The following is a 57,671-nucleotide window of genomic DNA, read 5'->3' as shown; positions in this document are numbered from 1 at the left end:
CGACGCAGCCGCAAAGGCATCTGCCTATCTCGAACAATGTCTGAACAGTCAGGACAGTGCTGGCGGCGTGATCGAATGCCGCATCAAAAACGTTCCTGTCGGTCTGGGCGATACGGTTTTTGACAAGCTGGATGCTACCCTCGCTCATGCGATCATGTCCATCGGTGCTGTAAAAGCTGTTGAAATCGGTGACGGCATCAATGTGACACGCCTTACCGGTTCCGAAGACAACGACGGTTTTGTACAGAAAAACGGCATTATTTCCAAAACCTCCAACCATGCAGGTGGTATTATGGGTGGTATGAGTGACGGCAGTGATATCATACTCCGTGCACATATCAAACCTACTCCTTCCATCAGTCAGTCTCAGTCTACTGTGACCAACACCGGAGAAAACCTGGAGCTTGAGATCAAGGGCCGGCATGATCCGGTGATCGTACCGCGTGCAGTAGTCGTTGTGGAAGCTATGGCAGCACTTACCATTACAGATGCACTTTTTAACAATATGAGTGCACGGATGGATCGTATCCACGAATTTTATCAGCGGTAATTTCACATTTTGACCTGTCAGATAAAAAATTATAAATGCGCAAAAAAACAGACTCAGGGAAAGTTCCTACTCGTCCCTGAGTCTGTTTTTGTTTGCCTGTACAAGACTTACTTTGATCAATCCTGTTCTTAGTCCAACTGCTCGCATGTATCCGGTACCGGCCAGATATGGATACTGTTCGGTGTCTCGATCTTTCTCGGTTTTTCGTTCATCATGATGATATTCTTTTCATAATCCACAGTGAAAACGGTAATACTGTTGCTGGCATGATTGGCAACAGCAATATGCTTGTTATCCGGGAAGATCATAAGATCCTTCGGGTAATCACCACTGATCGGAAGTGTAAATTTCTTGGTCAGAAGGCCTGTTTCCTGGTCTACTGCATACATAGTCACAGTATTTTCACCTGCTGTTGTACAGAAAAGATATTTACCGTCCGCGGAAAGAGACATACCGGAAGCTGCGTTATGGAGCGCATCATTGGAATCCTCTTTTCCAAGAGTGGTAATGCTCTGAAGCAGCTGAAACTCCGGATTCTTACCACTTCCGTCATAGCTGTATACCTTCACCTCATTGCTGAGCTCAAAAAGAAGATATGCAAATCTTCCGTCATCACTGAAACGGATGATACGAGGGCCGCTCTCTCTCGGGCAGCGAAGAATGTCAACCAGCTCCAGTTTGTCTTTCTTCTTATTGATACGATAGATCTTAACCTGATCGATACCATTATCTACCGCACAGAGATACTTATTATCCGGTGTCGGACGTACACAATTAACATGCGGACGGAAGTTACGCTCTGCCACGCTTCCAAGTCCCTTGTGGAAAACGCCGTCCATAACACTTCCCAGACGGCCGTCTTTATGTGTATGTACAACCGTTACCTTACCATCATGGTACCCTGCCACATAAAGATATCTTCCGTCCACATCTGTTGCAAGATAGCAGCCTCGCATTCCGTTGATATCCACACTGTTGAGGCGGGTAAGATCACCGTTCTTGTCTCTTTCAAATACAGCTACACCCTCATCCTCAATGGAATACAGATATTTACCGTTTTTTGATACTGCCAGATGAGAAGCATTGCTAACTTCCACTTCGCTTCGTTCTGTGAGTGTTCCTTTTTCTACATCTACATCGTATACCTGAATTCCCTTACTGGTTCCATGGGTATATGTTCCCACGTAAGCCACGTACTTCTTTTTTCCCATAAGTTCTGGCCTCCTGCTTTTTACATTGGTTACGTATTTTTGTGTTTATTTTATCACAAAGCTTCTGCAAGAACAAGTTACCATCCTGTTATCTTTTGTGCAATTTTTTATGCAAAACTGCCGTTCACACATGATCCACGCAAATGGATCGACTCCTGCGCATCCATTACGCCTCTTTACAGATCTCCCAAAGCGCCTCTCATTGCTTCCAGAGTTTCATCAATTACTTCATCTGTATGCGCTGTGGAAAGGAACATCGCCTCAAACTGGGAAGGTGCAAGATGAATGCCTCGTTTCAGCATTCCCTTGAAATATTTTGCAAAAAGCTCCAGGTTGGATGTTTTTGCAGAAACATAGTCTTTTACCTCCTGGTTTGTAAAGAAAATACTTGCCAGAGAAGAATCATAGTTTACCTGATATGGAAGACCTTTTTCCTCCACGATCTTCTTCAAGCCGCCGTAAAGCTTCTCACCTTTGGCAGCCAGATCTTTGTAGATTTCCTGATGCTCATAGAGATATTTCAGCTGTGTGAAACCTGCAGCCATGGCAACCGGGTTTCCGCTTAAGGTACCTGCCTGGTATACAGGACCACACGGTGAGATCAGATCCATGATCTCCTTACGTCCGCCATAAGCGCCTACCGGCATTCCTGCGCCGATTATTTTCCCGTAGGTGACAAGATCCGGACGGATACCAAAATACTCTGCTGCTCCGCCAAAGGCAAGTCGGAAGCCTGTGATCACTTCATCAAAGATCAGCAGGCAATTGTGCTCATCGCAAAGCTCACGAAGCCGCTTTAAGAAGCCTGGTTTCGGAGGAACCACACCCATGTTTGCTCCTACTGCCTCCACGATCACGGCTGCCACATTTCCCTCTTCCTGTTTGAGAAGTGCTTCCACACTGGCGGCATCATTGTAGGTAGCCGTCATGGTATCCTGTGTACAGCCCTTCGGAACACCGGCGCTGTCCGGAATACCACTTGCCATGACACCGGAGCCGGCACTTACCAGAAGGCAGTCACTGTGTCCGTGATAGCAACCTGCAAATTTGATGATCTTGTCTTTTCCGGTAAAACCTCTTGCTGCACGGATGGCACTCATAACAGCTTCTGTACCTGAGTTTACCATACGGATCATATCTACATGTGGAATATGTTCACAGATAAATTCTGCGATCTCTACTTCGATTCCTGTAGCACAGCCAAAGCTCAGGCCATTTTCACAGGCTTTTATCACGCTTTCACGGATCGCCGGGAAATTATGTCCCAGGATCATCGGGCCCCAGGAATCAATGTAATCCACATAGCGGTTTCCATCCACATCATAGATGTAACATTTATCTGCTTTTTCAATAAAACGAGGTGCCTCACCGATGGCTCCGTAAGATCTTACCGGGCTGTTTACACCTCCCGGGATTCTTTTTACCGCACGCTCAAATAACTGTTCTGATTTTGTCATCAGCCGATTCTCCCTTCATCCATAAGCCTTGCCAGAAGTTCTGCATAATAGGTAAGATAGATCTGTGCGCCGGAACGGAATGCTCCGGTAGCCATCTCACCTACGATTCTTTCCTCGTCGATCCAGCCGTTTGCAGCTGCTGCTTTTACCATTGCATATTCACCGCTGACACTGTATGCGGCAACCGGAACGTTTGTGATCTCCTTTACCTGCCAGATCATGTCCTGGTATGCAAGAGCCGGTTTTACCATGATGATATCTGCGCCCTCTTCCACATCTGCAAGTGCCTCTTTCAGTCCTTCTCTGCTGTTGTGTGGGTCCATCTGGTAACTCTTTCTGTCACCAAAAGACGGAGCAGAATCTGCTGCCTCACGGAACGGACCATAAAATGCGGAAGCATATTTTACTGCATAGGACATAATCGGTGTTGTATAATGTCCTGCCTTGTCCAGACACTGACGGATCGCTGCAACACGGCCATCCATCATATCAGATGGAGCAACCATATCCGCACCTGCCTCCACATGGGAAAGTGCTGTTTTTGCAAGAAGCTCCAGTGTCTTGTCATTATCCACATCATGACCGCAGAGAACGCCGCAATGGCCATGGGAAGTGTACTCACACATGCATACATCTGTTACATAATAAAGCTCCGGAAATTTCTCTTTTGCAATGCGAAGAGCTCTCTGAACGATCCCCTCCGGATCATAGGCACCGCTGCCCACTTCATCCTTATGGTCAGGAATACCAAAAAACATCACACTGCCTACACCGGCTTTGGAAAGCTGTTCCAGTTTATACGGAAGACGGTCCAGGCTGTAACGGTACTGCCCGGTCATGGACGGAATTTCTTCTTCCTTATTTTCTCCTTCCATTACGAACATAGGATACATAAGAGAAGATTTATCCATTCTTGTCTCACGTACCATCTTACGAAGGTTTTCGCTACCTCTTAATCTTCTTGGTCTTTTTGTCAGTTCCATGATCATTCGCTCCTTTTCATATCCTCCACCAGCTTGACAAGACTGTCAATGGTGGCTTTTTCTGACATATATGCTTTCATTCCAAAGCTCTCAGCAGCCGCCTTCGTCTGTCTGCCGATGCAGGCCGCCTTAACCTTTGAATAATCCAGTCCTTTTGTTCCCTCTACAAATCCCTTCACAGTGGAGGCACTTGTAAACACCGCACAGCTGATCTGTCCTGTTTCAAATTCCTTCTTCTCATCGATGAGCTGGCTCTTTTCGTAAAGAGTCTGATAAGTCGGAACATCCTCGACCACAGCGCCTGCCTGTGCAAGAAATGCGGTGAGCTTTTCATTGCCCTTTTCTGCCCGCGGGATAAGTATCTTTTCTCCACCGGAAAGAAGCTCTGAAAGTTCCTTTCCAAGAGTATCCCCGTCATATACCGACGGCACAAAATCTGCCAGCAGACCTCTTTCCTTCAGGGCCTTTTTTGTTCCTTCCCCGATCACGGCCAGACGGGCATTTCCCATGGCACGGATATCTTTTCCATGGCGGATCAGTTCTTCAAAAAATACCCTTACACCTGTAGGGCTGGTAAATACAAGCCACTGATATTCCTCCAGGTGATCCAGCGCTTTATAGAGACGGCTCTGGTCTTCCATGGGGACAGTACGGATCGCCGGAAGCTCCAGAACCTCCGCGCCTTTTTCACGAAGCATGTCCGCAGTTCTGGAAACAAGCTCCTTCGGTCTTGTGACAAGGACCTTCCATCCTGAAAGCGGCAGTTCTTCATACCAGCCAAACTTCTCTGCCAGTGTACATACCTTACCCACCACAATGATCGCCGGTGTCTCGATCCCCTGGCGTTTCACCTCTTCTTCCAGGGTAGAAACTGTTGCTACGATCCGTTTCTGACCTGCTGTAGTTCCCTTCTGCAGGATCGCCGCAGGCATGTCCTTTTCCATTCCTGCACCTATCAGACCCTCGCAGATATCCGGAAGTGCGGACACGCCCATCAGAAATACAAGCGTTCCCTTTGTATCAACAAGTGCCCGGAAGTCTATATCATATTCTTCTCCGGCTTTCTTGTGTCCTGTAATGATGTGGACTGAAGAACAGAAATCCCTGTGTGTTACCGGAACCCCGTTATATGCCGGTACTGCAATGGAGGAAGTAACACCCGGAACAACCTCATAAGGGATCCCATTCTCCCGAAGAAGCTCCAGCTCCTCTCCTCCTCTTCCAAAGAGGAATGGATCTCCGCCTTTCAGGCGCACCACACGAAGACCCCGCTGTGCCTCCTCAAGAAGTACCTGATTGATATTTTCCTGACGCATGATATGGTGACTGGCACGTTTGCCTACATTGATCAGCCTGGCATTTTCCGGGATTCTTGACAGAACTCCCTGACCTACCAGACTGTCATAGACGACCACATCTGCCTGTTCCAGCACTTTGAGGCCTTTTAATGTAAAAAGGCCGATATCGCCAGGACCCGCTCCTACCAGCCATACTTTTCCTGTTTTCATCTGTTTTCTCCTTTTTTCCGAAGAGTTTCTGCCAGTTCCCTGCCTAAGCTTTCCGCATCTGCCTTATTGCCACGCAGTGTTCCTGTTACATAGGAACCGTCTTTTTCATTATAATAAAGCCCTCTGAGATAGATCTCATCCCCGAGAATTTCCGCATGGGCAGCCACCGGAGAAGAGCACCCTCCATCCAGGAGCTTTACAAAAGCACGCTCCGCACTTCCCGCGGTCCAGGCATCCTTATCACAGTAGCCCTCCAGGAAATCATAAGCTTCCCCTTTTCTTCCCTGTACAGCAAGGATTCCCTGACCAGCAGCCGGAATGATCTCATCTGCTGTAAAATACCGGTTGATCCTGGATTCCAGTCCAAGTCTCTTAAGGCCGGCAGCAGCCAGGATCAATGCACTGTACTGTCCTTCATCCAGCTTCCGGAGTCTTGTCTGAAGATTTCCGCGGATACTTCTGACATCCATATCCGGATACAGTTTTTTAAGCTGTAAGGTTCTCCTTAAGCTGGAGCATCCAAGGGGCTTGCTTTTATCAAGTTCAGAAGCTCCCTCAGGAAGAACCAGTACGTCTCTCGGATCTTCTCTTTTGGAAAAAGCCAGAAGCGGCAGCTCCTCCGGAACCTCCATAGGCATATCTTTCAGGCTGTGTACAGAAAGAATACTTCTTCCATCTATCAGTGCTTTATCCAGCTCCTTTACAAAAAGCCCTTTTCCGCCAACCTTATCCAGTGTACGGTCCAGAATGATATCCCCGGTAGTTTTCATAGTGAGGATTTCCACTTCCAGATCCGGATTTTTTTCTTTTATGTAGTCACGGACCATTTCGCTCTGCAGCACTGCAAGCTTACTCTCTCTGCTGCCGATCACGATCTTATCTCTCTTCATCTTCATCCTGCTCTCCCAATACTTTTTCCAGCGCATTCTGGATCTCTTCCCTTACACGCTTTGCTTTTTTGTGATCCAGTCCGCTGGCTGTAACTCCAACTACCATTTCATCCCGCATATATACGCCTGGGAAATAAAAATCACAGGCTTCCCGGTCGGAGGCTACATTAACATAAATGCCCTCCTCCTTACAGACACGGTGGATCTCATCATTCAGCTTCCAGTCATTGGTGGCTGCGATCACCATATATGCATTGGCAAAATCAGAACGTTTCACGGGACGGATATACAGAGTCACGGTTCCTGCTTTCCCGAGATCCATAAGCTCCTGGGTCACTTTTGTAGCCACTACCGTGATATTTCTTGTAAATTTCAGAAGAGTTTTTATTCTTCTGGTAGCAATATTACCACCACCTGCCACAACGATATTTTTATCGGACAGGTCTATAAACATGGGGAAATAAGGTTTATTCTTCATAAAGTTTCTCCAGTCCTTCCACACATTCCAGAAAAGCATCCTGGTTCAGACTGTCCCGAAGCCCGAAGATCAGCTTGTTCACAACCTTTCCGGCTGCAGTATCCACTGCTTTTTTCAGGTTTTCTCTGTCTGAATCCTCCATAGGAGTTTTCCGGAAGATTTTTTCGATCCTCAGGTTCAGATCTTCCACAGCATCCGCTTTGATCTCCTGGATGCGCGGGATGATATCACGACCTTCCAGCCACTGGAAAAATTCGTTCATCTGGGCCTTCACAATGGCTCCTGCTGCTTCTAGGTTATCTGCAAGTTCCTTCGGTGTCTCGCCGGTTCGGAAGCTGTCCATATCATAAAGTGTGATGTTATCTTTTTTTCGGATCTCCGGATCAATATCTCTTGGAACTGCCAGATCGATAAGGATCATAGGTCGTTCCACACGTACATCCTCAAACAATTCTTCCGTCAGTGTATAATTGGGGCTTGCTGTTGCGCTGACCACCAGGTCACACTCCGGCAGATAATCCATTCTCTCACCATAATTGATCCTGCTGCATCCAACAGGAATGCTCACAACACCACTTCTGTACTGACGGATCGTAACCGTCACATCCGCTCCTGCTTCACGCAGTGTCTGGGCAGCCATCTTCCCCATCTCACCGTTTCCGATCACCATACAGACTTTATTGCGAACATGATAACCGCCCTCTTCCAGAAAACGGATGGCCTGATGGATCACAGAAGGATTTCCATGGGAAAACGGCACTTCCGTTTTGATCTTCTTGCCTGCAGTTACCGCCATACGGAAAAGCACCTCCAGAACACTGTCTGTGGTAAACTCATCCCTTGACATACTCAACGCATCTTTTACCTGGGTCAGGATCTGATCTTCCCCCAGGATCTGGGATTTCAGTCCGCTGGTAAGATAAAACAGGTGTTCCACCGCCTCTTCGTTTTCTCTGCTGGTAAAATACTTCTGGTATTGTTCTCCCTGCACACCTTTCAACGAGCAGAGCCACTGATACAGGTCCGGCTTCTCCTCATCTGCAGTACTTACCCACAGTTCCAGCCGGTTACAGGTCGACAGAATAATACACCCGCAGATCCCAGCTTCTTCTTTCAGCCTGCGCAGCGCCTCTCCGGTATTTTTACGGGTAAAAGCAAACTGCGCTCTGACATCTACAGGTGCCATATTATGATCGATTCCAATCATGAATATACTCATGTCCTACGTTTCTCCTTTGTTTCCACAATCTTTTATAATGATAAACATTTCCGTAAGGAAAGTCAACTACGATTGACAATGTCAGCCCTCCCTTTTATAATATCTTATGGTAGAAATTGCGGATCATCTTTATATTCCAGCGGAGAAATATAAAGAGTTTATCATAATCACCATAATTATCAGGATGGAGGAAATCCCCGTATGAACTCAGCTTCAAAAAAAGCGATCCTAGTAGTAAGTTTCGGCACAAGCTATGAAAACACCCGTAAGCTTACCATCGAGGCCATCGAGCACGATATTGCCGATGCATTCCCGGCCTGTCCCACCTACCGTGCATGGACAAGCAAAATGATCATTGCCAAACTGAAAAAGCGGGACGGTCTTACGATCCACACGGTAAAGGAGGCTCTGGAACAGATGCTTCTGGATGGTATCACCGATGTGATCGTACAGCCGACTCATGTGATCAACGGTATCGAAAATGATCAGATGAAAGCCGATGCGCTTTCTTTTCGTGACCGTTTTTCCAGTATTGTTTTCGGAAATCCTCTTCTCACAACAGAAGAAGATAACCAGGCGATCGTCCGGGTAGTTGCAGATGAATTCCGGGACATGGATCCGGACACTGCACTTGTACTGATGGGACATGGAACAGAACACTACGCAAACACGGTTTACGCTGCTTTGGATTACCGTTTTAAAGATACCGGACATAAAAATATTTTTCTTGGAACTGTAGAAGCCTATCCGGCCCTGGACTCCCTTCTCCGGGCTGCCGACAGCTTTCATCCGAAAAAGATCGTGCTGGCGCCTTTCATGATCGTAGCCGGCGACCATGCACAGAACGATCTGGCCGGTGCAGATCCGGACTCCTGGATGAACCGTCTTTCTTCCGAAGGATATGAAGTCACCCCTGTACTGAAGGGACTTGGCGAATATCCCCAGGTCCGGCAGATCCTTGTGGAACATGTACAGCAGGCCATGAACGCTTCGATCTGACAGAGATCAGATGATCCATATATATCCCTCATAAAAAAACTGCACCGTGATCCATCCCTGGATCTTCCGGTGCAGTTTTTTATTTTTTATGAAATTACTTGAAATTCTGAAATTCCTGTTATTTATGCCATCAGTTCATCCAGTTTTGTCTTTACAGCAAGGATAAACTCTTTGCTGTTCAATACCTGTACCTCTTTCAGGGAAGTGATCAGTGCAAGATCCTTGGTCATCTTTCCGCTTTCAATGGTATCCAGTGTTGCTTTTTCCAGTTTTCCTGCAAAATCAGCAAGTGCTTCATTTCCGTCCAGCTCGCCTCTCTTGCGGAGAGCTCCTGTCCATGCAAAGATCGTTGCAACGGAGTTTGTGGATGTTTCTTTTCCCTCAAGATGACGATAATAGTGTCTCTGAACTGTTCCGTGGGCAGCCTCATACTCAAAATATCCCTTCGGGGATACCAGTACAGAGGTCATCATGGCAAGAGAGCCAAATGCGGAAGATACCATGTCGCTCATAACATCTCCGTCATAGTTCTTGCATGCCCAGATAAAACCGCCATCTGCCTTCATAACACGGGCTACGATATCATCGATCAGACTGTAAAAATAGGTCAGGCCGGCTTCCTCAAATTTATCCTTAAACTCTGCATCAAAGATCTGCTGGAAAATCTCTTTAAATCTTCCATCGTATGTTTTGGAAATGGTATCCTTGCTTCCGAACCATACATCCTGCTTTGTGTCCAGTGCATAATTAAAGCAGCTTCTCGCAAAGCTCTTTACGGAATCATCAAGATTATGCATGCCACGGAGAACACCTGCTCCATCAAAATGCTGGATCAGCTCCTTACGCTCTTCTCCGTCTTCGCCCTCAAATACAAGATATGCATCTCCCGGCTTGTCAATATAAAATTCTGTATTCTTATAGATATCTCCATATGCATGACGTGCAAGTGTGATCGGTTTCACCCAATTCTTTACACATGGCTCGATTCCCTTTACAACGATCGGCGCACGGAATACAGTTCCATCAAGAATAGCACGGATCGTTCCGTTTGGACTCTTGTACATTTTTTTCAGGTCATACTCTTCCATTCTGGCTGCGTTTGGCGTGATCGTGGCACATTTTACGGCTACTCCGTATTTCTTGGTTGCTTCTGCTGCATCAATGGTAACCTGATCATCTGTCTCATTTCTGTGCTCAAGACCAAGATCATAATATTCTGTATTCAGTTCCAGATACGGTGTGAGAAGTTCATCCTTGATGATCTGCCACAGGATACGTGTCATCTCGTCTCCGTCCATCTCAACTAAAGGTGTCTGCATTTTGATTTTTTCCATATTATTTTCTCCTTTTGAGGTTTATTCTCCTGTTCGGATTCCAGGTGCTCTTTCCTTTAGAATCTTTCTTCAGCACTTTTACTGTACATTGTACTCATATTTTCCGGTTCCGTCAACGCTTTTGTGCTTTACCACACTATGTTTATAAGAATTGTATAATAATTCAGCCTGCCAACAGTTTTTCACAGTTAAATTTTCCCCATCCCTGCTGATTTCTGGGAAGTCCCATATCTTCTGCATTTTCTCTTAACAACATCTTTACCTCTACATTAGAAAGCCGGGGATCTTTTTCCAGAAGGCAGGCGATCCCTCCTGCCACCAGAGGCGTCGACATGGAGGTTCCGCTTTTGAGCCCATATGAGTACGGCAGTCCCGGTGCACAGGCAATGACCTGGCTTCCCGGCGCTACCAGATCCGGTTTGCACACACAGTCAAAAGTAGGGCCTCTTCCGGAAACTGCCTTTCTGCCATTCAGCATATCACTGGAGCCTACGGTAATGATTTTCCGGCTGCTTCCCGGTGCTGTTACCGTGCCGGCCCCCGGTCCCTGATTTCCTGCTGCAGCTACCACCACAAATCCCAGATCCCAAAGTTTTTCCACTCCTTCAAGAAGATCTGTCTGTTCCTTATGATCCCGGGATGTTGTTCCCACTGAAATATTAACGATACGGATATGATAAATGCTTCCAAACTCCATGATCCACCGAAATGCCCGCATCACATCCTCCCTGCTTCCGTTCCCGAAACGATCCAGAACCTTCAGAGCAGCGATACTGCAGCCAGGTGCAGCCCCTTTATATTTTCCACCTGATGCAGTTCCGTCCCCTGCAAGGATCCCGCTGACATGAGTCCCATGTCCGTTATCATCATATGGGCTGCGTCTGACTCCTGTAAAATCACGAAACACGGAAATACGGCTGCCAAAATCTATATGAGGAAAAATACCGGTATCCAGAACCGCCACGCCTATCCCTTTTCCTGTATACATCCTTTTATACCTTTCCAAAGCTCTCCCGCCGGACAGCTGACCTTTCTTTAGCTTATTCTGCGACCATCTTTCCCGCTACTCGTTTTATATAAAAAGACCCCGGGATCTTACATCTGAATCCCCGGGATCTTTGCTGTATATTTTATTTAGTTTCCTCTTCCTGTACGGAAATTAACTGTTTTCTGGATCTGATTGTCCATTCCGTAGCTGTAGCTTCCATAAACTCCGGTATGCCAGCCCTTAGCCTGTCCTTCCGGGTCATAATGAAGTCCGTTTATGATCACCCAGCTATGTCTTGTAAAGCCATCTCCGGCTCCATCTCTGGTTCCCGGAACACGACCACATACCACATATGGATCATATCCGATCTCTCTTGCCAGTGCAGCAAATGCACAGGCATAGCCATAACAGTTTCCCTTTCCTGTAGCAAGCGTTCTCCACGCAGTCATTCTCCACCAGTCATTCTGATTTAAATTCGGATAATAGGCAGATGAATAATAGGTATTATTTATCACATAACTCCAGCACGCCTGCAGCTTCTGGCTTTTGGACATCCCACTTCTTGTAATATTTTGGACCACGCCTATACAATGCAGCTTCAGGCTGCGCATATCATTTTTTACAGCCTGCCCCTTTCCGTTGAACCGGATTCCCTCCAGAGTACGGTTTTTGTAAAAACGTCCCCAGGAATCCGCATAGTAAAGATTTCTATCCGGAAGGCACAGCCAACCCTTTGAAGGATTTCCATATTTATTTACGTAATAGGAATATTTTCCTACATTTACGATACGTGACGTCTTTCCGTTCAAAAGGCGTCCTGCAGTATCAAACACATAGATCCTGGAACCGATCTTGTTATGGTAAGTTAACGCATAATATTTAGGCCCGAAATAATACCGTTTTCCCTTTACGGTCTTCCATTGGTTTCTGATCTTTCTGCCCTTGGTGTAGTAGTAATATTTTCCTTTTTCTCTGTAGAGACCGGTTTTCTTCTTTACAGTTGCCGTAGTAGTTGCTGCCTGCGTCTCACAGGTTACGGAAACCGTGCAGATCTGCACCGCAAAAAGCATGACCATCGCCATAAAAAACAATTTTAATCTTTTCATACGTATCTTTCCTTATCGTTCATTCTAATCAATACTCTTCGTATCTCACACTTCCGTCAGAATAGGTGATCTCATAGTAGCCATGGCCACTTCCGTCACAGTCATCATAGGCCTGACGGCTAACCTCGGTAGGTTCTGATGCTGCTGCCTCTGCTGCTGCCTGTGCCTCTGCCGCTGCCTGTGCGTCCGCCGCTGCCTGCGCGTCTGCTGCCGCCTGTGCCTCTGCTGCCGCTTTTGCCTCTGCCGCTTTTTTCTCTTCAGCTGCTTTCTGCTCTGCTACCAGCTTGTCGATCTCATCTTTATTGGAAGTGAAGTATGTATGTGCCGCATATCCCTTAACACCATCTCCTTCAACCTTCAGCCATCCAGGGCATACACCGGTTACCTTGAACTCGGTTCCAAGAGATGTTACTTTCAGGGATTTTGATTTTGTATCCGCTTTTTCACGGATATTTACATTGGATTTTGCATAGGTAGTGGCAGCTTCTTCCAGCTCAGTCTCCTTCGCATCTTCCAGCGCTTCCTGAGATTTTCCTTTTTCATCCGTGTAGGAAATATAAAGGATCTCATACTCATTATAAAAAACAGGTTCTTTCCAGTCATCCGGTGTCACATTCCGGAAGGTATGCTCTGTACCATCTTTCATGGTGATCACTAGATCCTGACCTGCCGCATCCTTGGAGTCTTTCTTTTTGCTGTCATCCTCTTTTGCATCCTGAAGCTCTGCGGATTTCACCTCAAGTCCGCTCTGATTTTTTACTGTAAGCTCTCCGATCTGAAAATCCTCTGCGGTCTCTTTTTCTTCTGCGGAATCTTTATCGCCAGTTTTCTCTGCGGTTTCCTCCTTTGTCGTTGTCTCGTCTGCAAAAGCAGCTGTCGGTGCCCCCAGACACATCGCTGCGATCAATGCTGCCCCTAAAAGCACCTGTACTGTTTTTTTTCTCATTTCTTATATCCTCCTTTATAGTGTCAGTCCGCCTATTATACGGGCTGAATCTTTGTTGCCTGTAAGAATTTCGATCTGATTTCCGTCTGCTGCAAGAAGTGAACGGTCCAGATATAAGCAAAAACCGCTGCTGTCCGTTTTTCCATCTTCTGTGGAAACATCCATCGGAAATGCTTCATAAATCTTATCATGGTTCAATCTTATATAAATCCTGCTGTCTATATCCAGATATTTTTCTTCAATACAACCTGTGATCTTTTCCAGATTTCCCTGGATCTCGCACTGAACTGCTCCGGCACCGGCAGGAACCGTATCTTCTTCCGTAACATTCACCTGACACTCCGGTCCTTCCATGATCGGCGGTGACTGTGCCATTTCCGGGAGAAAACGCTCTGCCCGTTCCACGATCACAGTATCTGCATTCTTCTCATCCACTTCACTCATCTGGTAAGGTACTCCTCTGGAAAAATACGCACTGGAATAAGCATCTGCCATAAACGGAAGCAGTGCATTACCAAAAGAATCACGGAACATGACCAGACTTCCTTCCTTCACAGGATTTACCGTTGTGATCTTCGGATCAAAATTACTTACCACTTCTCCCACATAGGCAAATGTTGTCTGTCTGTCATAATAAACTTCCTCTTCCGGTGTCGTTGCAAGAGGATACAGCATCTCATCCAGATCTCCTGTGAAATCTGTTTTTATAGTATAGGGTTCCTCCTTATAGGAAACATGCTCCTTTTTCAGAGAAGACAGCAATGTATCCGCCGCAACTGCAGCACCCTTGTTGTTCCAGTGTGAATCTCTTTTGTGATAAAGAACTTCTTTCTCTTCTGAAAGAGTCTCATACAGATCTCCGTAAGAAACCTGCTCCTGCCTGAGATATTTCTGAAGATTAACAAGGTTTTTGTCCGATGATACCTTCAGGCTGTCATAGTACGGCATGTTCTCTCCATAGAGTGAGTTTTTATTAGGTGCCACAGTAAAAAGAAACTGCACACCTTTTTCATTCAATGTCTCCTGCATCATGGCCAATGTATGTGCAATATTAAAAAGGCTTCTCTCGGAAAGAAGCTCCTCTCCAAGATAATCCTCCAGCGAATCCTTATAATAAAGCCAGTTATCGGTTCCCTGGATCACACCATCTGCAGTAGATACTCCGAAAATCTTCCCGTTCAAAAGGGCATTTGCCGTTACCAGCTCATTTCGAAACGCAAAATGTTCCTGAAAATATTCGCCTGCTTCCGGCAGCCAACGGGTATTGATCTCGTTTTCTTTTTTCAGTTCAGGAAACTCAGCCAGTCTTCGGTTTTCAGACGATGCTTCCTGCTTTGTCACCGCCATCCCCAGAGATGGCACAAGACAAGCTGCAAAAAATGCAGTAATATAAAGCACCTGCAATTTTTTCATGTTTTCTGCCTCCTCTTAAAATCGAAAATAGATGAACGGATTATAGGTTCCACCGGCAAGGCTCAATACACAAAGCGCAAAACCAGCCAGACTTAATACATAGGTAAAGCCTTCATACCATTTATACTTTTTCAGCATGCTGTTTACCGGAACTGCTGCGACCAGTGCCGCTGCCAGCGTTACAAGATATACCGGTGTCAGCTGCTGCAGTGTAAGGCTCATTGCGGAAGCCTTCCATCCAAAATCCGTAAACATTTCTCTGATCCAGAAGCATCCCTGCTTCATAGTGTCCGCACGGAAAAACACAAAGCCAACACAAACTACCAGAAGTGCATAGACATGCTGAAAAAAGCTCTTGAGTTTTCCGCCCTTTTTCCCGATAAATGGGATATACTCTTCCAGCATCAGGAAAAAGCCATGATAAATTCCCCAGAACAGAAAATTAAAGGAGGCACCATGCCAGATACCTGTACACACAAAAACGATCATTTTATTGACCACTGTACGGAATTTCCCTCTGCGGTTTCCCCCTAACGGAATATACAGATATTCCTTAAACCATCCTGAAAGAGACATATGCCATCTTCTCCAGAATTCACGGATACTGGCAGAAATATAAGGATAATCAAAATTCTCATGGAAATGAAATCCAAACATCATTCCGAGTCCCAGCGCCATATCACTGTAGCCGCTGAAATCAAAATAGATCTGCAGCATATAGGAAACTGCGCCCAGCCAAGCACCCAGACCGGTGATTCCGGTTGCTGCCGCACCAAAGAGATTATCCGCCACAAGTCCCATTGTATTGGCGATAAGAACCTTTTTGCTCAAACCTGCAATGAAACGCCGGATCCCTTTTCCGATTTCCTCCGGCGTCTGCTTACGATTATTGATCTCCGCCTCCACATCATGATACTTGACGATAGGTCCCGCGATCAGCTGTGGGAAAAATGAGATATACAGAAGCACCTTTCCGAAATTCTTCTGAACCGAAGCATCTCCCCGATAAACATCGATCACGTAGGAAAGTGCCTGAAAAGTAAAAAACGATATTCCGATCGGCATCCGGACCTGCGGAACCGGAATTCCGGCACCGGTAACAGAATTAAATGTCTCCACCAGAAATCCGGAATATTTAAAGATCACAAGAAGACCGAGATTTATCACCACAGCCAATGTCATTGTGAGCTTACGGATCTTCGGACATTCCCCTGTCAGGCGCGCTAAAATATAGTTGCCCGCCGATGAAGCAACCAGTAATATTACATAAATCGGTTCTCCGTATGCATAAAAGACCAGACTTGCCATTACAAGCAAAAAATTTTTGGCCCGCATCCCAGGTAAAAGGAGATGCAGACAAAAAGCAGCCGGAAGAAATACACACAGAAATACCATTGAACTGAAAACCATAATTATATTTATTTATCGGTCTGGCGAATCTTATTTGCTGATCACGTCCAGTACGATTTCCTTCCCTTTTTTGTCTTTGTATGTATTGACCCAGAATCTTGTGTATTCCAACAGATATTCCTGTCCGTCACCATAACAGCCATCTGTCTTTCTGGTACGAAGAGGTCTGCCAAGGGCTTTCCGCAGTGCTGCAGAACTCTTTTCTCTTACAAATGCTTTCCTTAATCTCGAAGATGTTCTGGCATCGTATACACCGGTTTTTGTATTAAAAGCATAAAATCCGGCTCTGGACTGTCCATATGCGGAATAATAAACGCCTTTTACCATCTGTGCATACCGGTTAAATCCATAGTATTTCCCGCCGATCTTTTTTACAAGGAGATAGTTCTCCCCGAAGAATGTTCCACCTTTATAAGCCTTTCCGGTGTTGGAAAAATAGTATCTGTATGTCATTTTTTTGCCGGTAGTCTTATTAGCGACAGTCACGGTTTTCCATGTATTCTTTACTTTTTTTCCCTTCACATAATAGTAGTATTGTCCGCCCTCTTTTTTGAGACCGTTTTTTACCTTGGCTGCCTTGGCTGTAGATGCTGCCTGTACAGTCTGAACCGCAATAAGCGGTTCAGCTGCCGGCATCTGGAGCATCATCAGACAAAGTACTGCTGCCAGGATCTTCTTTGTCCACTTTTTCATGATCTGCTCCTGTTCTTTAGAGAACGATATCTTCTCTTCCTTCAGTTTTATAGTATTTTTTCATGGATGAAGATTTCTGCATATAATATTTAACATCTTTTCTGGATTTGTTTCCTGCTGCATTTGCATCAAATGTATACCAGGTATTTCCAATCTTGATCTCTGTCCATCCATGTGGCTGCCATTTATTTTTATTAAATACATTACTTTTTCCCCAGCATACACGGACCGGAAGTCCTGTTGCACGTTTAGCCTGTACTGCAAAGGCTGATGCAACACCGTAGCAGTTTCCTTTTTTCATTCCCATGGTCAGATATGCAAACATCTGGCTTTTACCTTTTGTAAACTGCAAAGGTTTTCCGTCAAAGCCCTTCATTCTCATATATCCGTATTTTTTGGAATAGTTAAACACTTTCTGAAGAGCCGTTTTTTTCTGCGCAGTTGTAGTCAGACTTGCAGAAATCTTCTGGCTGCGAAGCACTGAATCTGTCATCTTGATCAGTTCTGCATTTGCTTTTTTGGATTTCCCAGTGTATTTTCCGTTGGAAGCAAACTGCATGGTTTTGTAGGTATTTCCGGATTTTACTGTATACCATCCGGTCTTTCTTGCACCATTCGAGCCTAAATAATATGTCGCACCATTGATCTTTTTTAATTTATTGGTAACTTTTTTACCTTTGATGTAGTAATAATACTGACCGCCCTCTTTTTTCCAGCCATTTTTAACAGCTGCTTTTGCGGTTGTTGTGGTTGCTGTTGTTGCCGCCTGCGCACACACTGTGCCAAATGTCAGGCAAAACAGCATTGTGATCATGAGAACAAGCTGTGCGAATCTTCTTTTTTTCATGGTTTCTTTTCCTCCTGTTTTAAAAATCTTCATACCCGGTGATAATTATAGCATTGCTCTGATTTTCTTGCAATATAATGTATAAAATACATTATCTCCTCCAATACTTAACATATCTGAAAAATAAAGGAGGTTTTTCTATGCTTCTCTTTTTTCTTGTATTCTTCGGACTCCAGATCTTTGTTCTTTTCTGCTGTGCCGCTGCAGGAAATGACGCCGCTTCCCAGGAACTATCTGACCAGGAACAGCTTCAGTTTATCGCAGAATGGAAAAAACAACATCAAAAAAAGGACGTCTGCTGAAGAACGTCCTTTTTGCTTTGCAATTCTATTCTCCATTCATATGATGATACACACCAGTCCGCCTTTGCTGTCATTTACGATCTTCTTCATAGTATCCTGAAGCTTCACCTGACTTTCTTCGCTGATCATGGCCAGCTTGTTCCGGATTCCGTCTTCCACCAACTGCTGGATGGATTTTCCGAAAATATTGGTCTCCCAGATACTTTCCCCTCGCTCCGGGCTTTCTCTGATATACTTTATCAGGTCCTCCGCCTGCTGTTCTGTACCAACGATCGGAGCGATCTCCGTTTCGATTCCCGCCCGGATCATATGAATGGACGAATTTTTTGACCGGATCTTTACTCCGAATTTATTTCCCTGACGGATCACCTCAGGTTCCTCAATAGTGATCTCGGAAAGCTCAGGCACCACAACCCCATACCCTGTTCCTTTTACCGCTTCCAGGGCAGCCTGGACTTTTACAAATTGTTCTTTCATACCGGCAAGCTCTTTTATGGTCTGGATCAGTTCATATTCGCTTTCCATGGATATCCCGCTCATTTCACTGAGCATCTGATAATAATAAATGTCTTTTACTGCGATTCGGATACGGACTTTTCCATCGGAAAGACTGACCTGTTCAAGCAATGTATCTTCCACATATGGACTTTCCAGATATACTGATTCTCTACTTACATCACGCACATGAGTAAGTCTGGTCATCTTTTCCCGAATCTCATTTAACAGAGCCGCCTTTACCTCATGTTCCGGAGAAAGCATCTCCACCCATCTGGGAACAAAAAGCTCTATCTCACTGACCGGGAATTCATAAAGGATCTTCTCCAGGATTCTGGTCACATCCTCTTTTCGAAGCTGTTCACAGTTGACTGCCAGAACGGATACTCCAAATTTCTCTTCCAGATGTTTTACAGTTTTTCCGGTTTCCTCACTGTAGGGAGTCTGGGAGTTTACCAGGATCAGAAAGGGTTTTCCCTGGACTTTCAGTTCTTTTATGGTCTGTTCCTCTGCCGGGATAAAATTTTCTCTGGGAATCTCCCCGAAACTTCCGTCTGTTGTGACTACAATCCCAATGGTGGAATGCTGGCTGATCACTTTTTCCGTTCCAATGCGGGCTGCATCATGGAACGGGATTGCTTTTTCCTGCCAGGGAGTTTTGACCATCCGCTCCCTGCCTTCTTCCACATTTCCAGATGCATCCTTTACCAGAAAGCCCACACAGTCAATGAGTTTTACCCGGATTTTCTGGTTTTCCCCTATGGATACTTCCACTGCTTCTTTTGGAATAAATTTGGGTTCTACGGTGGTGATCATTTTTCCGGCACCGCTTAATGGCAGTTCATCCTGAAGTTCTGCTCTTTTTCCCTCGCTGATCGATGGCAGTGCTATCAGCTCCATAAATCTCCGGATGAATGTGGATTTTCCTGTACGGACCGGTCCCACAACCCCTATGTAGATATCCCCGCCCGTCCGCGCCTGGATATCACGGTAAACCTGAAAGTTTTCCATATAAAAAAGCCTCCCTGCATATACTGGCCTGTAAGTTCCGGGAAACGTCTTAAAAAAGACAGTTCCCGCATACCACAGTATATGCCCGGAAGGCTTCTTATATGCTGCTGTTCACCGGGAACAGCAGCCCTTTGTATTCCTCATATCAGTCTTTGATATAGAACTCATTGTGAAGCAGATGATGCTCTTTGCCTTTGAGGAGTCCCTCATAAAGCTCCAGAACCAGTGGGTTCTCATCGGATTTCTTGATGATCATGGTATTGTCTGCATTGTACAAACCTCTTGCTCTGGCTGCCTTGGTCCTGTCACCGGATCTGGTCGGCTGACCACCACCCATGATACATCCACGGCGGCATGCCATAACCTCGATCAGATGATAGTTTGCCTCGCCGTTCTTTACACGTTCCATAACGGTTCTTGCATTTGCAAGGCCACTGGCTACGCATACATTGATATCCATTCCCTTGTACGGTACGGTAAATTCCTTGATTCCCTCTTCACCACGAACACCGCACTCTGCAATCTCATGCATGGCTTCCTTACTGTGATCCGGGCTCAGTCTTCGAAGAACTGCCTCGGTAACACCACCGGTAACACCGAAGATAACGCCACCGCCGGAACCAAATCCAAACGGCATATCACATGCTTCCGGATCCAGTGTTGCAAAATCAAGACCAAAGTTATCGATCATGCGGAGAAGCTCTGTGGTTGTGATAACGATATCGGTATCCTGCTCGCCATCGGTAAAGCTGTTGGGGCGGATTGCCTCTGCCTTCTTGGCTGTACATGGCATAATGGAAACCATAACGGTCTTCTTGCCTGCTGCATGCTCCGAATCACGGAAGTATTCCTTGATAACCGCAGACATCATTCCCTGTGGGGAACGGCAGGTAGAAATGTTCGGAACATATTCCTTATACTGATCTGTGATGAACTTCACCCATGCAGGACAGCAGGAGGTCAGAAGCGGAAGGTTCTCACCCTTCTCTACTCTGTTTAAGAACTCCTTGGTCTCTTCCATAATAGTAAGATCGGCACTGAATGTGGTATCGTATACTTCATCAAAGCCCATTCTGTGGAGTGCGTTGACGATCTTGCCCATAACGCTCCTGCCCTTTGTGAGGCCGTAGTGATCACCAACTGCTACACGGACTGCCGGCGCGATCTGGGCAACCACACGGGTATCCTTGTCCGCAAGTGCATCCCAAACCTCATCCATATGTGTACGAATGGAGATGGCTCCTGTCGGACAGTAAACACGGCACTGACCACAGTTTACACACTGTGTCTCAGCAATCTTTTTATTGAATGCAGGCATAACCATGGCCTCTGTTCCACGGAATGCGAATCCAAGAGCTCCGATTCCCTGAAGTTCCTCGCAGGCACGTACACAGTTGCCGCAGAGGATACATTTGTTCGGATCACGGATGATGGACGGTGAACTGTCATCGATCTCGTGCTGTTCTCTTGTATTTTCAAAACGGATATCCCGCACGCCAAGGCGATGTGCCAGCTCCTGCAGGATACATTCACCGCTCTTTACACAGGTTGTACAGTCACGGCAATGTGCTGCAAGAAGCAGCTCCACGATCAGTTTACGATATTTCTTAATACGACCGGAGTTGGTATAGATAACCATTCCGTCTCTCGGCTGCTCGGAACAGGAGGCAAATGTTTTGCCTCTGTCATCCTCAACTGTACAGAGACGACAGGCACCAAAGGTGGAAACCTCTGAATGATAGCACAGTGTGGGGATATTGATACCGGCATTCCTGATGACTGTCAGGACATTTTTTTCGTCAGTAAATTCTACTTTTCTTCCGTCAATTGTCATTGTACCCATAAGATATCCTCCCTTCTATGCTTCCACATAAATCGCATCAAAGTTACAGTTATCCTTACAGGATCCGCATTTGATACATACGTCGTTGTTGATTACATGTGGATGCTTGATCTTTCCTGAAATCGCACCAGCCGGACAGTTCTTCGCACACTTGCCGCAGCCGATACAGAACTCAGGATTGATATGGAATTGACGGAGCGCCGTGCAGACCTTCGCACGACATTTCTTATCTACGATATGCTCTACATATTCGTCACGGAAACGCTTCAGAGTACTGATGACCGGAAGCGGTGCACTCTTACCGAGTCCGCACAGAGCCATACTCTGAACCATGTTTGCAAGTTCTTCCAGCTCATCCAGATCGGAAAGCTCACCCTTACCTGCAACGATTCTCTCCAGGATCTCAAGCATACGTTTGGTACCCTCACGGCAGGGAACACATTTACCACAGCTCTCACGCTGTGTAAAGCTCATGAAGAAACGCGCAACCTCTACCATACAGGTATTCTCATCCATAACAACAAGTCCACCGGAACCCATGATGGCATCCAGCTTCTTAACAGAATCAAAATCAAGCGGATGATCGATCTGATCGTCGATCAGACATCCACCGGAAGGACCACCGATCTGTACACCCTTAAATGCAGCACCACTCTTAAGACCACCACCGATGTCATAAATGATATGACGGAGGCTTGTTCCCATTGGAACCTCGATAAGACCGGTGTTCTCAATGGAACCGGTAAGTGAGAAAGTCTTGGTTCCAAGGCTTCCCTCTGTACCGATGGTGTGGAACCAGTCTGCTCCCTGAAGGATAATCTTCGGTACGTTGGCATAAGTCTCTACGTTATTCAGAACCGTAGGTTTACCCCACAGGCCCTGCTCAACCGTTCTCGGAGGTTTTACTCGAGGCATACCTCTGTTGCCTTCGATAGAAGCAGTCAGGGCAGAACCTTCACCACATACGAACGCTCCGGCACCGCGATTGATATGTAAGTGGAAATTAATACCGGAACCAAGGATATTATCACCAAGAAGGCCATAGGACTCTGCCTGCTCAATAGCCATTCGAAGTCTCTGTACAGAAAGAGGATACTCGGCACGCACATAAATATAACCATCTTCTGCACCTACTGCATAGGCAGCGATCACCATACCCTCGATCATCTTGTAAGGATCACCTTCCATTACGGAACCATCCATAAATGCTCCCGGGTCACCCTCATCACCGTTACATACTACATAACGGACTTTTTCCGGCTGGCGTGCAACCTGTGACCATTTCTTGCCTGCAGGGAAGCCTGCACCGCCACGGCCGCGGAGACCAGACTTCGAGATCTCGTCGATAACACCCTGTGGGGTCATCTCAAAGAAAGCCTTCGCCATAGCGGAAAATCCGCCTACGGAAATATATTCATCAATGGACTCTGCATCGATCTTGCCACAGTTCTCAAGAACGATCCTTGTCTGCTGGTTCAGGAACGGAATGTCACTGGGATGTGGACAGGCCTCATCATTATGACGATAAAACAGACGCTCAACAGGCAGTCCGCAGATCACGGTCTTCTCTACGATCTCGCGACAGTCGTCTACCTGAACATGTACATACTGATAATCATAGGGCTCAATTCTCATAAGAGGACCAAGTTCACATAAGCCCTGGCATCCGGTCTTAACGATTCCTACATGAGGAACATCCTTCTGCATCTCAACCGCAACACCCTCGATTCCCTCACAGAGTCTTGACATTTCTTCATAAATCTTCTGAGCACCGGAAGCAATACATCCGGTACCGGAACAGACGAGAACACGGCAGGTATAGCCATCAAGATTCTTCTTAACCTCAGCCTGTTTGTTTTTCAGATCTTCCATACTGGTTATACTCATACGCTCTCACCTCTCAATTCATTTAAAAGCTCAACAGCCTTCTCAGGAGTCATCTTCGGGTGAACTTCATCATTTACAGTCAGTGTCGGTGCAAGTCCGCAGGCACCAAGACAGGAAACTGTCTCAACGGTAAACATCATATCATCTGTAGTATGCTTCTTATGACTCAGTCCAAGTTCCTTCAGCATTGCTTCCTTTACAGGCATGGACTTACGTACATGACAGGCAGTACCGTCACATACCTTGATGATGTACTTGCCCTTCGGCTCAAAGGAAAAGTTTTCATAGAAAGTAGCTACACTGTACGCCTTCGCTTCTTTTACACCAATCTGTTCCGCAACATAAGTAAGAAGCTCTCCCGGAAGATAACGGTACTCAGCCTGAATATCCTGCATGATCGGAATCAGTGATGCAGCTTTCCGGCCGTAGTGCTCGATGATCTCATCCGTTTTCTTGTAATACGTCTGGTCTAACATTCGGTTCCCTCCTTGTTTCTCATAGATTTTCCACTCGATCAACCTGTTCCACTACAGGTTAATGCTTTAACACTCTGTCAGTGCCGCGCATTTATGCAAATCATTATTTTGCACTATTTCATGCCTTTAATTATAACTTATATGGTCATTTTTCACAAGCAGTTTTTTTGCTTTTTTCAGAATATATCGAAATGTTTACAACGGCTTACTGATTTTATATCTATTTTCCATAAAATATGTTCAATTTTTAACAGCTTTGATAATAAAGATACAAATCTGCTCTTTGTTTCTGCCCCAAAACATTAAAGCCGGTTATTGATTTTATTTCTCAATTACTTTAAGATAGATAAAAAGTGCGTGGAAAACATTTAATTAATTTATTTTGTAAAGGAGAACATCTATGCGAAATCTTGACACACCAGTAAAACAGATCCGGCGAAAGATTTTTACCGAAATTGCTAAGATCGGATTTGAATCCACGGACGAATCAATGATCCATGATATCGAATCCATTCCCTACAATATTGTAGAGGAACGCGCGAAATACCGCGAAAGCATCTATCGTGAAAGAGCTGTTGCAAGCGAACGTGTCCGTCTGGCCATGGGACTTTCCCTCCGCCCGGAAAATCGTTCCGTCCACCTTACCGATGGCGTGAAGGCCAGCAACATTGACGAGAAATATTATGAACCACCTCTTATGCAGGTGATCCCTTCCGCATGTTCCGCATGCGAATCCAACAAATACGAAGTCAGCAACATGTGCCGCGGCTGTGTCGCACATCCCTGTTTACTCACCTGCCCCAAAGGCGCCATTTCCATGGTAAACGGAAAATCCTTCATCGACCAGGACAAATGTATCCATTGCGGAAGATGCAAAGCTGTCTGTCCTTACGATGCCATCGCCCATAAAGAACGCCCTTGCGAACGTGCCTGCGGTGTAAAAGCCATCGAGAGCGATGAACAGGGACGCGCCTCTATCAACCAGGATAAATGCGTGTCCTGCGGCATGTGCATGGTCAGCTGTCCATTCGGAGCTATCTCCGACAAATCCCAGATCTTCCAGCTGTCCCACGCCCTTCGAGAAGGAACTGAGATCATTGCAGAAATCGCCCCCGCCTACATCAATCAGTTCGGCGAAGACGTCACCCCGGGCCAATTCCGCTCCGCTCTCAAACAACTGGGCTTCTCAAACATTTATGAGGTAGCACTGGGCGCAGACATCGGCTGCATCTCTGAAGCACACCACTACGCCAAAGAAGTAGCAACCGGCCACCTCCCGTTCCTCCTCACCTCCTGCTGCCCATCCTGGTCCGTCATGGCAAAGAAATACTTCCCGGCTATGATCGACAACATCTCCCAGGAGCTGACCCCGATGGTGGCAACTGCCCGGATCGTAAAAAAAGAGCACCCCCATGCGAAAGTAGTCTTCATCGGACCATGCGCCTCCAAAAAACTGGAAGCCATGCGACATTCCGTAAGAAGTGATGTAGACTTCGTGATCACCTTCGAGGAACTCTGGGGCCTGTTCGACGCCAAAAGCATCACCCCATCCACCTGCGAAGAGCTCCCGGAAGAAACCCAGGCTGCAACCGCCGCAGGACGAGGCTACGCCATCGCCGGCGGCGTAGCTGGAGCCATCGAAAACTGTCTGAAGGAATACTATCCCGATATACCAGTCCACATCGAACACGCAGAAAGCCTTGCCGAATGTAAAAAAGTCCTCACTCTGGCAAAAGCCGGAAAACTCAAAAACTGCATGATCGAAGGAATGGCCTGCCCCGGAGGCTGCATCGGAGGCGCCGGAACCAACGCCGGCTTCGCAAAAACCTCCAAGGCCCTCAAAAAATACGTAGACAGCTCAGAACCAAAACTCCCCTCACAGGAACTGGAAAACCTGGAGTTGAACTAACTACCTCAAAATATTCCACTATATAATTCCCAAAATATTTCAATTTGAATAAAAAACGGAGATGCAACCTAGATCTTTAATCTTCAAGGTTACATCTCCATTATTTTATCAACCAGGACAGGGCAAAGCCCGCCTCCATCCCTCATCCACATCCTATCGTTTAGCCAGACAACTTACCCCAACCAACGCACAGGCCCGGAAGGGAGTGCGGTACTGTCTGCGGACGACTCTGCAGGAGGTGTGCTGGATCTTAGGCGGCGGGACTTCTGCGTTATTTTTCAAAAGCCAGCTGTCTGAGCGGCAAAAAGCCGCGAGTTCTGGCTTTTGGAAAATGGTTTTAGCAGAATCCCGGCGCCTTAGATCCAGCCGCCGACGAAGCCCGGCCGCGGACAGAACCGCACTCCCTTCCGGGCCGTCCCGTTCGCCACCACCACTACTTCTCCACCGTCTCCGTACTCTCCGGGCAGGTATACTCCTCCCCCTTCAACTCCGCCAGAAGACTCCTAAGCTTATATCCATAACTTCTCCCGGCGGCCCATCCGCCACCATAAGGATTCTCCTGGATCCCAAGCCACTCCACATAAGGCGCACTCTCACGGGAAACATACTGGAACCGATTATCCACACAAGCCTGGTTCAGCTCCTCCGAAGAAGCATAAGCCTTCAGATGCTGCACCTGCGCCCGGATCCCCGTCCTTACATCAGGAAAAGAATTACCGGCAACACCACCACCGGTAGTTCCCAGCCCCGAAAAATTAAACTGCACCGCACTGGCATCCCCACCAAACTGAAGCCATCCGGTCTCAAGCATGGCCTGCTCAAAAACAACCTCTCCACGGACGCCCTCCGCATCCGCTTCCTCTATCACAATCGTGCAAAACGTATCAATATCCGGTGCACCACCCTCCGTCAGGATGCCGGAAGGATACTCCACATTCTGCGCCTCATACTGCACTACCATATCCTCCGCATCCACTGTGGTACACCCCATGATCGTATAATATCCATAAGTATTATCTGTGGAATCATCCACAAAACCCTCTGTATCACTCTCTCCAGATGACTGAGGCTTCGAAATCTGACCCTCCATAGAATGATCCGCTTCCTCTGCCAAAACACCTGCAGGCGTTCCGAACACCAGAACGCCTGCAAGTACCATCATCCGTAAACAAAAACTATTTCGGAATCTGTACATATATAAATGATCAACCCTTTATTACTGTTATTACTGCGCTTTTCTCATTGCAGCTTCAACCACATGACCTACAAGAACAGAAGTTGTAACACTTCCTACTCCGCCAGGAACCGGTGTGATCGCATCAACGATTGGCTCAACTGCCGCATAATCAACATCACCACAAAGCTTGCCCTCTGCATTGACATTGATACCAACATCGATAATAGTCTGTCCCTCTCTGACATAATCAGCGCCGACAACACCAGCACGACCAGCTGCAACGATGACGATATCCGCCTCTTTTGCAACAGACGGCATATCAACGGTTCTTGTATGGCAGATCGTTACTGTCGCATTTTTCTTAACAAGCATCATGGCAGCCGGTTTACCAACTACAAGACTTCTTCCGATAACAACCGCTTTTTTGCCTGTGCAGTCGATTCCATAGTGATCAAGGATCTCCATGCATGCCTGCGGTGTACATGGCGGGAATCCGATCTTCTTGCCTGTAAATACACCAGACATGGAAAGATCTGTCATACAGTCAACATCCTTCTCTGCTGCAAGTGCATTCTCGATCACTGCCTGATCCAGATGTTTTGGCAGCGGACGGAACAGAAGAACTCCATGGATCTTGTCATCTTTGTTTACTTTATCGATGGTTGCAAGAAGCTCATCCTGGGAAACATCCTCCGGAAGAAGAATTTTCTCACATGCAACACCAAGAGTCTCACAGCGCTTTGTAGCACCTCTCTCATAGGAAATATCGCTTGGATTCTCACCAACACGGATAATACAAAGTGTAGGATCTACACCTTTTGCCTGAAGCTCTGCAACGTTCGCTTTGATCTTTTCATTGAGAGCCGCTGTTACTTCTTTACCTAATAACTGCTTTGCCATTTGTCTGGTTCCTCCTATTTCAGTCTTCCGAGAACACTGTCAAATGTCTCGTCTGCGATCTTTGTATATTTCTCAAGCATAGCGTCTGCTTTTTTGTTTAATTCCTCTGCATACGCACGGTCAGCCATAGATTTTGTGTTAATGTACACATTCAGGCTTGCTCCCTTAAGAGCTGCTTTGCAGAATGCAGCACCTACACCAGCATCACTGATTGCAAGCTTAGAACCTTTTGCTCCGAACTCAACGATAAGTTCAATAGCCTCGCAGCATTTCTCCATGATCTCCATAGGAACAGAGCATGCTTCCTTGAGGGCAGCTTCCATTACTCGAGCCTTCTCAGCCTTCTCTTCTTCTGTCTCTCTCGGCATTCCGTAAGCCTTGGAAAGAGGCTCAAAAACTTCCGCATCTCTCTCGATCAGATGAAGGAAATCTTTCTGAAGCTGATCACATTTCTTTTTCAGCTCCCACATTTCATCTTCTACATCTGCATATTTTTTCTTACCGACAGTAAGGCTTCCAACCATGTTCCCAAGAGCTGTACCAACAGCAGCTACAAGGGCAGATGCACCGCCGCCGCCTGGAACCGGTGCCTTGGAGCTTAATACCTCGACAAATTCAGTACATGTACTGGTAGAAAATCCCATAGGACTCTCCTCCTTATATTCTTATTTTAGCACTCTTTAGAGCCCATTGGGGGCTTTATAAAAAGCCCCCTCCGGTTGTTTTTGATCTTATGTTCCGATTAGAAGAGACCTGTGATCTTACCTGTCTCATCTACATCGATCTTGGTTGCTGCCGGAACTTTCGGGAGACCTGGCATAGTCATGATCTCACCTGTCAGAGCAACGATGAATCCTGCACCTGCGGAAATCTTCAGGTTACGTACTGTTACCTCAAAGTCTGTCGGTGCACCAAGTTTTGTCTGATCATCAGTCAGACTGTACTGTGTCTTAGCAACACAGATCGGGCAGTTGCCAAATCCAAGTGCTTCCAGCTGTTTTGCCTGTTTCTGAGCATTTGCTGTAAGAACAACTTTCTTACCACCGTAAACTTTCTGTACGATGTTATTCAGTTTATCCTCGATGGATCCCTCAAGCTCATAAGCATATGTGAAGTCATTCGGCTCCTCAACAAGACGGATTACTTCCTCAGCAAGCTTCATGCCGCCTTCGCCGCCTTTTGCCCATACCTCGGAAAGTGCAACGTTAACGCCAAGCTCTTTACATTTTGCCTCAACCAGGTCAAGCTCTGCCTTGGTATCGGTCGGGAATGCATTGATAGCAACTACACATGGAAGTTTGTATACATTCTTGATATTGCTTACATGTTTCAGAAGGTTTGGAAGACCTTTCTCAAGAGCCTCAAGGTTCTCGTTGTTCAGATCTGCCTTCGGAACACCACCGTTGTATTTCAGTGCACGAACAGTAGCTACGATAACAACTGCGCTTGGATGAAGGCCTGCCATACGACACTTGATGTCAAGGAATTTCTCTGCACCAAGGTCAGCACCGAATCCAGCCTCTGTGATAGCATAATCTGCAAGTTTCATAGCCATCTTTGTAGCTGTTACGGAGTTACATCCATGAGCGATGTTTGCGAATGGTCCGCCGTGTACGATTGCAGGAACATGCTCCAGTGTCTGTACAAGGTTTGGTTTCAGGGCATCTTTCAGAAGTGCTGTCATAGCACCCTCTGCATGAAGATCACCAGCTGTTACCGGTTTCTGCTCGGAAACTTTACCATAGGTATATCCGATGATGATTCTGGAAAGTCTCTCTTTCAGGTCTTTGATGTCACTTGCGAGGCAAAGAACTGCCATGATCTCAGATGCAACTGTGATGTCGTATCCGTCTTCACGAGGCATACCGTTTGTTCTTCCGCCAAGACCATCTACTACATTACGAAGCTGACGGTCGTTCATGTCCACGCAACGTCTCCATGTGATCTTTCTCGGGTCAATGTTCAGGTCATTACCCTGGAAGATATGGTTGTCGATCATTGCTGCAAGAAGGTTGTTTGCCGCACCGATCGCATGGAAGTCACCGGTAAAGTGAAGGTTGATATCCTCCATCGGAACTACCTGTGCATAACCGCCGCCTGCTGCACCACCTTTTACACCGAATACCGGTCCGAGGGATGGCTCACGAAGAGCTACCATTACTTTTTTGCCCATTTTCTGCATTGCATCTGCAAGACCAACGGTTGTTGTTGTTTTTCCCTCTCCTGCAGGTGTCGGGTTGATAGCTGTTACGAGGATCAGCTTACCATCTTTCTTGTCACTCTCTTTTAACAGATTGTAATCAATTTTTGCTTTGTACTTACCGTACTGCTCCAGATATTTGTCGTCAATACCTGCCTTCTCTGCAATCTGTGTAATTGGAAGCATTTCGCACTCCTGTGCAATTTCGATGTCACTTTTAAATCCCATAATGTTACCTCCCTTTAGGTATTTTTACAGTTTTTAATCCCTTAAAACTGCATCTCTATAAAAACAGGTCCCATCCTGTTCTTAACTATTTTTCATTTTTAAAGACATTTCAGAAATGCCTTTAAAGACCCAATGATAACGTCTCCCATAACGGCCATATCCTCAGCCGCAAAGGAAACCGGAAAATTATCAGAAAACAAGATCTGTGAGGACGGCGGAAATTCATCATCCCCCTCCCAGAGGATCATCTGAACTACATATCCTGGAAAGATCTCCACCTGGTATGCAATATCTCCATGATCCACGGGAACCGCATGGATGTGTTCCATGATCTCCTTGAAATCCTTAAGTCTGTTTCCGTATGTGAAAGCCAGGCGTTTGATGCACCTGCCATCAAACTGACGGAGATAAACCTCTCCCCAGGGCATTTCCCTGTATGTTTTAAACCTTCCGCTTCCCTGAGATACATTCCCGTTCAGCAGAAAACGGATAGCAAGGATCTTTGCATAATGCATTTCCTCAAGAGGATAAAATCCCGCATCATCTTCCTTATGAGTTACCTGAAAATCCGGCCAGGAAATATAATAAACGCTTCCCAGGAATTTCAGAGTCAATTCTTTCTTCTCTTCGTCATAAGGAAGTGAAAGACGTCCGGCAATTTCTGCCGGGTCTGCCTTAGCGAACTCCTCTGTATAATGCTCCCAGGGCATTCTTTCTTTGCTGTCTTTTTCATAATTCAAGTCATTTATACTAAAAGCCATGTTTTACCTCTGCTGTTTTAGTCTGCTTTATCTCTTCTGCTGTTCTTCCATAACAGACGGAAACAGATTTGTGTCCGTATGCGGAATAAAGCATGCACCTACAAACTCATCCATATAGGTAGGAACTGTAGAAAGCTCCAGGTAAGTCATATTGGAAGCCAGTTCATAGGTTTTCTTCTCTGCTGATGTGGAATGAAGCATCAGATAAGCACCTGTAAGAGAAGAGTTTCCAATGTAATGGAACTTCTCAAGAGGAATATCCGGGAACATTCCGATATGCACTGCATTGGCCATATTGATTCCGCTTCCGATTCCACCGGCAACATATACATCGTCGATCATGGAAACATCGAAGTCAAGAGAATTCAACATGGTACGGATTGCTGAGAAAATAGCGCCTTTGGCACGAATAAAGTTATCAATATCTACTTCTGTGATCTCAACATCCTTGGCAGAACCGGCTTCCTCTTCAAACGCGATCACATAGCTTCCCATACCATAATGATCGTGACGGATTCTTTTGCCTTCACGGACAAATTTTCCCTTCGGATTGATGATTCCTGTCATAAAAAGTTCACTGATCACATCAATGATACCGGAACCGCAAAGTCCTACCGGTTTGGTTCCAGGTTCACCTACAACCTTATATGTCGGCTCCATAGTTTCTTTATCAATGGTACATGCCTCAATAGCACCGTCTGTAGCACGCATACCACAGCTGATATCTCCACCCTCAAAGGCAGGACCTGCGGAACATGCACAGCTCATCATAAAATCGGAATTACCGAATACAAGCTCTCCGTTAGTACCAAGGTCGATAAACAGAGAAAATTCCGGTCTGTTCCAGATCATACTTACCAGTGTACCGGCAGTGATATCTCCACCTACATAGCTTCCGATATTCGGAGCCATGATAATATGTGCATCCGGATTGATCTCAATTCCCACATCCGATGCAAACAAGGAATTTGTTTTGAAAAACGTAGGAATATACGGTTCCATACGAAGCGGATCCGCATTGATCCCTGCAAACAGATGATTCATGGTTGTATTAGAAGCAACACACATCCGGTAGATCTGTTTCTCCGGAAAATGAATACTTCTGCACATCTCATGGATCATCGGGTTAATGGTCTCTTTGATCACCGCATCCTGAAGTTTCTTCTTTCCGCCAGGTTTCTGAGATTCGATGATACGGTTGATAACATCCGCACCAAAACGGATCTGTCCGTTTCCGGAAGAACTCTTGGCCAGGATCTCTCCTGTTTCCATATTGATCAGGACTGCAGAAACGGTTGTGGTACCGATATCTACAGCAAGACCACCGATCACAACATCTTTCTTACTGTCAAAAATATCATAAACATACATGTCATTTGGTGCTGTACGAACCACGCACTTCACAGAAAATTTACTCTCACGAAGTACATCTGGAAGCTTCTTAAGCACCGCATACGGAATTCTGACACGCTTCAGGTTCATAAACTTCTGAAGTGCACGGGTCAGTCTTTCATTATCCGGCATGGTATCATCCAGTGATGGAATATCCATCTGAAGTTCCACAACATCAAGACTGTTTGTAAGTTCTATGCCAGCCATCTCAACTTCATGCTTGGCATTTTCAAAAATAGCGATTTCTTCTTTTGAGCTCAAATCAGCCACTTTCATTCGGCTCTTATATGCGGATGCAATATCCGGAACAAGAACCTCCACATCTGCACTGATCTTGCTCATACAGGCCAGACGCCAGCCTGCGCCATATTCTTCATCCGAAATATGAAGAGTTTTCTTTGAGTCCAGTTCTCCGCTTTTTAACTGTACCCGACATTTTCCACAGGCTCCGTTTCCGGAACATGGTGCATCGATAGCCACATTGGCACTACGAGCAACCTCCAGTAAATTATCCCCCGCATTGGCAAATGCTTCTACCGTACTGCCATTTTCAAAAGCAAAAGTCACCTTAAACATTCGGCAACCACCTTTCTCGCCTCGTAAAAGTTATTCGTCTTCCACCTGTGGCGTTGGGAGTTAGACTAAACTATATTAGTAAAAAAGAGGCTGAAGGCCGAAGCCCCCAGCCTCTGAAACAGCGCTCCTGTTTTGTTCACACGCCAAATTAGATCTCAAGGTAAGAATCTGCGTAAAGTGTGTTACCCTTGAATACGTCACAGGATTTGATTGTCTCCATAAGACGAAGGTCGTTAGGGTTAACGATTGCAGATGTAAGACCATTCATCATAGCCATAGCTACAAGAGCAGAGTCCATGATCGGACGGATATGTTTTGGCATACCGTTACTGTTGTTGGAAAGACCGCCAGTGGAGTTCAGACCCATCTCGGAGAACATCTTGATTGCCTCAAGAACTTCCATCTGTTTGTCCTGCATTCCTTTTACAACAAGGAAAAGCGGATCAAACCAGAGATCCTCTGCTTCCATACCAAGGCCAAGACCTCTCTCAAGCATGTTCTGGCAATGCATCATACGCTCGTCATTGTCTGATGCAACCATACCGGAAGAGCAAAGTGCGATACAGATCGCATCGTTAGCTGCTGCAAGGTCGATATTGGAAATTCTGTCTCCAGCATCTGCAGAGTTTACGATCGGTTTACCTTTGCTTCTGTTGTATACGGAAATACCAGCCTCAATAGCTTTCTGGTTTGTAGTATCCAGAGCAAGCGGAACATTGTCAAACTCAGACTGAAGGAGCTGTACTGCCCATTTCATAAGGTCCTCGCCATCGTTCTCAGCAGGTCCGATGTTTACGTCAAGATATGTAGCGCCTGCATCAAGCTGCTGTTTTGCTCTTTTGATGATCGGCTCAGGATCTCTCTCAGTAAATGCTTTATTTACTGCCGGTGCTGTTGTTGAAAGTCTCTCCCCAATTGTTACAAATTTTGCCATACTCGTGTTCTCCTTTACATATTAGTAGGATATGGCTATGCAGCAAACCTGCACAGCCGTTTATAACTGCCGGCGATATTGCCGGACAGCTGATTTCTTAAACCTTAAGTTTATGCATCAAGGTCTTTTAAGAATTTCACAAGCTGTACTGCTTCTCTTGGTCCTACGATGATCTCCCATCCAGGAAGCTTAGCCTCAAGATCGCCCTTAAGAACTGCTACTTTACCAGGAATAACCAGTCTTCTGCATTTAACCTTCGGCTCAACATTCTCTTTGATATACTCGGAGATGCTGTTTCCGGAGAATTTACCTGCTGCCCAGGATGTAAGTACGGAAAGTCCGCCTGCATCATTGATCACCAGGTTAAGCGGAACACCGGAACGCTCCAGCTCGCCAGATACTACGAAATATGTAAGAGCAAAGTCTACTGTTGTTACAACGAGAGAATTCTCGTCTGCTCCGTTCAGAGGATAAATGCCCGGTTCTACCTTCATTGGCTTCTGCGGGTCTGTAAATACGTTCTGACGAAGACCGAACAGCGGAAGTGCCTCTGCATATGTCATCTGCTCCATAACGATGATAGAACCATATTTCATAGTAAACATGGAAGCAAGTGCTGCCTGTAAATGTTTGTCACCCTTCGCAAGTTTAACAAGGTTAACGATAGAAGGATAACCAAATGTTCTGTCCTGATTCTTAAGAGCTGCACGACGAACCTGTACAGTATTTGCAAAGGTCTCTTTGATGTCAGCTCCTGTTGTATCAAGTACAAGATTCTTGTTGCCAAGTTTCTCAATAGCTGCTGTAGTATCATATAACTCATTGATGTCCTTACCGGATACACCGAGAACTACGCCTGCATCTGTAGCAACCTTGCTCATTGCCTCGTAGTTGGAAGCGTTTGCTCCGTTAAGAACCGGTTTGCCGTCCTTACATACTTCAAGGGCAGCTTTTGCGATCTCAGGATCTGTACAGCCAAGGATCAGTGTTCTTCCAAGACCTTTAGCCTTCTCTACAAGTGCTGTAAATTTTGCAGCATCTGCATTCTCATCGCAGTTTACATACACAAGCTCTACATGCATTCTCTCACCGATACGATCATAGTCAACGTGTGGGATCTCTGCAAGTTTTGCTTCTACTTCTTCATCACTCATGCATGTGCAAAGTGATACGGCATATCTTGTTTTGCTTACAAATGTCTTCTCATGTCTGAAAAGAACAGTCTCTCCACCAAGTGTAAACTCGCCATCGCCTGTTCCGATCTTGATAGTTTTCATTGGCGGTGCAGTTGCCTCAGAAAGAGATGCTAATGCATCCTCGGACATATGAGGACACTGCTCAATTTTCATAGCGCCCTGTGCAACTTTCATAGAGAAAGCCATACATGTAGGGCATCCACATTCCTTACAGTTTTTCTTTGGTGTTAATTTAAAGATCTGAATACCATTCAGTGCCATAGCTCTTTATCCTCCTATTTATTACGCAAGTGCTTTGATCAGCTTGGAAATTGTCTTAACAGATTCCGGATGTCTTAAGATAACTGCATCAGAACCAGCTGCAAGATCAGCTGCTGCTGTCTCAACTTCCATGTCGATTCCACGCTCGTCCTGTGGTCCCCATGCCGGCATGTCTGCTTCAGAAGCCATTGCCTCTTTAACATTCCATGTCTCAGCGGATACAGGTGTAATAATAGGCATCTGCAGCATGTTATCATTCTGGCCTAAAGCGGCACCTTTGATACGGTCCATAGTAGATACTACGTACTCATATCCATAACCAACTGCTGCACTACCGATATTCATAACGATCTTCTTTGCATCTACACCAAGCTGTGTAGTAACAACGTTAAGCTGTTTAGCAAGGTTGATATCAACGGCAGACTCAGCGCCTACGATCTGATTGTAAGCAAGACCTGCTGCTGCACCGATCGCTTTGTAGTTCTCCTCTTTCTCGGAAAGGATCAGTGCATTTCTGCCCTGAAGAGCCTCTGCAACCTTAGGAAGGAGCTCTGCATCCTTCTCAACATTCTTGCAGCCCTCTACAACCAGCGGACAGTCAACTGCATCTGCAACTTCTTTAACAACTGCGATCAGCTCATCGATAGATTTGTTAACACCGTTCGGGTCGCCGCCCTCAAGAATAAGTGCAACAAAGTCAGCACCCTCCATAGCTGCAGCTTTCTTAGCAATGTCAGCCATTGTAGTAGCGCCTTCATAGTAAGCTTTGATACCTTCAGATACGCCCTCAAGACCCATATCAGAGATCTCTACACCGATCTTCGGGCAGTTCTCTGACTCTGCGTCAAAGGAATAAAATGGGAATGTACAATCCCCACCAATTGTCACAGTCTTATCTCCGCTTCCGATTGTGACAGCATTAATCTTTGCATTGAACTTTTGTGGTTTCTGATTAAACGGCATTTTTCGTTAGCCTCCTTAAAAATAATAATTAAAAACTACAGAGCTTCTTATATTATACTACATAGCACCAGTTATTGGCAAGATGCAGCACTATATTTCTGTTAAAAAATCAACAAACTTTTTAACAGTTTACAAGAGAAAGGATGTCCGCACATCCTTTCTCCCGGATAAATTACATCATCGGATCAAGTCCGAGAGCCGGATGTCCTTTTTCTGTAAGGAATGCAACCAGTGTCTCTGGATCTTCTGCGATCGTCTCATCACCGATCATGTCTGTAAAGTTATCGATTCCGTAAAGCTCTTTTGCAGTCTTATTAAGTCTGTCAGCTACGAATTCTTTCAGTTCTTTTGGCATCCATACGATACGCTCGATACCGCCCTCAGCCTTCATGAACTTCTTGGAGGAAATGAAATGTTTACCATGTCCCATGAATCCAGGTGTCTGAACTCCACCACCTGTCATGGATGCCATCTCAGGGAATGTCATTCCAAGTGGTGTCATGCCTGCATACTCACGGTTAGCAATAACAACACCGTTGGAGAATGGCTCGATACCACAGATACACTCGAAGCATCCGCAGGAAGTCATCGGATCCTGCATGATGGAGTACAGTGTAACGTGCTCCAGAGCACCCTGGGAGAATTTCTGAACTGCCTCATCAACGTCCTCATAAGAACCAAGATTCTCATCGATCGGACGCTCTTTTGTGATGATCTGGCAAGGGCCAGCTGGGTCAAGCTGATGTGTAGCTTTTGCATCCAGCCATGAAACCGCACCGCAAAGACCAAGTCTCTCAGGTGTTACTACACATACGTGACTTGGTGCGAATGCCTGGCAAAGGATACAGCTGTAATATACGTCAACAGACTCATCTGTCAGAGTATCAAGACGCTCATCTCGTTTGTCAAAGATCGGAATTGCAACCTCATGACGGATTCTTGTACACTCAGCAGGATCTGTATAGATAACAACCTCACATTTATCAACAACTGCATCGAACTCATTTTTAACAGATGCATAAAGAACTTCACCGATATGTTTGATTCTGAATCCTGCATTAAATGCGTCAATGCTGATACGGATACGCTGCATATCACGCTGTCCTGTATGGTATACACCCTCGATACAGTTGATGTAGTTGTGGAATTTACGCTCGATAACCGGCTCAAAGTCAGGCTGCATATTCTTACCTGCAACTTTAACAACATATGCAATGCTGTTCTTGCTGCCGAATTCCATCTCATCTACTTCAGGTCCGATTACTGTGATCTTGTGATCCTCGATCTCAGAAGCATCGCAGGTATGTACAAGCTCTGCACAGTCTACACGGGAGCCATCGAACTCAACCTGCATATCTTTACGACGGATGATCTCACCCTCGAATGCAGATGCGAAAGCAACCGGAATATCAATATTTGTGATCTTGATCTTAATATCACGCGCCTCAAGAGAAGTAGCGTTAAATTTGCTTACGTCCTCCTGAACGATAAGGCTCTTCGGTACACGGAAGATATTCTCTGTCTCATTTGTAACAACCGGGAATCCAAGTGCGATAGCGCCTGCACCGCATGCTACGATCACATCATCCAGAGGTTTGAATGCGTTAACAAATGCCGGTACACGATCCATTGTGTATTTCATAAGTGTTCCTGCATCTCCAGGTGTTACGTTACCGAAGATCAGAGCTGCACGGATCGCAACGGAAACTACATGAACAACAGATGTAACATCTTTTCCAAGAGGAATAACACGAACGTTGGCACCTGTCTTCATTCCAGCTTCTGCAACCTGATCAATGATTCCGCCAACAAGTGTTACCAGGATACCCTGTGCCTGATAGCTCTTTACAAGAGCAACACCCTCTTCTGTAGTAGGAGCAGCACCAAGGATAACAGCAACGCCTGGGATATCGCCTGTTACAAGCGGTACACCGAGCTCACGGATAACAGCATCACCAAGATGTCCATAGCATGGCTCTTCGTAAGGAGTTGCTCCGTCGATATATTTCAGAACCTCGATGAACTCTGCGCAGAGTGCTGTAGCAACACCGGACATGAATGCATCGTTCAGTCTTTTCTCTCTTGTCATAAGTGTTTTTACAACGCCAAGAGCTTCTTTTAATTCTTTTAATGTTGTAACTTTTGTTCCTGTTACAGCATAGTAGCAAGGAAGGCTGTAAGCGGTATTCGGGAAGCTGACAGCTTTGTCTTCGCCATACTGAGCGATCGCGCCGTCAATAGCACCCTCTGTTAAACCATATACAGCATCGTTTCCGCCGAATACTCTATCAAATAAAGTCACTGTAATACCTCCTATTTTTACAGAATTGAATTCTGATCAATTTTGTCTTTGATTTTTCTGATTTCAGCTGTTACAGTTTCACTGAAATCGTAGGGAGATTTTCCCTGACGATCAGCATCTATAACTTCTGTATTGTAGTGGATCATTCCAAGCAGATCTTCTGCCGGGATCTTACTCCGGATAAATTCCTCATCCTCCGGATTTCTTACCTTATTGGCCACGACCTTAACCTGAGAAACTCCCAGATCCTTTGCAAGACGTTTGACATTCTTATATGTCTGTACACTTCTTGCCCCTGGTTCGATCACTACAATAAATTCATCCATGCTCTCCGTGGTGCCCCGGCCCAGATGTTCCAGGCCGGCCTCCATATCCATGATCACCACATCATCTCTGTGGATCACAAGGTTATTGATCACTCTTTTAAGCATCACATGTTCAGGACAGACGCATCCGCCTCCACCTGTTTCCACAGTTCCAAGGACAAGCAGCTTTACGCCATTACAGGTTTTTCCATAAGTATCCGGAATATCGTCTACCTTTGGGTTCAGTTTATAAAACTGATTCTGGCTGTTGGCTCCGGTGCGTTCTTCTATGAGCTTACGCATTTTTGAGATTGGAACAATAGAATCCAAGGTTTCCTCGTCAAATCCAAGGGCAAGACCCAGGTTCGCATCCGGATCCACATCCGCCGCAAGGACTTTTTTCCCCTCATCTGCGTATAGTCTTGCAAGTGTTGCTGCGAAAGTTGTCTTTCCTACTCCGCCTTTACCGGTTACTGCTATTTTCATTTTACGTCTTCCACCTTTTATAACATTTTAAAGATCGCAACGGATTAGATTCCTAATGCTGTTCTCTTCTCTTCAATTCTCTCGATCATAAGATCAACTAATTTCTCGATGTCTGTCTCTACTGTGTAAGCAGCACCTGTCCATTTTCTTGTTCCCTCTGTAAGAAGTTCGCACATTTCTGAAGAACCGGAAACATATGGATCAACGCCAAGGAATGTATCAATACCAGTACCAACTACGTAGTTACCGATGGATACCGCTTTTTCAGACATCCACTCAGGAGCACATCCTACTACAGGAAGCTGATTGATCTGAAGTCCTGCATCTTTTGCAAGTTCAGCAGCCAGGATCATCATACGGGAGATATCTACGCAGGATCCCATATGAAGTACTGGTGGGATATCAGCCAGCTCACAGACACGTTTCAGACCTGCACCGCAGAGATCTCTTGCGGATTTGTCCATCAGACCAGCTTTAGCAGCTGCCTGTGCGGAACATCCGGAAGCGATGATAATAATATCATTTGCGATACACTTCTTCATCAGTTCGATATGTGCATAGTCAGGACGGATCTTAGGATTGTTACATCCAACCATAGCGACAGCACCACGGATAACACCGGAAGTGATGCACTCAAGTAATGGTTTGGTTGTTCCTGTTACATCAACCTGAGAGTTTGTAACACCATCAAGAACTTTAACGATCGCTTCTACTGAATAACCAACAGTAGCTTTCTGTTTCAGCTGTGGGATATGTACAAGCTCAGGTTTTCTGTTCTTGAAGTTATCGATAGCCATCTTAACGATTGCTTTTGCATTTTCTCCTGCTGTCTCAGCGTTGAATCTGATAAATTCAGAATCCGGCATCTGAGCGATCGGAGAAGTTGTAACAAATTTAGTATGGAAGCATTTGCTCAGAGGTCCTAATGCAGGGAAGATACACTGAACATCAACTACGATTGCCTCGCAGGCACCTGTCAGTACTACGTTCTCCTGCTGCAGGAAGTTACCAGCCATCGGAACACCACGACGCATAGCTACCTCGTTAGAAGTACAGCACACACCGGAAACGGTGATTCCTTTTGCTCCTACAGATTTTGCATAATCGATCATTTCTTTGCTGTCTGCATACTCACAGATCATCTCAGAAAGACTCGGATCATGTCCGTGTACAACAATGTTTACGTTCTCTTCAACCATTACTCCAAGGTTAGCCTCTGTATCAAGTGGCTTCGGAGTTCCGAATAATACATCAGAGAACTCTGTTCCCATCATGGAACCGCCCCATCCATCAGCCAGACCGCAGCGAATAGACTGTTTTACAAGTGCTTCCGGAAGAGATGAACATCCCATATGAGACATATGCAGGGAGCTTGCAACCTCACGGTCGATAGCACGTGGTGCGATTTCGTTCTCGATCAGTTTTTCTTTCTGTCCTGCAGGCATTCTGTCAAGGAATCTCTGATATCCGAACGGTTTACCATATTCCATAAGACCGATCTCAGCCATCTCATGAGCCAGATCATAGATATCCTTGCCTTCTGTTTCCACGCCCCACTCTTTAGCGATGCGAAGCAGTTTCTCAGGATCTTTTACCTGATAATTTCCGCCCTCTTTTGCACAGTACAGTGTATGGCAGATCTCACGACCATGATCGGAGTGAGTAGCTGCACCACCGGCTGTAAATTTAAGGAAGTTTCTTCCTACGATACCATGAGCATCACATCCGCAGATTCCTCTTGGAGCCTTCGGTGTAATACGACACGGTCCCATTGCACAGATACGGCAGCAGATACCCTGCTCACCGAATTTACAGTGCGGAGTCTGGTTCTTTGCACGGATCTGCCATGCATCTGCTCCTACCTTTGCACCTGTCTCGAGAAGACGGGCTGTAGCGGCTTCAAATTCCTCCACTGTAGTTAATTTGAATTCACTCATTATAGACCTCCTTTAATAGCACATCTATTTTTATTTTTCTTTTTATAATAAGCCCAGGGCAGGAACCCATCCCCACCCATGGGTTATTTTCTTTTTTAAAAAAAGGTTTATATTTCGTTATAAACCTAATTTATCAAAAATTTCAAAAGCTGCTTTTCTCATCGGATTATCCTCAGGAAGAGTAACGGTTGGTTTACCATCGCAGTCATATTCATAAACTGCCTCATCCTGTGGTACCACACCGATCAGATCGAGTCCCTGATTCCGGATTTCCTCAAGGATTCCTGAATTCAGTTCTGCTTTTGGCGCGCGATTGATAATAAGACCTACTCTGGAAGGCTTCATATCGCATTCCTTAATAAGTTCTGCGATCCTGCCAACTGCCTGAACGCCTCTTCTGGAGCAGTCACTTACAAGAATTGCTGTCTCCATGCTCGGAAGGATTCCTCTGCTGATATGTTCCATTCCAGCTTCGTTATCCACAACAATATACGGATAATTTTTCTGGTATTTGGCAAGCTGTGCCTGAAGCAGACCATTTACAAAGCAATAGCAGCCTTTTCCCTGGGTTCTTCCCATTACAAGAAGATCATAATCATCTTCCTCTGCAAGAGCATCCTCAAAACGTACCTCCGCATAATCTGCCTTGGACATTCCTTTGGGGATCGGGCTTTTCTCTGTCATCTCAGCATGTGCGATCTCCTCGCGGACATCGCCAAGAGTCGTATCTACTTCTACGCCAAGAACCTCATTCAGATTTGAATTGGCATCTGCATCTACAGCCAGTACAGGTCCTTTTTTCTTTTCGCAGAGATACTGGATCAGCATTCCGCATAATGTAGTTTTTCCAACGCCGCCTTTTCCGGCGACTGCAATAACATGTGCCATAAAACGGGCACCTCCTGATTTTATATCTGTTATGCCGGCGCATAAGGGAGGTGCCTGATACTGTTCTGACACCTCCGCATCGTGCCGGAATTCTTATTTATTTCGTTGATGATTAGATAAGTGTACGAAGTCCGGATCTGTCAATGATCTCGGATACATCTTTCCATTTGTTTAATGCATAAAGATGGATACCGTCAACACCAAGAGCGCGATACTCATCGATCTGTCTGATGGTGTATTCGATTCCTTCTTCTTTGAATCGTTTAACCTTGTCCTCATAGAACATGTCAAATGGTTTACCATCAGCATCTTTAGCGTTAAACGGATTCGGGAACAGCCAGTTTCTGGAGATCAGCCTGCAAAGCTCACTGTCCATTACACAGCCATTACGTGAAAGAGCCATATTAATGGTAGCTGCCTGATCCAGGATTGGCATTACACCAACATCTACAGGCATTGTCACTCCAGCCTCGCGGATAGCGTCCAACCAGTATTTAAACTGTTCCATATCCCAGCAGAGCTGGGTCATGATATAATCAGCACCATTGTCCTGTTTCTGTCTCAAAACAGCAATATCAGCATCCAAGCTTCTGCATGCGATATGGCCTTCCGGTGAACCGGCTACTGCGATCTCGAACTTATCGCCAAATTCATCACGGACAAATTTAACAAGGTCTGTCGCATAATTGAAGTCTCCACAGGTTGTTGTCTCACCAAGTGGAATATCTCCGCGAAGTGCCAGCATATGGTCAACACCATCTGCCAGATACTGTTCCAACTGCTGTCTGATTCCTTCTTTTGTGTTCTTGATCACTGTGAAGTGTGTTACAGGAACAGTTCCTGCATTCCTGATCATCTGGCATACTTCCCTGTTGGCACCGACATTTCCGCCGCCGGCACCGTATGTACAGGAAATATACTCCGGTCTATACTTCATGAGATGTTCAATGGTTCCCGGCAGGTTTGCCATACCTTTTTCTGTCTTTGGCGGAAAAAGTTCAAAGGAAAGCAGCATTTTTTCTCTCATTGCTTCAGATAATTTCATTGATCGTCCTCCACGTATTTGTATCAGTTACACTGCAGTTTCACGATGCTGTTTGCAAGATCCACCATAAGGATACTGCCTTCTACCACGCGCTCATCTCCCATGATATCTCGAAGGATCAATTTATTTCCGTCCACATCGATCCGGCTTACATTCTTAAAGATCACAGAATTATCTTCTTCCTTATATACTGTTGCAAGACACATAATCATTCCTCCAAATAAGTGGCATCATTTAACCACTATGCTGTCAAAACTATTCTGTCGGTTTTTATTTCAACTCTTCCTTAACAAGTGTAAGGGCAAGTCCAAGTCTCATATTGCCTTTCTGAAAATCTGCAACTGCCTCTTTGATCGTCTTCGCAGCTGCATCCATGTTAAGCTTCTTAAGATTGTCAGCCATCTGATCAAGTTCTGCGGCATGATGCTCGTTATGCTGCAACATGTAGGTAAGAAGTGCTACAGTCTCATTCTTGCAGTCACCGTTCTCGCAGGAACCGCAGTGTCCATCACCGTGTGTATGACAATGGTTATCTCCTTCCGCATGGCTGTGTGTATGGCTGTGAGTCACACCGTCCTCATGGGTGTGCTCATGTGTATGTTCATGGCTGTCTGCATGTCCATGCTGAACAAGATTGCCATTCTCATCTTTGATTAAATGCATAAATACCCCTTTCCTGTATCCGCCGGGCGGACACTCTCATGACAAGAATTTATCAATTAAATTTATTATACATCTTTTCACTGTTATTATCAAGAAAATAATTATAAAATATAGCCAAAATTATATGCTGTTTTTCCTATTTTTCCAAAAACTTTGACAGTAAATTAACTCGATTGTTTCATTTTTAACGAAGTTAGTCTCTTCAAACCACAACTTATTACCCAGTCTGCGCGTCTGTCCAACTCTAAGCTTTATCACTTTTGTAATATAATTGATGTGATTCTTTCATATTTTTGTGCTATAATAGCAAAAGCATGGAAAGCAGAACATACAAGGAGGAATTATTTTGAAAGAAACTGTTTTTCTGAACAACGACAGAGAAATGCCTCTTCTGGGGCTTGGCGTATACAAGTTGCCCGATGACGTACAGGCCGAAGCAGCAGTCACTTCTGCTATTTCCGCCGGCTACCGCATGATCGATACCGCTTCTGTTTATAAAAATGAAGAAAGCGTTGGCCGTGCCATTGCCAAATGCGGAGTTCCCAGAAAGGATCTTTTCATCACCAGCAAGATCTGGAACAATGCGCAGCGTCTCGGCGATGTCCAGGGAGCTTTTTCCCGTAGTCTCGACCGTCTGAAAGTCAGTTATGTAGATCTCTATCTGATACACTGGCCGGTTCCCGGCTGCTATTTGAGCACCTGGAAAGAGCTGGAATCCATTCTGGAATCTGGACGTGCTTTAAGTATCGGCGTCAGTAATTTTGATATCCGGCATCTGGAAGAGCTTCGTAAGATATCCGGGGTTATTCCTGCTGTAAACCAGATCGAGTGCCATCCTTTGTGTTACCCTGCTGAACTGATTGAATACTGCAAGGCTTTCGGTATTCAGGTACAGGCTTATGCTCCTCTGGCAAGAGGTGCATATTTTGATAATGATGTAATGTGTGTTCTGGGGACCAAATATGCCAGGACTCCTGCACAGATCGGGCTTCGCTGGGCAATACAGAAGGGAATTTCTGTCATTCCGAAATCCATCAACCCGGAACGAATCCGCAGCAATGGAAACATCTTTGACTTCAATATCGAGGATGAAGATATGGCGATCATCGATACACTGAACGAAGATCTGCATACTTCTCATGTTCCAGAAGATCTCCGTGATATTCAATTTTAATTTCCATAATAATGCAAAAAAGATATCTGTCAGATCATAAGTAATCTTCTGGCAGATATCTTTTTATTTTTTCTTTTCAGTTGATACGGCGATCCTGTTATTCCCAGCTTAGCATTTCACATATCGGAAACCCGGAAATATTTAACTGATCCGCTCACGCATTTTCCCACGGGAGCATGGGCGTTTCCACTTTTTTATCACGCAGCATCAGGTCCATTACTGCTTCCGCTGCTGATTTTCCTTCAAACAGTACGCGGTTCACTTCCGTTATGATAGGCATCTCCACCTCATATTTCTCCGCAAGCTCTCTTGCAGCTCTTGCAGAATAAACACCTTCCACAACCATCTGCACTTCTTTCATAGCTTCTTCCATCGTATATCCCTGGCCGATCAGATATCCGGCCTTTCGATTACGGCTATGCTTACTTGCACAAGTCACGATCAGGTCGCCGATCCCGGACAGGCCGTAAAAGGTTTCCATCTGCGCCCCCATTTTTTTACCAAGTCTTCCTATTTCCGTGATTCCCCTGGTGATCAGTGCCGCCTTGGTATTATCTCCATATCCAAGGCCGTCGGCAGTACCTGCTGCCAGTGCGATTACATTTTTCAGTGCTCCGCCAAGTTCCACCCCAAGGATATCCGGTGTTGTATACACGCGGAACACAGGGCTCATAAAAATGCTCTGAAGGTATTCCGCAGTTTCCTGTGTATGTGCGCTGATCACACAGGTTGTAGGAAGTCCGCGTCCTACTTCTTCCGCATGGCTTGGACCGGAAAGTACAGCTACATTACCCTGCGGGATTTCTTCTTCAATCACCTCGCTGAGTGTTTTCAGTGTCTTTTCCTCAATACCTTTTGCAACATTGACGATCTTCTGGTCCCTGCACACAAACGATGCCATCTTGTGTGCAGTACTCCGGATATACGGGGAAGCTACTGCCAGAACTGTTACATCCACATCCTTAAGCGCACGCTCCAGATCTGTCAGGACATCGATTTCATCCGGAAGCCGTACCCCCGGAAGCCTGTCAGGATTTTCTCTTTTTTCCCGGAGTTTTCGGGCATTCTCCAGTCTTGCTGACCAAAGAAGGACTTCATGGCCATTATTATGCAACAGGAGTGCCAGGGCTAATCCCCAGCTCCCCGAACCCAGTACGCTGATTTTTGCCATAAATCTTACCTCTTATTTTTTATTCTTACTGCTTAAAAACACCTTATTCTCTGTTCCATGAAACAGTCTTACAATGTTTGCCCTGTGTCTGTAGAACGCCATTGCTGTAAGAACTGCCATCACGATATAAAGCTCAACAGTATGCGCCTGATCCATCCCATATTTTCCCATATGTCCAAAAACCAGGACCAGGATAAAAGCCACCGCATATGCACTGAGAGAGCAAAGCGATACATAATGAGTTGTAAAGAACAGTGCAAAAAAGACAACTGCACATACAATAAATATCCGCCAGTCAAAAGCAATGATCATGCCTACAGAAGCAGCAATTCCCTTTCCACCGCGAAATTCCATAGAAATCGGAAAATTGTGGCCGAGGATACATCCCAATGCTGCATAAAGGGTAAGAAGCGGAAGGATACCATTCATGGAATTTCCATAAACCATTCTCACGATCACAATAGCCAGTACACACTTCAGGCAGTCTCCCAGCAGGGTGATCGCTCCCGCTTTCTTTCCAAAGGTCCGGAAGGCATTCGTAGTACCCGCATTCCCGCTGCCATGATCTCTGATATCTGTCTTGTGGACTTTTCCAATAATATAGCCTGTCTGAAAAAGCCCGCATACATAACCGATAACAAGACAAATAATACGTTCCATACTTTTATTCCTTTTCCCCGCGCTCGCGGATGATAAATTTCAGGGAAGTTCCGGAAAATCCAAATGCATCCCTGATCTTGTTCTCCAGATATCTTACATAGGAAAAATGCATCAGTTCCTTGTCATTGACAAAGATAACAAATGTCGGCGGTTTTACCGCAACCTGTGTCATATAGAAGATCTTCAGTCTTCTTCCTCTGTCAGACGGCGGCTGCTGAAGAGCGACTGCCTCAGAAAGGATCTCATTAAGAACACCTGTCTGGATACGAAGTGTCTGATTTTCGATAACTGTATCGATATTTTCGAAAAGCTTTGGAAGTCTCTGACCTGTTTTTGCAGAGATAAAGATGATCTGTGCATATGGCATAAAGGAAAGGATCTGACGGATCTTTTCCGTATGCTTGTAGATGGTCTTGTCATTTTTCTCAATGGCATCCCATTTATTTACCGCTACGATGATACCCTTTCCTCTGTCATGAGCGATTCCCGCGATCTTAGCATCCTGCTCGGTAACGCCCTCGGAGGCATCGATCACAACTACAACCACATCTGCACGCTCTACAGCTGTCACAGTACGGATAACACTATAGCGCTCGATCTCTTCTTTTACCTTACCCTTGCGTCGAAGTCCTGCAGTATCGATAAAAATATAATCTTTTTTGTTCCAGGTAACCTTTGTGTCTATAGCATCACGTGTGGTTCCTGCAATATTGGATACGATCACACGCTCCTCTCCAAGAAGCTTGTTGATCAGAGAAGATTTTCCCACGTTCGGCTTTCCTACAATGGCGATCTTCGGAATATCATCCTGATTTTCCTCTTCACTCTTATCCGGGAACTCTTTGATCACCTCATCCAGCATATCTCCAAGGCCTTGTCTGTTAGCTGCGGAAATCGGGATCGGTTCTCCGATTCCAAGATTATAAAACTCATATACGTCCATCATATATTTCTGGTGGCTGTCTACCTTGTTAACTACAAGACGTACCGGCTTGCCGCTGCGGCGGAGCATATCTGCCACCTTGGCATCGGAATCCACAAGACCCTGGCGGACATCTGTGATAAAAATGATCACGTCTGCCGTATCAATGGCGATCTGTGCCTGCTCTCTCATTCTGGAGAGGATGATATCGCTGCTGTCCGGCTCGATTCCGCCTGTATCGATCAGAGTAAATGTCCTGTCAAGCCATGTGACATCTGCATAAATCCTGTCACGGGTTACTCCTGGTGTATCCTTTACTATGGAAATATTGTCACCTGCCAGAGCGTTAAACAGAGTGGATTTGCCTACATTAGGCCTTCCCACTATCGCTACTACTGGTTTGCTCATAAATCTGTCTCCTTCTTGTTTGTTTATGTTCCGGAGGGTAGATCACGGCTTCCACCAGATCACGTCCTCCTGTGTCTACGATTACAATTTCTGTGTTCAGTGCTTCCGAAAGCTCTTCCAGTGTCATGTCATCCAGAAAAATCTCCTCATCACCTTTCAGCATGCTGCACGGGATCAGAATCTTCTCTCCAAGGTCAAGACCGGAAAGCTGCTCTTTCAGATCCTGCCCGGTGATCAGGCCGGACACTGTGATCTTTTCACCGAAAAAACGATTCTCGATGGTTGTGACCGGAATCTGCACATTGGGATATTTCTTCTGGATCTCTTTAATATAGCGTGCGATAAAAGGCGCTGCCAGTTTTCCTGTGGCGATCCTGCCTGTCACCTTACGGTCGTCACCGGAAAGCCCCTCCAGCGTTTCTTTTACTTCCGTTTCCAGAAGTCTGAGCATTCCCACGCCATTCTCAAGCTGCAGATATCCATCATATTCATCCTCACAGGGAAGCTCCCTGTCTGCCAGAATATACCATTCGTCTGAAGCATGGATAAAATGGATCCCATATTTCTCCATCATGATCTTCTGCCAGCGTTCGATCTGCCCCAGGACTTTTTCAGCATCTTCCTTATTAAAAGGTTCCAGAGGATAGAGACCTTCTCTGTATTTGGTAAGTCCTACCGGTACAACAGAAACGCTCTGAAGGACCGGCGCATAAGCGGAAAGCTTTTCGAGGCTGTATTCCAGCTCGTCTCCGTCATTGACACCCTTACACAGTACAATCTGTCCATTCATGGTGATTCCTGCATTGTACAGCATATCCACCTTATCCAGAGCCTTTCCTGCAAAACGGTTATGCAGCATTTTACACCTGAGTTCCGGATTCATTGCCTGGAACGAAATGTTGATCGGTTCCAGATGATAGCGGATCACACGCTCAATATCCTTCTCGCTCATATTGGTAAGCGTAACATAATTTCCCTGAAGAAAGGAAAGCCTGGAATCATCATCCTTAAAATACAGCGTCTCACGCATACCCGGCGGCATCTGGTCAATAAAACAGAACATACACTTATTTGAACAGGAGCGATAGTCATCCATCAGTCCTCCGTTCTCAAATTCTATTCCAAGGTCTTCCTCATATTCCTTCTCTACCTCCAGTTCCCACTCTTCGCCATCAGGCTTCTCTATCAGAAGCACCACGAGCTCTTCATTCATGAGATACCGGTAATCGAAGACATCTTCCACAGGCTGTCCGTTTACAGACACAAGTCTGTCTCCCGGCTCCAGCCCCAGCTCCTCGGCAATACTGTCGGGCAGCACCCTGGAAATCATATGCTTTCTTAATTTCATCATTATCTCCCTTTTCTATCCCGTATATAATAACAACTTTGCTCTTAAAAATCAACACTTTGAGAAAACACCTTGACTGACACGTGGGTCTGATGTTATAAATAGACTGAGAATTTTTAATGACATACACTTAGGAGGAATATTATGCCAAACATAGAATTGCTGGAAAAGTCTATGCCTGTTGCCCCGATCCGAATCGCCGCACTTGCCGGATGCCGCGAACTGGCCGAGGAGGTTGACAAAAAGCTGGTTAAATTCCGTAAAGAACTTGTAGCCGCAAAAAAATCCACCATCATCCCACAGGGATATGCAGAAAAATCTTTCCTTGTAGATTGCGAATGCCCACGTTTCGGAACCGGTGAGGGTAAGGGTTACATCAAGGAATCTGTCCGCGGAACAGACCTTTATATCATGGTAGATGTGACCAATTACAGCCTTACTTACAGCGTATGCGGTCATGAGAACCACATGTCTCCGGATGACCATTACCAGGATCTGAAGAGAATCATCTCCGCAGCCACCGGTAAAGCACACCGTATCAACGTTATCATGCCATTCCTTTACGAGGGACGTCAGCACAGACGCACCAAGAGAGAATCTCTTGACTGTGCACTTGCACTTCGCGAGTTAAGTGCCATGGGTGTTTCCAACATCATTACTTTTGATGCTCATGACCCACGTGTACAGAACTCTATTCCGCTGAAGGGCTTTGATAACTTTTTCCCCACATACCAGTTCCTGAAAGCACTGGTCAAAAATGTCCCTGATTTCAAGCTTGACAATGATCATCTCATGATCATCAGCCCGGATGAAGGTGCCATGTCCCGTGCTGTATACTTCTCCAATATCCTTGGAGTCGATATGGGTATGTTCTACAAACGCCGTGATTACTCCACCGTTGTCAACGGAAAGAACCCGATCGTTGCTCACGAATTCCTCGGAGATTCCGTAGAGGGCAAAGACGTTGTCATCATCGACGATATGATCTCTTCCGGAGAAAGCATGCTGGATGTTGCCCGTCAGCTCAAAGAGCGTAAAGCCGGACGTGTATTCGTCTGCACAACCTACGGTCTGTTTACAGATGGCGTAGCCAAATTTGATGAATATTACGAAAAAGGCTGGCTGGACAGAGTCATCACAACCAACCTTAACTATCGTATTCCTGAGCTTCTTGACCGTCCATACTATATCGAAGCAAATATGAGCAAATATCTTGCAAGTATCATCGATATCATCAATCATGATGTATCTGTCGAGAAGGTTCGTTCCAGCAACGAAAAGATCATGGATCTCATGAAAAAAGTCAACGAACAGTAATAAATGCTCCCAGGTTTCCACGTTTCCCGTGAGAAGCCCTGTGTGAGTAAAGAAAGAGCGGATTACAGCAGGTGCAGATGCCCGGCATTGAGATCCGCTCTTCTTTTATGCCTGCATCCAGAAAGATCCTTCGGTTCGCCTCCCACAGATTCAGCTGGTATTTCCCATCTGGTTTTCTGTAAAAAAGCACATCCCAGTATTTTTCTTCAAACGCCTCTCTAAACTGATCGATCACATCTTCACTAACTTCATAGCAATCCTGACAGATAGAAGGACCAATGGCTGCATAAAGCTCTGAAGGATTTGTCTGAAATTCCTCAGTCATCTTCTCCACCGTCACTTTTCCGATCTTTCCTACAGTACCTCTCCAGCCGGAATGAGATAATCCCACAGCTCTATGTACCGGATCTATAAAGAAAAGTGGTACACAGTCCGCATAAAACGTTGCCAGCACCAGTCCCGGCACATTGGTGATCATTCCATCCACATCTGTATAAGGTCTTGGTTTTGTGATCCCATTTCCTCTGTCTTCTTCCGTGACCACACGTACATTGGTGGTGTGTGTCTGATCAGAGGTTACGATATCTTCCATGGAAAATCCCATAGCAGCAGAAAGTCTGCGGTAATTTTCCCGCACCGCAGACTCTTCATCCCCTCTTGTGAAGCTTAAGTTCATAGATTCATAAATCCCCTGGCTTACTCCTCCCAGGCGGGTACTGAAGCCATGTACGATCCCGGGAAATTTCTCAAAAGCAGGATATGTAAGCCAGGTAACCTTGTTCTTCTGATTTACATTCATTAGCTGTTTATCTTTATACCATTTTATTTTCATCTTATGTGACCAGTCCTTTCAACTGCAAAAATCAAAAGCATTTTTTATCCAGTGGATGTTCTCTCCATCAATTCCTACTACGTCAAAACGGCAGGGAGGCAGCTCCCGGTATCCATGTGCAATCAGATAAAACATTGCCACTTTGCTGATGATCCTCTGTTTTTCTCTCCCTACCGCTGAAAAAGGACTTCCACTCTTTCCGTTCTTTCTGTATTTCACTTCAATAAACACCAGATATCTTCCATCCTGCGCAACAAGATCGATCTCACCACTTCGGCAGCGAAAATTTCTTTCCTTGATCTGCAGCCCCTTTTCTTGCAGGAACGCTGCAGCAATTCCTTCATAATAGCTGCCCTTCTGTCTTCTATTTTCCTTCAGATAAACAAAACCTTTCTGTTTTTGATGTCGGTATCTTAAGTATTTTTATACAAAATGTGTGATAAACGTTTTTCTATGTATCGGACTTGGTCCATATTTCTTCAGTGCTTCAATATGCGCTGCAGAACCATATCCTTTATTGGAGGCAAATCCGTATTCCGGAAGAACCTTATCATATTCTTCCATCATCCGGTCTCTGGTCACTTTGGCAACAATACTTGCTGCCGCAATGGATACACTTTTTGCATCACCTTTGATGATGGGTACCTGCGGAATCTGGATTTCCGGTATGGTAACCGCATCGTTCAAAAGCAGCTGCGGCTGTACAGAAAGCCTGCTCACTGCCTGGCGCATTGCCTCATAAGTTGCCTGCAGGATATTGATCTCATCAATCCTCTCCGGGCTGGCCATTCCGATTCCAACAGAAACTGCCCTCTCCAGGATCACATCGTACAATTCTTCTCTCTTCTTAGCTGTAAGCTTCTTAGAATCATTCAGCCATAAAATATCGCAGTCTTTCGGAAGGATCACTGCACAGGCGACTACCGGTCCGGCAAGAGGGCCTCTTCCCACCTCATCGATCCCGCAAAGATATCCAAGATGCTCATATTCATGTTCATATTTCTTCATGCTCTCTGTACGTACACGCTCATCCTCCAGAGCCTGAAGCTTTTTGTGATACTGCTGGATCAGTTTCTGTACACCGCTTCTCTCATCATTTTCATAATGACGAAAAAGGGCGTTATATTCGCCCTCCTTCGCTGACGCAAAACGCGCCTTGATATCTTTCATTGTTTCCATTACGCTTCCTCCGGTCCTTTTGGAAACTCCAGAGTCACTTTTCCCAATTTTCCAGAACGAAATTCTTCCAGCAAAAGGCGGGATGCTTTCTCATAATCAAGCTCTTCGCCCTTTTTCAGACATCCTCTTGCTTTCGCAACTGCAGTAAGGATATTCAGCGGTTTCAGCTCTTCTTCTACATTGTATCTCTCTCTGATCGCTGCCGGATAAAACTCCTGCAGATATCCGATCAGACCCAGGGCAAGTTCTTCGATGTTCAGAATATCGTCCTTGATCGAACCGATATAGGCAAGACGCATTCCAACTTCCTGATCTTCAAATTTCGGCCAGAGAATTCCAGGGGTATCCAGAAGCTCCACACTTTTATTCAGACGTATCCACTGTTTTCCTTTTGTAACTCCTGGTTTATTACCGGTCTTGGCACAGGCTTTTCCTGCAAAGGTATTGATAAATGTTGATTTTCCAACATTAGGGATTCCTGCAACCATCGCACGTACCGGACGGTTTTTGATTCCTCGTCTCCGGTCTCTCTCTGTCTTTTCCTTACATGCCTCTGTGATTGCCGCAGAAACGGCCTTCATAGATCCCTTATTGCGGGAATCAATACTTACCGCATAGATTCCTTTTTCTTTGAAATATTCCATCCAGGCACGGTTCTGTCTCTCATCGGCAAGATCTGCTTTGTTGAGAAGGATCATACGCGCCTTGTTTTTTCCCAGCTCATCAATATCCGGATTTCGGCTGGAAAGAGGAACTCTTGCATCTACAAGCTCAATGATCAGATCGATCAGCTTGATATCTTCCTGCATCTGACGCTTCGCCTTCGTCATATGGCCTGGATACCACTGTACGTTCATAATTCACCTCATTTATCTATACTTTAATCTGTTTACTTTGATCTATTTTATAAAACCTATTTTATTTTTCGGAGAAACTGTAAACCAAACTTTCCCGACAATGTACTTCTTACTGATATTTCCGATATCGCTGAAGCGGCTGTCCTCACTGTTATTGCGATTATCACCAAGGACAAAATATTCCCCGCTTTCCAGAGTTATAGCACTATTTGCAAGTCCTCCATCTGTCATGTCCTGATAAGCTCCGTTTTCTTCATAAACCTTGCCGTTGATATAGATCTTCCCGTCTTTAACCTGAACAGTCTCCCCGGGAAGGCCGATCACACGTCGGATATGCAGGGCTGCCGAGTCACTGGCGCTTGTTTTAAAAACGATCACATCTCCACGTTTTGGTGAACTGACCTTATATAAAGCCCTGTTTACAAAAAACTTTTCACTTACAGAATACGTGGGTTCCATGGCACTTTCCTGCAATGTCACAGTCTGAAATGCAGAGATTGCAACCAGCACAGCAAAAACCAGGGTCACAATAATTTCAAACACCCATTTCACGATTCCTCTTGTCCTGTCATCACGAAGCTTCTCCCTTGCTTCGGAAACAGCTCTGTTTTCCTTCAGATTTTCGATATTAATCTTCTTATTTAATCCCATATTCTATCCCCTGTATGTGTCTTTACACGCATACGCACTGATGTAAAAAGAGGGACAATAGCAAATGTTATTGTCCCTGCCTCTTTACTTATGAAATTATTTTACAAGCTCTTTAACCTTAGCTGCTTTACCTACACGATCTCTCAGGTAGTTCAGTTTCGCACGGCGTACTTTACCATGACGGATAACCTCAACCTTAACTACATGTGGGGAATGAAGCGGCCATGTTTTCTCAACACCAACACCGTTGGAGCTCTTTCTTACTGTGAAAGTCTCTCTTGTGCTTCCACCCTGTCTCTTAAGTACTGTACCCTCGAAGATCTGAACACGCTCACGTGTTCCCTCTTTGATCAGTGCGTGTACTCTTACTGTGTCTCCTACGCGGAACTGCGGTACTTCAGCTTTCAGCTGAGCGGACTCAATGTTCTTAATAATTTCGTTCATTTCTTTCTCTCCTTAATTATACTGGATGTTCTTAATACACATATGGTAACAGAGGACCATCTTTTTTCACAACATATGTGATTATACACTAGATAACTTCTCATTGCAAGGACTTTTTTTCCGGATTTTCGATGGCTTTTACCAGCAAAGGACCTCATGTCCTGTTTCTGTAACAAGGACCATGATCTCCCACTGTGCCGATGGCAGACCATCCTCTGTCCTCACTGTCCAGTCATCGATCTCATCTGTATAGATTTCATCAGATCCCATATTGACCATTGGTTCAATAGTAAAGATCATTCCGGGTACCATGAGTACACCTGTATCTTCCTTAGATGTGTAGCTTACCCATGGATCTTCATGAAACTCAAGACCTACACCATGTCCGCCAATTTCTCTCACAACTGTATAGCCGTTTTCCACTGCATGTTTGTGTACAGCACTTCCCATATTTCCGATCGGTGTCCATGGTTTTACCTGTTCAAGGCCAAGCTCTATGCATTCTTTTGTCACACGGACAAGCTTCTCCTTCTCCGGACTTACCTGTCCAATACAGAACATACGGGAGGAATCAGAAAAATATCCCTGATAAATGGTGGATACATCTACATTGACAATATCACCTTCTTTTAAGACAATTTCTTCATCCGGGATTCCGTGGCATACTACCTCGTTGATAGATGTACATACGCTTTTTGGAAAACCTTCATAATTAAGTGGTGCCGGAATTCCGCCATGACGTACTGTTTCTTCATGTACCCAGTCATCAATCTGCTGTGTCGTCACGCCTGGTCCGATATGCTCTGCAACATAATCAAGAACTGCAACATTGATCTTGCAGCTCTCTTTGATCTTCTCGATCTGTGCAGGTGTCTTGATTAGATCATGGTCAAGAACTGCATACCCCTTCTTTTTCATGAGTTCCATTTTTTCATCAAATGCTTCATGACATTTTTTATATTTTTTTCCGCTTCCACACCAGCAGGGATCATTTCGTTCAATTTTTTTAGACATCTTCTTCTCCTTTTCGCAACTGTATGGCTGCTTTTTCTTTTGTATTTTATATGTTCAGATATGTTATATCTGTCTGTAATATTTTAACCGAATCAAAGAAGTCTCCTATGTGGTTGCAAGAAACAATAAACTGTGGGTGGGGACTTGCATTCATCCGTTTGAATGGGAAATTATTCCGCCTGATTATCATAGCACAACTTTCTTTGGGTGAAAAGTATTCTTTGTGTTTTTGGTTTGTTTTATATAACTTTTTGTGATTTTCAATAAAAAAAGATCGTAGTAGCTTGAACGATCTCTTTTTATTTATGTGTCTGTATTAATTATTTTTCGGTGGCTGCAGATTGTCGGTTTCCACCAGTTGCCATTATTCGCATTCGCCCAAGTGCACTGGATACTGCCGGAATAGAAATTACTACGATCGTCAGTACACCTTCCAGAAGAATATAACTGTAATTGTAAATGATCGGATACAAAGCTGTCAGAGACTTCGGAAAATTATCCGGCATGTAATCCATCCAGTAAAGATATCCGCCAAGTGCATGGAATGCCCCTCTTGCCAAAATTGCTATTATGTATGCTTTAAGAAGACCATGTTTTCTGGATTTTGTAAATAATCCGGAAAGCCCCATGGCTCCAAATGCCAGAATGTAATCACAGCATACCTGAAAAAATGAAAGGACATATGGCTCCTGGAGAAACTGAAAAATCCCATATACAAGGCCGGTAAGAATTCCTACCTTAATGCCATACCAGTAACCGATCAGAACAATAAACAGCATACTGAACAAGGTCACAGATCCGCCAAATGGCAGTTTAAATATCTTAATGTAAGAAGTTACATATGCAAGTGCCAATGCTACTGCACAGGTAACCAGCTGGTGTGTGGTAAATTTTAATGCAGATGTGTTTTTCTGAAGTAATACTGCTACCAGAATTATCAAAATCAGGACTGCAATAACAGATACGGCATATCCTGCCGTTGTGAGACCGCCTTCGGCAGTCACAAGAAAATTAAACATACTCTTTTCTTTCCTCCTTACGATTAAATTGCCCAAATCAAGTTCAAAGGTCAAAGCCTGCACCTCCTCACAGCCTGGTCAGGCTCCTTTGGTCTTACCTATTGTAGCATATGGAAAAAGAGATGTAAATGGTGGGAGATGTATGATTATATATAATAAAAACAGGAGAAAAATCCATGTACTGATTTTTCTCCTGCTTTCCTCTTTCCCTTTGTACCTTAAAAACTACATACATGCTTTGTTGATGGTTAATCAAACTTTTTGAATCAAATTTAACCTGCGTACCGATACTCCAGCGGGGGTCATCTCACGACTCCGTCGTTCGATGTCATTTGCTTCGCAAATGTTCAGTCTGTACCATAAATGGTTCTCCACAAGCAAGCTTGTTCCGCCCCATTTCTGTTACATCCTGCCCGCTTCCTCGGCTTGTTGGTCAAGCCCTCACCCGATTAGTAACAGTCAGCTCCATGTGTTACCACACTTCCACCTCTGCCCTATCTACCTCG

53 protein-coding genes (1 of these 53 running past the window's edge) are annotated in these 57,671 nt (G+C 45.3%); 6 read left to right on the top strand and 47 right to left on the bottom strand.

Annotated elements, in window-relative coordinates; translation table 11 throughout:
• Window positions 1–550: the 3' portion of a chorismate synthase gene (gene aroC, locus EAI83_RS08235; RefSeq protein ID WP_129975038.1), read on the top strand. 545 nt of this gene lie to the left of the window's left edge; the window shows 550 of its 1,095 coding nt (coding positions 546–1,095); its start codon lies beyond the left edge, outside the window; its stop codon occupies window positions 548–550.
• Between the two features lie 128 nt (window positions 551–678).
• On the opposite strand, the gene EAI83_RS08230 is transcribed toward aroC, so the two are convergent.
• The 7 genes from EAI83_RS08230 to hemA form a co-directional block, all read right to left on the bottom strand.
• On the bottom strand, window positions 679–1,761 hold the full coding sequence (locus EAI83_RS08230; protein WP_118369173.1) for a lactonase family protein: 1,083 nt from the start codon (window positions 1,759–1,761) through the stop codon (window positions 679–681).
• A gap of 176 nt (window positions 1,762–1,937) precedes the next feature.
• Window positions 1,938–3,218 carry a glutamate-1-semialdehyde 2,1-aminomutase gene (hemL, locus tag EAI83_RS08225; protein WP_129975036.1) on the bottom strand — a complete coding sequence of 427 codons (1,281 nt, stop codon included), beginning with the start codon at window positions 3,216–3,218 and terminating at the stop codon, window positions 1,938–1,940.
• On the bottom strand, window positions 3,218–4,201 hold the full coding sequence (gene hemB / locus EAI83_RS08220; RefSeq protein ID WP_022426908.1) for a porphobilinogen synthase: 984 nt from the start codon (window positions 4,199–4,201) through the stop codon (window positions 3,218–3,220). Before hemB ends, hemL begins: the two co-directional genes overlap by 1 nt.
• Window positions 4,202–4,203: 2 nt before the next feature.
• Window positions 4,204–5,709: a uroporphyrinogen-III C-methyltransferase gene (gene cobA, locus EAI83_RS08215; protein ID WP_110103275.1), complete on the bottom strand. Its 1,506-nt coding sequence runs from the start codon at window positions 5,707–5,709 to the stop codon at window positions 4,204–4,206.
• Window positions 5,706–6,599, bottom strand: coding sequence for a hydroxymethylbilane synthase (gene hemC, locus EAI83_RS08210; RefSeq protein ID WP_022426910.1), 894 nt, complete (start codon window positions 6,597–6,599; stop codon window positions 5,706–5,708). Before hemC ends, cobA begins: the two co-directional genes overlap by 4 nt.
• A complete protein-coding gene (locus tag EAI83_RS08205) occupies window positions 6,586–7,077 on the bottom strand; it encodes a precorrin-2 dehydrogenase/sirohydrochlorin ferrochelatase family protein (RefSeq protein ID WP_015525267.1) in 492 nt (163 codons plus the stop codon). The genes hemC and EAI83_RS08205 overlap by 14 nt, the downstream gene beginning before the upstream one ends.
• Window positions 7,067–8,296, bottom strand: a complete 1,230-nt coding sequence (hemA, locus tag EAI83_RS08200; protein WP_021653027.1) for a glutamyl-tRNA reductase — start codon at window positions 8,294–8,296, stop codon at window positions 7,067–7,069. Before hemA ends, EAI83_RS08205 begins: the two co-directional genes overlap by 11 nt.
• 201 nt (window positions 8,297–8,497) lie before the next feature.
• Between hemA and EAI83_RS08195 the strand changes: the two genes are divergently transcribed.
• Window positions 8,498–9,295: a sirohydrochlorin cobaltochelatase gene (locus EAI83_RS08195; RefSeq protein WP_110103277.1), complete on the top strand. Its 798-nt coding sequence runs from the start codon at window positions 8,498–8,500 to the stop codon at window positions 9,293–9,295.
• A 122-nt stretch (window positions 9,296–9,417) separates the two neighbouring features.
• Here EAI83_RS08195 and EAI83_RS08190 read toward each other — a convergent pair whose 3' ends face one another.
• From EAI83_RS08190 to EAI83_RS08155, 8 genes are all read right to left on the bottom strand, one after another.
• Window positions 9,418–10,629 carry an NADP-dependent isocitrate dehydrogenase gene (locus EAI83_RS08190; RefSeq protein ID WP_059085918.1) on the bottom strand — a complete coding sequence of 404 codons (1,212 nt, stop codon included), beginning with the start codon at window positions 10,627–10,629 and terminating at the stop codon, window positions 9,418–9,420.
• 163 nt (window positions 10,630–10,792) lie between these two features.
• Window positions 10,793–11,617, bottom strand: coding sequence for a S8 family peptidase (locus EAI83_RS08185; RefSeq protein WP_129975034.1), 825 nt, complete (start codon window positions 11,615–11,617; stop codon window positions 10,793–10,795).
• Between the two features lie 146 nt (window positions 11,618–11,763).
• Complete coding sequence (locus EAI83_RS08180; RefSeq protein ID WP_021653022.1) at window positions 11,764–12,723, bottom strand: transglutaminase-like domain-containing protein; 960 nt, start codon at window positions 12,721–12,723, stop codon at window positions 11,764–11,766.
• Between the two features lie 28 nt (window positions 12,724–12,751).
• Window positions 12,752–13,669: an SH3 domain-containing protein gene (locus EAI83_RS08175; protein ID WP_129975032.1), complete on the bottom strand. Its 918-nt coding sequence runs from the start codon at window positions 13,667–13,669 to the stop codon at window positions 12,752–12,754.
• Window positions 13,670–13,684: 15 nt separating this feature from the next.
• Window positions 13,685–15,082 carry an alginate O-acetyltransferase AlgX-related protein gene (locus tag EAI83_RS08170; RefSeq protein WP_129975030.1) on the bottom strand — a complete coding sequence of 466 codons (1,398 nt, stop codon included), beginning with the start codon at window positions 15,080–15,082 and terminating at the stop codon, window positions 13,685–13,687.
• Window positions 15,083–15,097: 15 nt separating this feature from the next.
• Window positions 15,098–16,390, bottom strand: coding sequence for an MBOAT family O-acyltransferase (locus tag EAI83_RS08165; protein ID WP_330547777.1), 1,293 nt, complete (start codon window positions 16,388–16,390; stop codon window positions 15,098–15,100).
• Between the two features lie 132 nt (window positions 16,391–16,522).
• Window positions 16,523–17,185, bottom strand: a complete 663-nt coding sequence (locus EAI83_RS08160; RefSeq protein WP_129975026.1) for a hypothetical protein — start codon at window positions 17,183–17,185, stop codon at window positions 16,523–16,525.
• Window positions 17,186–17,201: 16 nt separating this feature from the next.
• A complete protein-coding gene (locus EAI83_RS08155; RefSeq protein ID WP_161206350.1) occupies window positions 17,202–18,032 on the bottom strand; it encodes a transglutaminase domain-containing protein in 831 nt (276 codons plus the stop codon).
• A 140-nt stretch (window positions 18,033–18,172) separates the two neighbouring features.
• Between EAI83_RS08155 and EAI83_RS17230 the strand changes: the two genes are divergently transcribed.
• Window positions 18,173–18,334, top strand: a complete 162-nt coding sequence (locus EAI83_RS17230; protein ID WP_015525281.1) for a hypothetical protein — start codon at window positions 18,173–18,175, stop codon at window positions 18,332–18,334.
• A 36-nt stretch (window positions 18,335–18,370) separates the two neighbouring features.
• Here the strand turns inward: EAI83_RS17230 and spoIVA are convergent, their stop codons facing one another.
• The 4 genes from spoIVA to EAI83_RS08135 form a co-directional block, all read right to left on the bottom strand.
• On the bottom strand, window positions 18,371–19,840 hold the full coding sequence (spoIVA, locus tag EAI83_RS08150; protein WP_129975022.1) for a stage IV sporulation protein A: 1,470 nt from the start codon (window positions 19,838–19,840) through the stop codon (window positions 18,371–18,373).
• 145 nt (window positions 19,841–19,985) lie between these two features.
• A complete protein-coding gene (locus EAI83_RS08145) occupies window positions 19,986–21,683 on the bottom strand; it encodes a [FeFe] hydrogenase, group A (protein ID WP_129975020.1) in 1,698 nt (565 codons plus the stop codon).
• Between the two features lie 15 nt (window positions 21,684–21,698).
• Window positions 21,699–23,570 carry an NADH-quinone oxidoreductase subunit NuoF gene (locus EAI83_RS08140; protein WP_129975018.1) on the bottom strand — a complete coding sequence of 624 codons (1,872 nt, stop codon included), beginning with the start codon at window positions 23,568–23,570 and terminating at the stop codon, window positions 21,699–21,701.
• Window positions 23,567–24,046, bottom strand: a complete 480-nt coding sequence (locus EAI83_RS08135; protein WP_022426537.1) for a complex I 24 kDa subunit family protein — start codon at window positions 24,044–24,046, stop codon at window positions 23,567–23,569. Before EAI83_RS08135 ends, EAI83_RS08140 begins: the two co-directional genes overlap by 4 nt.
• 400 nt (window positions 24,047–24,446) lie before the next feature.
• Between EAI83_RS08135 and EAI83_RS08130 the strand changes: the two genes are divergently transcribed.
• Window positions 24,447–25,955 (top strand): 4Fe-4S dicluster domain-containing protein, encoded by a 1,509-nt coding sequence (locus EAI83_RS08130; protein ID WP_129975016.1) that lies wholly within the window; start codon window positions 24,447–24,449, stop codon window positions 25,953–25,955.
• Window positions 25,956–26,388: 433 nt separating this feature from the next.
• Here EAI83_RS08130 and EAI83_RS08125 read toward each other — a convergent pair whose 3' ends face one another.
• The 16 genes from EAI83_RS08125 to EAI83_RS08050 form a co-directional block, all read right to left on the bottom strand.
• Complete coding sequence (locus EAI83_RS08125) at window positions 26,389–27,150, bottom strand: glucosaminidase domain-containing protein (RefSeq protein ID WP_330547775.1); 762 nt, start codon at window positions 27,148–27,150, stop codon at window positions 26,389–26,391.
• Between the two features lie 30 nt (window positions 27,151–27,180).
• Window positions 27,181–28,032 carry a bifunctional 5,10-methylenetetrahydrofolate dehydrogenase/5,10-methenyltetrahydrofolate cyclohydrolase gene (locus tag EAI83_RS08120; protein ID WP_015525289.1) on the bottom strand — a complete coding sequence of 284 codons (852 nt, stop codon included), beginning with the start codon at window positions 28,030–28,032 and terminating at the stop codon, window positions 27,181–27,183.
• 14 nt (window positions 28,033–28,046) lie between these two features.
• Window positions 28,047–28,676, bottom strand: coding sequence for a cyclodeaminase/cyclohydrolase family protein (locus EAI83_RS08115; RefSeq protein WP_021651423.1), 630 nt, complete (start codon window positions 28,674–28,676; stop codon window positions 28,047–28,049).
• A 98-nt stretch (window positions 28,677–28,774) separates the two neighbouring features.
• Window positions 28,775–30,460 carry a formate--tetrahydrofolate ligase gene (locus EAI83_RS08110; RefSeq protein WP_015525292.1) on the bottom strand — a complete coding sequence of 562 codons (1,686 nt, stop codon included), beginning with the start codon at window positions 30,458–30,460 and terminating at the stop codon, window positions 28,775–28,777.
• 98 nt (window positions 30,461–30,558) lie between these two features.
• Window positions 30,559–31,221 (bottom strand): DUF3786 domain-containing protein, encoded by a 663-nt coding sequence (locus EAI83_RS08105; protein ID WP_059085927.1) that lies wholly within the window; start codon window positions 31,219–31,221, stop codon window positions 30,559–30,561.
• 27 nt (window positions 31,222–31,248) lie between these two features.
• The gene (gene acsV / locus EAI83_RS08100) at window positions 31,249–33,189 is read right to left on the bottom strand and encodes a corrinoid activation/regeneration protein AcsV (protein ID WP_015525294.1); all 1,941 of its coding nucleotides are present in this window, start codon (window positions 33,187–33,189) and stop codon (window positions 31,249–31,251) included.
• Between the two features lie 148 nt (window positions 33,190–33,337).
• Entirely contained in the window at window positions 33,338–34,123 is a 786-nt protein-coding gene (gene acsE, locus EAI83_RS08095) for a carbon monoxide dehydrogenase/acetyl-CoA synthase methytransferase subunit (RefSeq protein ID WP_015525295.1), read from the bottom strand.
• 110 nt (window positions 34,124–34,233) lie between these two features.
• Window positions 34,234–35,580, bottom strand: a complete 1,347-nt coding sequence (gene acsC / locus EAI83_RS08090; protein ID WP_015525296.1) for an acetyl-CoA decarbonylase/synthase complex subunit gamma — start codon at window positions 35,578–35,580, stop codon at window positions 34,234–34,236.
• A gap of 21 nt (window positions 35,581–35,601) precedes the next feature.
• The gene (gene acsD / locus EAI83_RS08085) at window positions 35,602–36,543 is read right to left on the bottom strand and encodes an acetyl-CoA decarbonylase/synthase complex subunit delta (RefSeq protein ID WP_015525297.1); all 942 of its coding nucleotides are present in this window, start codon (window positions 36,541–36,543) and stop codon (window positions 35,602–35,604) included.
• Window positions 36,544–36,715: 172 nt separating this feature from the next.
• On the bottom strand, window positions 36,716–38,845 hold the full coding sequence (gene acsB / locus EAI83_RS08080) for an acetyl-CoA decarbonylase/synthase complex subunit alpha/beta (RefSeq protein WP_021650184.1): 2,130 nt from the start codon (window positions 38,843–38,845) through the stop codon (window positions 36,716–36,718).
• A 17-nt stretch (window positions 38,846–38,862) separates the two neighbouring features.
• Window positions 38,863–39,636 (bottom strand): ATP-binding protein, encoded by a 774-nt coding sequence (locus EAI83_RS08075; protein ID WP_015525298.1) that lies wholly within the window; start codon window positions 39,634–39,636, stop codon window positions 38,863–38,865.
• A 44-nt stretch (window positions 39,637–39,680) separates the two neighbouring features.
• On the bottom strand, window positions 39,681–41,573 hold the full coding sequence (cooS, locus tag EAI83_RS08070; RefSeq protein ID WP_059085929.1) for an anaerobic carbon-monoxide dehydrogenase catalytic subunit: 1,893 nt from the start codon (window positions 41,571–41,573) through the stop codon (window positions 39,681–39,683).
• Between the two features lie 117 nt (window positions 41,574–41,690).
• Window positions 41,691–42,461, bottom strand: coding sequence for an ATP-binding protein (locus EAI83_RS08065; RefSeq protein ID WP_021975845.1), 771 nt, complete (start codon window positions 42,459–42,461; stop codon window positions 41,691–41,693).
• A 112-nt stretch (window positions 42,462–42,573) separates the two neighbouring features.
• Window positions 42,574–43,506: a methylenetetrahydrofolate reductase gene (locus EAI83_RS08060; protein WP_059085931.1), complete on the bottom strand. Its 933-nt coding sequence runs from the start codon at window positions 43,504–43,506 to the stop codon at window positions 42,574–42,576.
• 23 nt (window positions 43,507–43,529) lie between these two features.
• Window positions 43,530–43,712: a CooT family nickel-binding protein gene (locus EAI83_RS08055; RefSeq protein ID WP_015525304.1), complete on the bottom strand. Its 183-nt coding sequence runs from the start codon at window positions 43,710–43,712 to the stop codon at window positions 43,530–43,532.
• A 64-nt stretch (window positions 43,713–43,776) separates the two neighbouring features.
• Window positions 43,777–44,169 carry a hypothetical protein gene (locus EAI83_RS08050; RefSeq protein WP_021650179.1) on the bottom strand — a complete coding sequence of 131 codons (393 nt, stop codon included), beginning with the start codon at window positions 44,167–44,169 and terminating at the stop codon, window positions 43,777–43,779.
• A gap of 346 nt (window positions 44,170–44,515) precedes the next feature.
• Between EAI83_RS08050 and EAI83_RS08045 the strand changes: the two genes are divergently transcribed.
• Window positions 44,516–45,343, top strand: a complete 828-nt coding sequence (locus EAI83_RS08045) for an aldo/keto reductase (RefSeq protein WP_022426672.1) — start codon at window positions 44,516–44,518, stop codon at window positions 45,341–45,343.
• A gap of 154 nt (window positions 45,344–45,497) precedes the next feature.
• On the opposite strand, the gene EAI83_RS08040 is transcribed toward EAI83_RS08045, so the two are convergent.
• From EAI83_RS08040 to EAI83_RS08025, 4 genes are read right to left on the bottom strand one after another with little or no spacing between them, the layout of a single operon-like run.
• On the bottom strand, window positions 45,498–46,514 hold the full coding sequence (locus EAI83_RS08040; RefSeq protein WP_129975012.1) for an NAD(P)H-dependent glycerol-3-phosphate dehydrogenase: 1,017 nt from the start codon (window positions 46,512–46,514) through the stop codon (window positions 45,498–45,500).
• A 12-nt stretch (window positions 46,515–46,526) separates the two neighbouring features.
• Window positions 46,527–47,174, bottom strand: a complete 648-nt coding sequence (gene plsY, locus EAI83_RS08035) for a glycerol-3-phosphate 1-O-acyltransferase PlsY (RefSeq protein WP_015525308.1) — start codon at window positions 47,172–47,174, stop codon at window positions 46,527–46,529.
• A gap of 4 nt (window positions 47,175–47,178) precedes the next feature.
• Window positions 47,179–48,504 carry a ribosome biogenesis GTPase Der gene (gene der, locus EAI83_RS08030; RefSeq protein WP_021650175.1) on the bottom strand — a complete coding sequence of 442 codons (1,326 nt, stop codon included), beginning with the start codon at window positions 48,502–48,504 and terminating at the stop codon, window positions 47,179–47,181.
• On the bottom strand, window positions 48,467–49,852 hold the full coding sequence (locus tag EAI83_RS08025; protein WP_129975010.1) for a DUF512 domain-containing protein: 1,386 nt from the start codon (window positions 49,850–49,852) through the stop codon (window positions 48,467–48,469). The genes der and EAI83_RS08025 overlap by 38 nt, the downstream gene beginning before the upstream one ends.
• 144 nt (window positions 49,853–49,996) lie before the next feature.
• Between EAI83_RS08025 and EAI83_RS08020 the strand changes: the two genes are divergently transcribed.
• Window positions 49,997–51,169, top strand: a complete 1,173-nt coding sequence (locus EAI83_RS08020; RefSeq protein WP_015525311.1) for a ribose-phosphate pyrophosphokinase — start codon at window positions 49,997–49,999, stop codon at window positions 51,167–51,169.
• On the opposite strand, the gene pgeF is transcribed toward EAI83_RS08020, so the two are convergent.
• The 8 genes from pgeF to EAI83_RS07980 form a co-directional block, all read right to left on the bottom strand.
• Window positions 51,156–52,001 carry a peptidoglycan editing factor PgeF gene (gene pgeF, locus EAI83_RS08015; protein WP_129975008.1) on the bottom strand — a complete coding sequence of 282 codons (846 nt, stop codon included), beginning with the start codon at window positions 51,999–52,001 and terminating at the stop codon, window positions 51,156–51,158. The genes EAI83_RS08020 and pgeF overlap by 14 nt on opposite strands.
• Before the next feature lie 18 nt (window positions 52,002–52,019).
• Window positions 52,020–52,379 carry a YraN family protein gene (locus EAI83_RS08010; protein ID WP_044960433.1) on the bottom strand — a complete coding sequence of 120 codons (360 nt, stop codon included), beginning with the start codon at window positions 52,377–52,379 and terminating at the stop codon, window positions 52,020–52,022.
• Between the two features lie 45 nt (window positions 52,380–52,424).
• On the bottom strand, window positions 52,425–53,180 hold the full coding sequence (locus EAI83_RS08005; RefSeq protein ID WP_129975006.1) for a ribonuclease HII: 756 nt from the start codon (window positions 53,178–53,180) through the stop codon (window positions 52,425–52,427).
• Complete coding sequence (ylqF, locus tag EAI83_RS08000; protein ID WP_129975004.1) at window positions 53,180–54,037, bottom strand: ribosome biogenesis GTPase YlqF; 858 nt, start codon at window positions 54,035–54,037, stop codon at window positions 53,180–53,182. Before ylqF ends, EAI83_RS08005 begins: the two co-directional genes overlap by 1 nt.
• Before the next feature lie 42 nt (window positions 54,038–54,079).
• Entirely contained in the window at window positions 54,080–54,688 is a 609-nt protein-coding gene (gene lepB, locus EAI83_RS07995) for a signal peptidase I (protein WP_015525315.1), read from the bottom strand.
• Window positions 54,689–54,784: 96 nt separating this feature from the next.
• On the bottom strand, window positions 54,785–55,132 hold the full coding sequence (gene rplS / locus EAI83_RS07990) for a 50S ribosomal protein L19 (RefSeq protein WP_015525316.1): 348 nt from the start codon (window positions 55,130–55,132) through the stop codon (window positions 54,785–54,787).
• Between the two features lie 138 nt (window positions 55,133–55,270).
• A complete protein-coding gene (locus tag EAI83_RS07985) occupies window positions 55,271–56,146 on the bottom strand; it encodes a methionyl aminopeptidase (RefSeq protein ID WP_015525317.1) in 876 nt (291 codons plus the stop codon).
• A 320-nt stretch (window positions 56,147–56,466) separates the two neighbouring features.
• Window positions 56,467–57,165 carry an energy-coupled thiamine transporter ThiT gene (locus EAI83_RS07980; RefSeq protein WP_015525318.1) on the bottom strand — a complete coding sequence of 233 codons (699 nt, stop codon included), beginning with the start codon at window positions 57,163–57,165 and terminating at the stop codon, window positions 56,467–56,469.
• Window positions 57,166–57,671: the final 506 nt, after the last annotated feature.

This window comes from Blautia sp. aa_0143 (assembly GCF_004167315.1).
GTDB classification, from domain to species: Bacteria; Bacillota; Clostridia; order Lachnospirales; family Lachnospiraceae; genus Blautia_A; species Blautia_A fusiformis.
The sequence above is the reverse complement of the archived record's forward strand: the minus strand, read 5'-3'. Positions and strand labels throughout refer to the sequence as shown.

Excerpts from the sequence above, each read along its gene's own strand:
- EAI83_RS08230 (WP_118369173.1), bottom strand. The coding sequence starts at position 1,761 with ATGGGAAAAAAGAAGTACGTGGCTTACGTGGGAACATATACCCATGGA.
- hemL (WP_129975036.1), bottom strand. The coding sequence starts at position 3,218 with ATGACAAAATCAGAACAGTTATTTGAGCGTGCGGTAAAAAGAATCCCG.
- hemB (WP_022426908.1), bottom strand. The coding sequence starts at position 4,201 with ATGGAACTGACAAAAAGACCAAGAAGATTAAGAGGTAGCGAAAACCTT.
- cobA (WP_110103275.1), bottom strand. The coding sequence starts at position 5,709 with ATGAAAACAGGAAAAGTATGGCTGGTAGGAGCGGGTCCTGGCGATATC.
- hemC (WP_022426910.1), bottom strand. The coding sequence starts at position 6,599 with ATGAAGAGAGATAAGATCGTGATCGGCAGCAGAGAGAGTAAGCTTGCA.
- EAI83_RS08205 (WP_015525267.1), bottom strand. The coding sequence starts at position 7,077 with ATGAAGAATAAACCTTATTTCCCCATGTTTATAGACCTGTCCGATAAA.
- hemA (WP_021653027.1), bottom strand. The coding sequence starts at position 8,296 with ATGAGTATATTCATGATTGGAATCGATCATAATATGGCACCTGTAGAT.
- EAI83_RS08195 (WP_110103277.1), top strand. The coding sequence starts at position 8,498 with ATGAACTCAGCTTCAAAAAAAGCGATCCTAGTAGTAAGTTTCGGCACA.
- EAI83_RS08190 (WP_059085918.1), bottom strand. The coding sequence starts at position 10,629 with ATGGAAAAAATCAAAATGCAGACACCTTTAGTTGAGATGGACGGAGAC.
- EAI83_RS08185 (WP_129975034.1), bottom strand. The coding sequence starts at position 11,617 with ATGTATACAGGAAAAGGGATAGGCGTGGCGGTTCTGGATACCGGTATT.
- EAI83_RS08180 (WP_021653022.1), bottom strand. The coding sequence starts at position 12,723 with ATGAAAAGATTAAAATTGTTTTTTATGGCGATGGTCATGCTTTTTGCG.
- EAI83_RS08175 (WP_129975032.1), bottom strand. The coding sequence starts at position 13,669 with ATGAGAAAAAAAACAGTACAGGTGCTTTTAGGGGCAGCATTGATCGCA.
- EAI83_RS08170 (WP_129975030.1), bottom strand. The coding sequence starts at position 15,082 with ATGAAAAAATTGCAGGTGCTTTATATTACTGCATTTTTTGCAGCTTGT.
- EAI83_RS08165 (WP_330547777.1), bottom strand. The coding sequence starts at position 16,390 with ATGGCAAGTCTGGTCTTTTATGCATACGGAGAACCGATTTATGTAATA.
- EAI83_RS08160 (WP_129975026.1), bottom strand. The coding sequence starts at position 17,185 with ATGAAAAAGTGGACAAAGAAGATCCTGGCAGCAGTACTTTGTCTGATG.
- EAI83_RS08155 (WP_161206350.1), bottom strand. The coding sequence starts at position 18,032 with ATGAAAAAAAGAAGATTCGCACAGCTTGTTCTCATGATCACAATGCTG.
- EAI83_RS17230 (WP_015525281.1), top strand. The coding sequence starts at position 18,173 with ATGCTTCTCTTTTTTCTTGTATTCTTCGGACTCCAGATCTTTGTTCTT.
- spoIVA (WP_129975022.1), bottom strand. The coding sequence starts at position 19,840 with ATGGAAAACTTTCAGGTTTACCGTGATATCCAGGCGCGGACGGGCGGG.
- EAI83_RS08145 (WP_129975020.1), bottom strand. The coding sequence starts at position 21,683 with ATGGGTACAATGACAATTGACGGAAGAAAAGTAGAATTTACTGACGAA.
- EAI83_RS08140 (WP_129975018.1), bottom strand. The coding sequence starts at position 23,570 with ATGAGTATAACCAGTATGGAAGATCTGAAAAACAAACAGGCTGAGGTT.
- EAI83_RS08135 (WP_022426537.1), bottom strand. The coding sequence starts at position 24,046 with ATGTTAGACCAGACGTATTACAAGAAAACGGATGAGATCATCGAGCAC.
- EAI83_RS08130 (WP_129975016.1), top strand. The coding sequence starts at position 24,447 with ATGCGAAATCTTGACACACCAGTAAAACAGATCCGGCGAAAGATTTTT.
- EAI83_RS08125 (WP_330547775.1), bottom strand. The coding sequence starts at position 27,150 with ATGTACAGATTCCGAAATAGTTTTTGTTTACGGATGATGGTACTTGCA.
- EAI83_RS08120 (WP_015525289.1), bottom strand. The coding sequence starts at position 28,032 with ATGGCAAAGCAGTTATTAGGTAAAGAAGTAACAGCGGCTCTCAATGAA.
- EAI83_RS08115 (WP_021651423.1), bottom strand. The coding sequence starts at position 28,676 with ATGGGATTTTCTACCAGTACATGTACTGAATTTGTCGAGGTATTAAGC.
- EAI83_RS08110 (WP_015525292.1), bottom strand. The coding sequence starts at position 30,460 with ATGGGATTTAAAAGTGACATCGAAATTGCACAGGAGTGCGAAATGCTT.
- EAI83_RS08105 (WP_059085927.1), bottom strand. The coding sequence starts at position 31,221 with ATGGCTTTTAGTATAAATGACTTGAATTATGAAAAAGACAGCAAAGAA.
- acsV (WP_015525294.1), bottom strand. The coding sequence starts at position 33,189 with ATGTTTAAGGTGACTTTTGCTTTTGAAAATGGCAGTACGGTAGAAGCA.
- acsE (WP_015525295.1), bottom strand. The coding sequence starts at position 34,123 with ATGGCAAAATTTGTAACAATTGGGGAGAGACTTTCAACAACAGCACCG.
- acsC (WP_015525296.1), bottom strand. The coding sequence starts at position 35,580 with ATGGCACTGAATGGTATTCAGATCTTTAAATTAACACCAAAGAAAAAC.
- acsD (WP_015525297.1), bottom strand. The coding sequence starts at position 36,543 with ATGCCGTTTAATCAGAAACCACAAAAGTTCAATGCAAAGATTAATGCT.
- EAI83_RS08075 (WP_015525298.1), bottom strand. The coding sequence starts at position 39,636 with ATGAAAATAGCAGTAACCGGTAAAGGCGGAGTAGGAAAGACAACTTTC.
- cooS (WP_059085929.1), bottom strand. The coding sequence starts at position 41,573 with ATGAGTGAATTCAAATTAACTACAGTGGAGGAATTTGAAGCCGCTACA.
- EAI83_RS08065 (WP_021975845.1), bottom strand. The coding sequence starts at position 42,461 with ATGGCACATGTTATTGCAGTCGCCGGAAAAGGCGGCGTTGGAAAAACT.
- EAI83_RS08060 (WP_059085931.1), bottom strand. The coding sequence starts at position 43,506 with ATGAAATTATCTGAAGCAATGAGAGAAAAAATGCTGCTTTCCTTTGAA.
- EAI83_RS08055 (WP_015525304.1), bottom strand. The coding sequence starts at position 43,712 with ATGTGTCTTGCAACAGTATATAAGGAAGAAGATAATTCTGTGATCTTT.
- EAI83_RS08050 (WP_021650179.1), bottom strand. The coding sequence starts at position 44,169 with ATGCATTTAATCAAAGATGAGAATGGCAATCTTGTTCAGCATGGACAT.
- EAI83_RS08040 (WP_129975012.1), bottom strand. The coding sequence starts at position 46,514 with ATGGCAAAAATCAGCGTACTGGGTTCGGGGAGCTGGGGATTAGCCCTG.
- plsY (WP_015525308.1), bottom strand. The coding sequence starts at position 47,174 with ATGGAACGTATTATTTGTCTTGTTATCGGTTATGTATGCGGGCTTTTT.
- der (WP_021650175.1), bottom strand. The coding sequence starts at position 48,504 with ATGAGCAAACCAGTAGTAGCGATAGTGGGAAGGCCTAATGTAGGCAAA.
- EAI83_RS08025 (WP_129975010.1), bottom strand. The coding sequence starts at position 49,852 with ATGAAATTAAGAAAGCATATGATTTCCAGGGTGCTGCCCGACAGTATT.
- EAI83_RS08020 (WP_015525311.1), top strand. The coding sequence starts at position 49,997 with ATGCCAAACATAGAATTGCTGGAAAAGTCTATGCCTGTTGCCCCGATC.
- pgeF (WP_129975008.1), bottom strand. The coding sequence starts at position 52,001 with ATGAAAATAAAATGGTATAAAGATAAACAGCTAATGAATGTAAATCAG.
- EAI83_RS08005 (WP_129975006.1), bottom strand. The coding sequence starts at position 53,180 with ATGGAAACAATGAAAGATATCAAGGCGCGTTTTGCGTCAGCGAAGGAG.
- ylqF (WP_129975004.1), bottom strand. The coding sequence starts at position 54,037 with ATGAACGTACAGTGGTATCCAGGCCATATGACGAAGGCGAAGCGTCAG.
- lepB (WP_015525315.1), bottom strand. The coding sequence starts at position 54,688 with ATGGGATTAAATAAGAAGATTAATATCGAAAATCTGAAGGAAAACAGA.
- rplS (WP_015525316.1), bottom strand. The coding sequence starts at position 55,132 with ATGAACGAAATTATTAAGAACATTGAGTCCGCTCAGCTGAAAGCTGAA.
- EAI83_RS07985 (WP_015525317.1), bottom strand. The coding sequence starts at position 56,146 with ATGTCTAAAAAAATTGAACGAAATGATCCCTGCTGGTGTGGAAGCGGA.
- EAI83_RS07980 (WP_015525318.1), bottom strand. The coding sequence starts at position 57,165 with ATGTTTAATTTTCTTGTGACTGCCGAAGGCGGTCTCACAACGGCAGGA.